The organism is Deltaproteobacteria bacterium, from assembly GCA_016219225.1.
Classification (GTDB): domain Bacteria; phylum Desulfobacterota; class RBG-13-43-22; order RBG-13-43-22; family RBG-13-43-22; genus RBG-13-43-22.
Genome location: JACRBX010000268.1, coordinates 1 through 45,539, shown reverse-complemented (window position 1 = coordinate 45,539; position 45,539 = coordinate 1). Strand labels below are relative to the sequence as shown.

Sequence of the window (45,539 nt, the reverse complement as noted above, 5' to 3'; positions counted from 1 at the left end):
GTCTGCTGTGTTTTCATGGGAGTATATTACCCCAAAAAACATAAAAAATAAAGAAATAATGTTACATTAATTTTTCCTGGTAGATTTTCAAAGAACATCAATTTTATAAGGTTTTTGATGCCCTATGTCAGGAGATCTGGATCTAGTGCCCAATTACGAGATTATTACCCACCCTTAGGTCTCGATAAGCAGTAGGGAAGGCCTTCCTGAAGGCATCTATGCTTGCATCACAGCTATCGTGCGCTGAAAGCGCGATAATTCCCGGCTTAATTTTTCTAATAACTTCTATGTCTATATTTACTTCCTTCATGGTTATAAATTTCCACGGCAGCTTACCCGTTCCGTATAACTTCTGTATAGGAATACCGAGCTTTTTCATCCTGCTGTCTGTGACCGCATAGTGAAGGCCACCCACTATGCCGTAAATCGGTGCCTCAAACAGTTCCCGAGTTCTCTTAATTAACCTTGGGACTGTCTGATGCCCACAGCCTACAACAAGGACAACACCTTTGCCCTCTACGTTGATTGCCAGCGCCTGTTCTGGGGTCCAGCCACTAAAGAAAAGATAGCGCGGGATTGTTCCGGTAGTAGCAACGCCCTTCGAAATAATTACCGGGTTATCTGAACATACAGGCTTTAATCCCGGGTAGGTCATGGGAACAGGCGTATATACCCTCTTTGCCCCCAAGTCAACCTGCCTGGTTGCCAGTGAAAACGTTTTTTCTTTACTCCATTTGAATCCGCCAACATGGTCTACATGGTTGTGGGAGATTACAATAACACCTATCTTGTTCAGTTCTATACCCAATTTCTTCATATTGTGGAGTAAAGGCGAGGGGTTTTCTTTATTACCATTCATGCCAACATCGAAGAGGATTAGAGATTCATCTGTTTTTATCAGGTAAGATACCCCCGCTTCGCGTTTCAAGTCGTTTCTGTCTGCAGACCAGTCAACGAGAGGCAAAATCTCCAACGTCTTTGTGGTTCCCAGGTTCTTAATTTTACTCACCATTGAAACTCGACAGAATGAATCCACCCTTTGACTGCCAAATGTGAAATCATAATAAAAATAGATCAATGCCAGGCAAATACATAAAATCAAAAAGATGGGGATAAACAATAATATTTTTTTCATCATCTTTCCTCTGCCAGTCGCTATAGTTAAAAATCCGGCACAATGTGCTTCTCTATTTCGCCAATGTGCACCAAATCAGGCGTATTCCCAAGTGGTTACTATATCGGTGTAATTTCCCTTCCAAATAAACTGTCCAGGGAAAAATATCCTTTATCATAAAAGGAAATTGCCAAGCTCAATAACAGATATCCACAATCCTCAAAAAGCTTGATCATTCCAATTGGGTCGCTACCCGATGAGAAACAACCGCAATCGATCTGGAGTCCCCTGGCCAAAACCGAGATGATCAGGACATTAAAAAGGCAGAGCATTAAAATAATAATTATATTGCTGCTGCGTGTTTTAAAACCGTTTAGTAAAAACAAACCGGCGACAAGTTCGCACCAGGGGAAAATGATTGCAAAGATATTGATTAATGGCCTGGGAACAACCTGGTAATTGGACACAGAATCGGCAAAGCTCATGGGATACAGGATTTTATCCACGCTGGCGTAAACAAACACCAGTCCCAACGTTATCCTGAATATTAAAATTGTGAATTTATTGTCGATCAATCGTAAGAACCCCTGTAATTTCATATTGTCCTCTCTCGTAAAGACTTCAACTTTTTTTTACAGGAAAACTGTTTTTGATCCACCCATCAATGCCGTCTTCAAATAGTTCAATATTGTTATAATCCATTTTAATTAATTCAACGGTCAGGTAATAACCGGCCTTGCAATCGACTCCCGTACAAAAAACAACAATATTGGCATCTTTCGGTAATGAACGCTCCATTTGCGGGTAATAGACGGCGAACTCGCCGATGGGCAGGCTTAAAGCACCAGGAATGGTTCCTTTTTTATGAGCCTCTGCGTCCCTGGCATCCAAGAATATCGATTTGTTTAGATCAAACCTTTTTTTCGCCTCCGACAGGGTGATTCGGCGAATGCTTTTTTCGGCATACTGTTCGGATTTGCTTTGAGCAACATAAGGGATTCTGTTTTTTGAAATGAGATTAAAACCTAGTCCCAGGCAGATGCTGAAGAGAACTATCAGGCCAATTTCTATGATAATCCTACGATTAATAGATGACATACTATTGTTAAAATCCATTTCCCCCTCGCGATCCATGATATTTCCTCTGATGCTTATTACTTATTGACGTAACCCATGTCCTTCACCCATTGGGTGACTCCACCCTTCAAGTGATAAACCTTTTTAAAACCGTTTTGGATCATACGTATGCCAGTATATTTGCTGCCAACCCCCACGCTACAAATGACAACCACGATCCTGTCTTTATATATGGCGAGGTCCTTCAATCCGTTTGGCAAATGGGAATATTTAATCGCGCTGCCAAATCCCTCTTTTTGATAGCCAATCTTGTCGTCGGTTTTCGCGTGAATATCGACAATAATGATATCGTCCCTCTCGGTCATTAATTTGTACAATTGTTTTGGAGTGAGTTCATTGACGACGGAACTCGCGGAAATAGAAAGGGCGCTTAACAATATCGTATTGAGGACCAAAACGACGATGAGGATAACTGTCTTTTTATAATATGAAAATGAGGGACGCTTGGCTTTTTCCATATTATCCATTATTCTCCTTCATGTCTGCAGTAATTATTCTTTCATTAAAAAGAAGTAGTAATGAAAAATATATGATAAATGCACCTTGAACCACGGTGAAAAAAGGATACCACCATAGGCCGCCCAGACAGGGCTTTCCCATAATTAAATGATACACAACAGGCTGCATCAGGAGGAAACCCCCGGTAAAGATCGCTAAGGCGATACTCGATTTCACTCTTTTGATTAGCAGTATCGCCGCAGCAATGGCGATCAGCATCAGCAGAGCGCTTGGAAGGGCACCTTTCAGGCCGCCGTTGTCAAGAAAACCAACAACCATCTCCCTTACGAATTTTTGACCGGTTTGTACCAACAAAAACGCCGCCGGGGCATATAGATAGATTGAAGGTGATTTTAAACCCGTCCCAATCCCCTGATCGGGCTGGCCTCCATCACCACGGTAGGTATAAACGGCAAAAGACACGATCATGATGCCCTGAAAGATCGGGAACAAAGGATACCACCAGACACCATTGGGCTCTTTATAGCCTGAGATGATATAGACTAAGAACCATTGGAAAAATATCGCCCATAGGGCCGGTATCATTCCCAAAATCAGCCCTGCTTTTTTCCTCATGGATATGAGAATAATACTGATGATGATTATTAAAATAATAACGCCATCCCCAATAACATTGATCAGCCAGTCCAGCCTTACTGCCAAAGGCAGTTCCCAGGCCAATATATGTAAGAGATTATAAAGCAATGAGGCAATAACGATTTGAATGCAACAAGTAGATGATTTTATCTTTTCCATAATTCTTATTCCTTAAATTAAGTTCCGAATAGCATGGACCCTCAATATAGTTACTTTCTCCATGAGTACACCTCCATATTATCAATAACGAACGCAAGTTCGTTATTATCTGAAAAAAATTTGTTCAGGTAAAAAACTCCACCATGCCTCTGATATGATACTTCATCAAAGAATCAATATTGTTTTTTGCCCATTCATCATTTTTATAGTTCCGCGTTATTTCCAGGATACCTTCGATCAGATTCATCGATAGAATGTGCATTAAAAAACTATCCCGCAGAAGTCTTTTCTTTTTTCTTGATATTATATTCTCAGTAAAATTATTTTCCATTGTAGTTGCCATCATCTTTTTTAATTGTTCATATTTCGTACCTTGGCTGCAATCCATAATCAATAATAATTCGTTGCGGTATTTCTTGATCATTTCAAACATCACTTTGGGAACAAATTCAGTAAATTGCTGCATAAAGTTTTGATTGTTGAAATCTTTATTCGCTTTATATTCAAAGACCTCTTTACGGAGATTCGCCAGGTGATGAAAAACCGGATCGACAATGGCGTAAAACAACTCCTCCTTGTTTTTGAAATAGTTATACATGTTGCTGGTGCTGACAGAAGCATTTTTGGCAATTCCCCTCATAGAAGCCTTGCTAAAACCCTGTGTTAAAAACGTTTCTCGGGCGGCAGCTAATATTTTTTCCTTTATGTCATCTTTTTGAAACTGCATTCACGAACGCTTGTTCTTTTTTATTTAAAGAAAAATATAACAAAAAAAATCTTCTTGTCAAGTATTTTTTAAACAATTAAATAAATTTTTGAAATAATCGACAAAAGTCGTCAAGCCAGCGTAAAGGGCAGTGTAAGGACCTTGGATCTAAAGATTTTTTCCAGATATTTCAGCCTAACGGCAGGGGCGACCTTAAAAAATCTTTCACAGACGTTCCCACTCATCTAATGGAATTCCTCTCTTTATTCCCTGTCCAATCTCTTTCAGAAGCGTCTTGACCTGGGCTACGGAGTATTTCTGATTGCTGGGTACAGTGAAGGTATAGGTTCCGTAACGCATATAGAAATGGTTACCACCGGGTTCAGGGGAGGCAAATCCGATCCTCTTCAGTTTTTTTATAAAGTCCCTTCGTTTACAGGGTTTCCACTTAGGCATGAGCCGGAGCAGCCTCATCCTGAAAAGCAGGCATCTTTTCGTTCAGGTTAATCCTGCCCATAACCGGTAATTTGTCCCCGTGCCGAATCTTAACAATAAGCCAACCTTCAAGACTGGATTTGAGCTCCTGCTCACATTGATAGAGCGTTGCTCCAAAAGCTATCACCCCAGGGCAATTGGGAATCTTTCCAGAAAATGATCCATCTTCGAGCTTGTCGTAGACAGCTTTGCTCATGGCTTTATCGATATATTCTATAAGCATATTAGAGGTTCTCCACATTTAAAAATAAAAGCTTAGTTATCGCCTTTTTGATGAATAGAGTATAAAATATAAAAAAGGGCAAGGTCAAGGAGAAAAATAGGCCGAAGGCCGGAGGCCATAATTGGGGTCAAACCTTGATTTGTGATTAATTTGAATTCCTTCTTTCATATTCTTTCCCTCCGACAAGAATTGAATTTTTCATAATAATAGTTTAAAGCAGAGGTAAAAGAGGGTCAAGGAGAAAAGATAACGGAAAGCAAAAGGCCTGATATCCCCGACCAGGAGAGCCCCCGTCTTACACCAGATCCTTGAGGAAATGATGGGGCCGAACTGAGACGGACTCCTTCCTTGGTGGTCAGGTCAACATCTGGACCGAGGGTCACCTGTACGGCAGGAACTGACGGATCGTTTTTCAGGAAACTCTGAGGTGCAATGTTATATTGATCTATAAAAACAGGATCTATTAAAACATTTGACATTATCATGATTTGCCTTTAGTCTACGGGATCGATTCTTGGCAGGCCCGATATGAGTAAGATCGAAGGACCTGTTTCTTAGAAAGACAAAATGGATTCTACCCCATCCAATAATAATGGATTGAAATCTAAATCCCACGCCGGACTTTTAGCTCTTTCCCTGGGTGCCCTGGGAGTGGTTTATGGAGACATCGGGACCAGCCCCCTGTATGCTGTCCGGGAATGTTTCCATGGTCAGCATGCCATCGCCCTCAACCAGGCGAACATCCTGGGGGTCCTTTCCCTGGTTTTCTGGTCCCTGACGGTTGTGATTACCATAAAATATGTAGGCTTTATATTAAAAGCGGACAACCGTGGTGAGGGAGGAATCTTTGCCCTGTTAGCCCTGTTGCTGGGGACTAAAAGCCCGATGTCCCGAAAAAAGCAAAGTCTGGTGGTGCTGGCGGCTGTCTTTGGGGCGACCCTCCTTTACGGGGACGGGATCATTACACCGGCCATCTCGGTTTTGTCGGCAGTGGAAGGGCTGGAAGTGGCCACGGCTGCCGCCAAACCGTTCATTGTGCCCCTGACCTGCTTGATATTGCTTGGTCTTTTCTTTATTCAAAAGCACGGCACCGGAAATATCGGAAGACTATTCGGCCCTATCATGATCCTCTGGTTCGGGACCATCGCCTTGCTGGGGCTGATTTCGATCGTTCAGGTCCCCCTGGTCTTGAAGGCTTTAAATCCCTGGTATGCCGTCCGGTTTTTTATGATCAACCACTGGCATGGTTTTATAGTCCTCGGGTCGGTGGTCCTGTGTATCACCGGCGGTGAGGCCCTTTATGCGGATATGGGCCACTTCAATTCCAAGGCCATCCGGATTTCCTGGCTCCTGTTGGTCTATCCTGCCCTGGTTTTAAATTATTACGGCCAGGGGGCGGTTCTCCTCATCTCACCGCAGGCGGCCTTTCATCCCTTCTATGCGCTGGTTCCCCGGTTATTACTTTATCCCCTGGTCTTTTTATCGACCATAGCGACCATTATCGCCTCTCAGGCCATGATCACCGGGGTGTATTCCCTCAGCCAGCAGGCCATTCAACTCGGCTACCTCCCCCGGTTACGGATCATTCATACCTCAGCTAAAACTATGGGACAGATCTATATGCCCGGGGTGAATTGGGCCATGATGCTGGGTTGTATCGGTCTGGTTCTGGCCTTTCGGGAATCAAGCCGCCTGGCCGGGGCTTATGGCATTTCCGTAACGGCCACTATGGGGATTACCTCCATTATTTACTTTTTTATCCTCACCCGGAATTGGGGATGGTCCCTGACCAAGTCCCTGCCGCTGGTGGGCCTTTTCCTTGTTTTTGATTTGAGTTTTTTGGGGGCTAATCTGTTCAAGATTCTTGACGGCGGCTGGTTCACCTTAGGAGTAGCCCTTGTTCTGGCTATTTTAATGAAAACCTGGAAAGAGGGGCGCCAGGACTTAGGCCGGGCCATCAGTTCCTTTAAGATGCCGGTAGATCTTTTCCTGGCCGATGTAGCCCAAAAAAAACCTGTCCGTATCCCGGGGACAGCGGTCTTTATGTCGGTTTCCCCGGAGGGGATCCCCGGCGCCTTGATGCATCATTTTAAACTCAATAAAGTGCTGCATCAGACCATCGTCTTCTTGTCCATCGTAGTGGAGGAAATCCCCAGGATCAATCCCAAAGATCGTCTGAAGCTGGAAAACTTGGGAGAAGGATTTTATCGCCTGATCGCCCGTTTCGGGTTTATGGAAACCCCCAATGTCCCGGACCTTATGGTTCGTGCCCGGGGATTGGGGCTGGAGGCCGAGCCCATGGCAACGACCTATATCTTGGGTCGAGAGACCTTGCTGACGACTGGAAGGTCCGGAATGAGTAAATGGCGAAAGATTTTATTTTCCATGATGTCCCGCAATGCCATGAATCCGACCAACTTTTTTAATCTGCCGCCCAATCAGGTCATTGAAATCGGTGCCCAAGTGGAGATTTAAAAAAGGGGAAAAATGGATCTTCCCCTTTGGTTAGAGCTGATTTTTATAATTTCCCCAATAACCGTTTAATCCATCTTAATGGACATGGCTGCCGCCTGGGCTGTTGGTATGACAGACCTGACAGTTGCCTATTTGGCGGGCTTTCCCCTGCAGTCTGATAGGTTGTGTATTATCTACTGCCAGCATCGACGGCCACCAGGCATGGGGGCTGTTATGACAGGCGGCACAATAAACGCCGCCCATTCCGGTCGAATTCCTGTAGAGGGGTTGGTTGGTTTTAAATTTTGAATCATGACATTGGATACAGGTAGGCTCCTGAAGCCAGGGCTGCCGGCCCTGTTTGATGGAAGTCGCCACTTGCGCCAGGGTGCCGTGACATTTCTGGCAGTTTGGATTAGTGCCGGAAGGCCCCATGTCCGAGATGGCGCTTCGGTTGCATTGGGTAGCCGGGCCGGGGTGGCAGTCGTAACAGGAAGGCTGGCTGGAGCTGCTGAGAGAACCGTGTCGATCATGCATGGCCAATGAAAAAGACGAAACGCCGGCGGCCCCTTTTGTGCCCAGGGCATTGTCCGAATGACAACTGGCACAGAGAACCGGCCGATTCGACATCAGGGTCGTCCCATTTCTCTGGTCATGCAGGGTCAGGACATTCGTCTCCACATTTCCGGTCCTGATCCCGACAGACGCCACACCGCCATCGGCATGACATTTGTCGCAATGCATTTCATCGGACACCGGCAAGACTACTTCCGTAGTGGCAATCACATTGCCGGAAGGGTCTTTCATGGTTACCACGGCCCTCTGGTAAGGGTTCCAGGTCATATTATCCTCGTAGGGCGTTATCGGGATGCCCGTGACCTCAAAATGGTCTCCTACGAGCTGCATCCGGCCCCTGAGCCCGTTTCCGGTTAAACCTTGATCCGGAGGCAAGGATACTCCGAAAAGTTTGAGGACGTATTGCCAGAAATTGATCTTTGTGGCTGAAGTGGTGTTGTTGATAATAGAGTACTCCAGAGTAAATCCGGAAGTAGCGATGGACGGTGGGTTCCCCTTCTGGATCACCTGAACCCATAAGTTGTTATAAGGGGGTAGTATCCCTACATTTTCAAACTTTGGATTGATACAGTGCATTCCGAGGTCATTCCAGCCGATCAGGGTATATCCGCTTCCGTTTGGAGGGGGACTCGGTTGACCGCCGGTGGTTTGGCGCCAGAGGATGTCGGCCTTGCCATCGCCATTGAAGTCACCGACGCCTTTGATCTGCCAGCCCGTATCGACGGTCCCTAAAGAGCCCTGACCGATTGAGGCCGTTCCATTCATCAGCCAGAGATAAACCTGGCCGGTAGCGGCATGGCGCCAGAGGATATCGGATTTGCCATCGCCGTTGAAGTCCCCTGCATCAACAATCTGCCAGCCCGTATCGACGGTCCCCAAAGAGCCCTGACCGATTGAGGCCGTTCCATTCATCAGCCAGAGATAAACCTGGCCGGTAGTGGCATGGCGCCAGAGGATATCGGATTTGCCATCGCCGTTGAAATCCCCTGCATCAACAATCTGCCAGCCCGTATCGACGGTCCCCAAGGTGCCCTGGCCGACTAAGGCCGTTCCATCCATCAGCCAGAGAAATACCTGGCCGGTAGCGGCATGACGCCAGAGGATATCGGATTTACCGTCACCATTGAAATCACCCGCATCAACAATCTGCCAGCCCGTATCGACGGTCCCCAAAGGCCCCTGGCCGACTAAGGCCGTCCCATCCATCAGCCAGAGATAAACCTGGCCGGTAGCGGCATGTCGCCAGAGGATATCGGATCTGCCGTCGCCGTTGAAATCACCCGCATTAGCAATCTGCCAGCCCGGATTAACGGTTCCCAAAGAACTCGAACCGATTGAGGTCGTTCCATTCATCAACCAGAGATAAACCTGGCCGGTAGCGGCATGGCGCCAGAGGATATCGGATTTGCCATCGCCGTTGAAATCACCCGCACCGACGATCAGCCAGTTCATATCGCTGACTGTGCCCGCGGAACCTTGAGTGGCAATGGTGATGTCGTTCATCAGCCAGAGGTTGACCTGTCCACTGCCGCCCTGGGTTCCTCCCGAGAGGGCGTAACCGATCACAACCACTATCAAGACAGCAACACCAAACAATCCTTTTTTTATTTTTCCCACGATGTATCTCCTGTAAGTTCGAAAATAGAAAAATTCAGGCTATTGGCACGAGGCTAAAGGCCATAGGCGAATAAAACCCATAAACCCATTTAATTTTGTCCATAGCCTATTGCCCATAGCCCATAGCCACTAAAAATATTTTTATGCTTCGCCGTGACCCATCGGGGCATGAGGGTTTAGTTGGTGTTCACTTTGGGCTGATAAGTTTGACCGGCAGTAAGGACCGGAGGTTTCTGTCCGGTTGATGAACGATCGAAAGTCGATCCGAAGGTCGTCCCATAGATCATCCCCACAATAGCAAAACTGAGAAGGGCGATAGTTAATTTAACGATTTTCATGTTTCTCTTTCGATCACCCATCAACAACTCCCGGATGGACAACCGACCCAGTTCAAAGGCGTTTTAAAGCCCTTCTCCGAAAAGGGTAAACGCTTCATCGTCTCATTGTCGATGGTGGCTTGTGGATCCAGGATGGCTATATTCTGAGGTTCCGAGAGGATCAGATCAAATTTTTGTTTTTTCAGTAACGTTAGGGCAGTTTTTATAGAGACCGCGGTTTTAACCAGCGCCCCTCCACGAATTAAAATATAAAGGACCTTCCAACTGGCATCGACATGCAATATTTTTATGAGTTTTTTCATTTTTTGTCTCCTTTTCAATTAACAAAAGTTTCAAGTTGCAAGATGCAAGTTCGAAAAATTTTGAACCCCGTACCTTGCCCATATCCCATAAAAAATTTTCCTGCTTCTTGTTGCCCCCCTGGGGAATGAGGGATTAGTCAATAAAGAAATCAAAATCCCTAAACCCAATATCTGCAAGGGGTGTGCCAACCTCCCTTATTGGTAGCTTATTGATATTTAATGAAAAATTTGTTAAGAAACTATTCGGTAATTTTTTGACTGAAGGGTTTTTCCTGCACCGCGGGAATAAAAGTGTTTATTAATCCCTACGGTTAATACGGAATGATCCACCGGATAAAGGCGGAAATCAGAAACCGGAATTAAGCGGGATTGAAACGGAGAAGCCCCGTGATCCGTGTCCGGGGGCCGTGTCCGATGAGAAGAAACGTTCCGGCAAGGTCAAGAATACCACCGGATTGAACGGATTTATCGATCTGGCCTACGCCTTCGGGCCGGCTGTACCCCATATTTTTTTCGGCTATGACAAAGCCGGCAACAGCGACGTCTGGAAGACCGGTGAAGATAATGTAGTCCGGACCATGATCGGGGCCAGCCTCTACTACAAAGTAGCCGAGGGCTTCTATCTGATTCCGGAATTCACGCTGTACGATTACGGCCAGAAACCCAACGATGCCGCCAAAACCGAACTGGGCAAGGAATGGTTGGGCGGGGTGCAGTTCCGGTTTGTGTTCTAATTCAATTAAAAGCAGTACGCCCAAACTCCTGGAGGGGAAACCCTCCGGGAGTTTTTTTCCAGGACCTCCAAAACCCGTTTAAAATCAGATGGACCAGGTTACGCGTCCTTCACCTACAAGTTCGCAATAACTATAGTTCCAGAAATCAATAATTACTGATTGAAATATGCTGAAAAGTCAGGGCTACCTCTGTATCAGTCCGGCCATGGCGGAGCATCATGGATCCATCCAGAAAAGGAAGAAATGTAGAATGTATTTGAAAATTGGATAGTTACATTAGTCGATGGAAAATTGGACGGTGTTTTAATTTTTTTCTTGACATGAGTTATTGACTTTGATATGACTGACTTTCAGTCAGTGAAGACGATATTTTTGATATCCCTGACTCATCTAAAAGAAGGGACTCGGCTCAATGGAAGCCAATGCCGCAATTGTGGAAGATACTTTTCCCTAAAATCCGTAGGGTGTTCCAATCTGAATTTTGTATGGATGAATCCATGTAGTGCGTTTTGCACAGGCTCATCGTGGTTTCTTATAAGATGGCCTGAATTAACAGGTAATAGAGCAAGGAGGGACCTATGAAAAAACGACTTTTTTGGTATCACTTGGTAATTTGCGTGAGTGTGATTTCCTGTTTCGCAACGGTTTCTTCAGCCCAGGACTATCCAAAAATGAAATTGAAATTTACAAGTATGGCTCCTGCCGGATCTTTCCCTAATAAAATCGCTGAATGGATGGTGGAGGATATTCAAAAGGCCACCAATGGACAGGTCACCTTCGATACCTATTGGTCCGGAAGTCTCCTGGGCGCAAATGAGCAGTTGGAAGGGGTACAGCACGGCGTTACGGATTTAGCCATAGTTGTCCCAGGGTATTTCCCAGGGAAGCTTCCGCTGGCCTATTGTTCGTATGCCTTTCCGTTTGCACCGAGAGACCCCGAGGTGATGGTTAAACTCTGGACTCAGTTGTATGATGAATTTCCATGGATGACCGCAGAGCTTACCAAATACAATTTCAAATCCCTCGCCTGGTGGACGGCCGCAGATTACGCGATTCTGACACGTGGCCCGGTCAAGGGCCTTAAGGATCTCAAAGGCAAAAAAATAGCGCAATTGGGGGGCTATTTCGCCGACTGGACCAAAGCGGCAGGAATCGCGCCCATTTCCGGCATAACGATTGCCGAGCGCTACGAGCGGCTCAGGCAGGGGGTTGTGGATGGGAGCCTGCTTCCTCCTGACAATTTTATCATGTTCAAAGAATATGAAGTGGCAAAGTATATGATCCATTTAGGTCTTGGCGCTCGTCCGGCGGCAATCGTGGCAATCAACCTGGACAAATTCAACACCATGCCCAAAAATCTCCAGAATTTGTTCATCAAAGTTGGAAAAGATGTTCAGAAGCGCCACGCTGAATTCACCAACAAGACCGTGGAACAGGCCATCGCCACAATGAAGGCCCATGGCGTAACCTACTTCGGGTATCTCCCCAAAGCGGACATCGCAGAATGGGCTTCCCAGGTTCCGGATACCGCAGCCACCATGTGTAAATCCCTTGAAGGTCAGCATCCCCAGATTTGGAGCATGGCGAAGCGGCTTATCGAATTGGCAGAGCAAACCGGCCACAAATGGCCTCGAAAACTGGCTGTAAGAAATTAGGGCCTGATCCGGCGATGAAGCGCTGTTCTTCTTAATTTAATGGTATAGGGATTTCCTAATTAAAGATTGGCAGAGTGCAGTTGGATTTTGGCCAAGCGTTTGATCTTCTGAATGGCTGAGGCAGTATGGGCATCCAAGGCAACAAGATTCGCAATATGAGTATATCCTTTCACCGGGGCACAGGCATCGTCAGCGGTGCATTTCTCATGGTGATCGCCTTTTTGATCTGCAGTGACATAGTAGCCAGTTGGGTTTTCGGAAGCCCTATCCGTGGTGTTATTGAAATAAGCATGCTGATCATCGGTTGGGTAATTGCCTTTTCTTTTACCTGGGGCCTTATCCAAGGCGCCCAGGTAAGAGTAACTTTGTTCACTGGTAACTTATCAGAAGGCAAGCGGAGATGGTTTGATTGCGCGGCTCATCTTTTGGGGTTCGTGTTCCTTTGTCTCATGAGTTACGGGGCCTGGCTGTTTTTCTGGTCTTCCTGGCAAGTCAAGGAAGCAATGCCTTCTGCATTTCTCTATTTGCCCTGGTGGCCGGGCAAATTGGCCCTGCCCGTCGGATTGAGCTTAATGGCTTTACAATTCCTGTTACAATTCACCTTGACAGTAATCAAAAAGGACTAATCCATGGATCCGTTCTGGCTCGGCATAATAGGGCTTTGCACCATGTGTGTGCTGCTCTTTTTAGGGTTGTACGTGGGGGTCGCCCTGGGCCTGGTGGGATTGGTAGGGTTGATGATTTTGATCGGGCCTAAGGCGGCGATATACAGTTCAGCTACCTTGGCTTACGATAGAATGAGTAATTTCGATCTGATTGTTCTCCCCCTTTTCGTGCTAATGGGATTTTTTGGTGAGCAAGGAGAGCTTGGCGCCCGATCATTCCAGTTTTTGAGATTATGGACCGGGCGCATCAAAGGGGGGTTGGGTATAGCTACGGTGGGGGCTTGCACTATTTTTGGCACCATGTGTGGTTCTTCGCTGGTCACCGCGGCCGTTTTTGCCCAGCTAAGTGCTCCGGAGATGAGACGTCTTGGATATGACAAGAGATTCGCTTACGGGATATGCACCTCGGCCGGAGTGATCGGCATGTTGATCCCACCAAGCCTCCTGATTGTGTATTATGGCATTCTCACACAAGACTCCATTGGAAGACTTCTGGTTGCCGGCACGTCGCCAGGCCTTATGCTCTTTTTCATATTCTCGATCGGGATTTATGTAATGGTTAGCATGAAGCCCGCGTTGGCTAAAGGCGTGGAAGAGCCATCTAATTGGAGTCAAAGGCTACACGTGCTGTTATCCATCTGGCCGGTCCTGCTGTCGGTCTTGATCATTATGGGGGGCATCTTTTCTGGGATCTTCAGTCCTTCGGAAGCGGGTGCGGTGGCCTGCGTTTTTCTGTTTGGTATTTCCCTTTTTCTTAAAAAAGGGGATCTGTCAGGACTCTTGCCGGCTTTGTTGGGAACTATTTCCACCTGCTCAATGATTTACCTGATTTTCATTGGAGCCGGGCTTTTTTCGAGGTTTTTAGTGCTGTCCACCGTTGGACCGCAATTTCTGGCCCTGGTTACCCGTTATCAATTTTCTCCGCTAACTTTCCTGATTATCATTACCATCTGCTATTTAATTCTGGGATGCTTTTTTGACTCCATTTCCATGTTAAGTATAACCATACCCGTCCTTTATCCGGCTGCAATGAAACTTAACATTGATCCTACTCATTTAGCGATGGTAATTATCGTAGCGGTTGAGGCGGGCTTGATAACCCCGCCGGTGGGCTTTAATTTATTCGCCGTAAAGGGGGTGGCCGAAAAGGATGTTACCCTTGGTGACCTCTACATGGGCAGCCTGCCTTTTGTCTTAATGATGATGACCTGTCTATTATTGATAATCCTTTTCCCGGTTTTCAGCACCTGGCTACCTGGGTTGATGACACCAAAATAAGTAAAAATGAATTCAGTAAGGACATTGCAAACGAATTGAATTTATTACCGGTCTGAGTTTAAGAACACTATCTTACGAAAAATATATCAAAAGGGAGGTAGACCATGATAGATGATTACTTTGTAATGGCAAGTGAGTGCCATCTCATGCCTCATAGAACAGACCTGAACTACTATCCACGCTTCAAGCATGTCGGGCCGCTAATCGAGAGGCTTGGTAAGCTTTGGATTAAGCCGGACTGCAGACCCGAAGATATGCCGCAAGGTTGGTTGGCAGACGACCTGATAAAAGCGATGGATGAGGCAGACATTGATGTGGGTACCGCGCTTCGTGAGTCCATGATGGATTTTACCGGCTGGGCGTCCTGTTTTTCCACCAACGGTTGGATAATGGAGCAGATAGAAAAGTATAAAGACAGGCTATTTTTAGAGGCCAATGTCGGGCCAATCCTGAAGAGGGGAGTAAAGGAAGCTATCTGGGAAATGGAGTATCTGGTCAAAGAGAGGAATGCGAAGTTAATAAAGGTATATCAGTGTGAGGACATCGGCCCGCTTAATGCCCCAGCTATGTGGCCCTTTTACGAAAAAGCCGCCGAGTTGGGAGTTCCCTTGACGGTCCACACAGGGTTATCTTATGTCTGGGGACAGCCCACCAAGAACAATTTGCCGATACATCTGGAAGATGTGCTTCGTGACTTTCCTGACCTGAATATCATTGCTTATCATATGGGCTGGCCGGACCACGAGCAATTATTCGGAATGACCATTCCATATGGAAATCTGTATATCGGCCTTAGTGGCATTGTGGGGTGGTTTGTCAATGCGCCCTATCGGGGCTATCACCTTATCGGGGAAGCCATTCAATATCGTGGAGGGGCTGACCGGCTGGTTTTTGGATTAGATTGGCCTTGTGTCAATCCCAAGGCATGCGTAGACTATATCAAGAACCTCGATATGCCGGACGAACTTGTGGAGAAATGGGGCTATAGGAAGATTACAGAGCAAGACAAGCGGATGATACTGGGAGAAACACTGGCTGGGCTCACGAATGTGGAGGTGAGAAAGCGATCAAAGAACAGTTAGTTTTTGGAGGCATGGATATGTCCATTTTTAAGGTAGCCCAGGAGAAGTGCAAGAAAGACGGAATTTGTGCAGCGGTATGTCCTATGCTGGTTATTGAAATGAAAGGGGAAAACGGATTTCCTTCCCCGGTAGACGGGGCCGAGAGTCAATGCATCCATTGTGGCCAATGTGTCGCCGTTTGTCCGCATGGAGCACTATCCTTAAAAACCATGAAAAGCGACGAGTGCCTGCCGATTCAGAAGGAATTGCTTCCCGGACCGGATCAAATAAAACACTTTCTATTGTCCCGGCGTTCCATCCGCTCATACAAGGACCAGGAAGTGGAACGAGCGGTATTAACCGAACTAATCAATATAGCAACCTACGCCGCTTCGGGTCATAACTGGCAATCGGTAAAATGGTTGATTATAGAGGATAGGGGTGAAGTCAAGCGCCTTAACGGAATGGTAATTGACTTTTTACGGGTTATGAGAAACGAAAATCCGGTTTTAGCCCGGGCCGTCCATGTTGATTTGGCGATAGACAGTTGGGAAAAGGGGAAGGATCAGATCTGCCGGAATGCCCCTCACGTGGTGATGGCTTATGCTCCTAAAGAAGTGCCGACAGCCCAGATTGACTGCGCAAACGCCCTTACCACCCTTGAGTTGGCCGCGTTTTCCATGGGTCTCGGAGCATGTTGGGCCGGTTATTTCTATTTCACCGCCGCCAATTACCCCAAAATGATCGAAGCTCTGGAAGTACCTGAAGGGCATCAGGTTTTTGGCGCCATGATGGTCGGTTACCCGCGCTATCAATACAAACGTATACCTCTTCGGAATAACCCGTCCATCACCTGGCGTTGACTCTTGGATAGACAACAGAAAACCTATTAAGGGTCTTAAAATAGTATTGACATATAAACAGGGAATTCACCCTTAAAGCGATGATCCTTCGAGGAGAATGTCTTTGCACGTCATCGATGCAATCAAGAATCGGCGCAGTATTCGCCAGTTTAGGGCTAAGCCGGTACCGGAGGAGTTAATTCTGGAGCTATTAGAAGCGGCAAATTTGGCCCCGTCTGCCACTAACCGGCAGCCATGGGAATTTGTTGTCGTTCAACGGTCATATTTGGATAGACTGCAACATGTTTTTGAACAGGCAATGAAGGATCGTGTGGCTGAAATTGGTGAAAAAGAGTTAGGGGATGCAATCAAGGATCTGTCAATCCCCACCCATCAAGGGATGGATAAAGTTAAAGGGCTTGAATATTTCTCTCGTACATTGGGGGGTGCTCCTCTCGCTGTTGTTTTTTGCATACCTGTGGTCCAGGACCCATGGGAATGGAGAAATTCTATCAGTAGTACGGCGGCCGCCATCGAAAACTTTCTATTAGCCGCAACGAGTAAGGACCTAGGCACCTGCTGGCTGACGGGCCCCTTAAAGACCAGAGCTAAAGCAATATCATCTATCCTACAAATTCCGCGGGATAAGGAAATAGTCGCTATAGTTGCGGTAGGGTTCCCCAGGCTTACGCCAAAGATGCCTCCGAAAAAGGAGTTGAAGAATAAGCTCACGTGGCTCGGATTTGATTAAAGAGGTAAGCTATTGCTGTTTATTTTTCTTGACAGGATGGATCGGGAATGCTATGACTGACATTCAGTCAGTCAAAAGGAGAAATAAATGAAAAATAACGTGCCCCGCACGAAAGAAAAAGAAGTTCGTATCCGCGAAATACAAGAGGCGGCAAAAAAGGTATTTATTAAAAAGGGATTTCAGCGTGCCACGATCGATGAAATTGCTAATATGGCGGGGACCAGTAAAGGAACGGTTTACTTATATTTCAAAAATAAAGATGATTTATATGTCTCCTTAATGTTGCCGGGCCTTGAAAAAGTTACCGAGGTCTCCCTGATATTGGAAGAAAAGCTCGAAAGGAAAGTATTTAAAAATCCTCATGAATTTGTGATGGAATTCTGCAATGTCTTAATGATCTATTATGAATATGACCCGGAAGGATTTAGCATTTTTCGAGCATCACAAATTGGTAGTCTTTTCTCAGATTTTTCTCCAAAAATGGTTGAACGAATTAATCGCATTGGGAGGAAAAATTTTGAGATTGCTCGAAGAACGCTGGATAAAGCTATCAAGGCCGGTTTGTTTCCCCCATTTGACGTAGTTAAAGCAGTGGATGTTATCTGGGGGTTATTTATAGGGACGTTACAAGTTGAGTTGGACAAATTGAGGTGGACGAAAAAGGACCACATTAGAGACACGCTGCAATATGGGTTTGCACTCATCGCAAATGGGTTGCTTTGTGGAAAAGAATTAGTCCGGCAAAAACCAGAAGGGAGAGGAATAAAAAAATGAATGGAAAGAAAATACCGGTTGAAGTTGGTCTGTTTGATATCCCTGACTCACCTGAAGAAGGGGCACAGCTTAATGGAAGTCAATGCGGCGACTGTGGAAGATACTTTTTTCCAAAATCTGTAAGGTGCTCCATCTGCGGCTCTTCTGAGAATATGAAGGATACCAAGTTGGGAGCGGAAGGGAAATTGTATACTTATACCAATTGCTGCTATGCGCCTCCGGGAGGAGATTATAAAGGGAAAATCCCTTTTGGATTGGGTCTGGTCGCCCTCGACGAAGGTATCATCATCTGTACGCGAATCAACGAAACCGATACGTCAAAATTAAAAGTTGGAATGAGAGTCAAGCTGATGTTGGAAACGCTTTATACCGACAATGCCGGAAGTGACGTTATTTGTTTTACTTATAATCCTGTAAATGGATAAAGGAAAAACCACGGGAGGTAAAAAATGGAGAATGTCGTTATCATCGGTGCGGGGATTCACCCTTTCAATCGGTATCCCGATAAGAAAGGGATCAATCCCTACCTGAGTTTTCAAGATATAGGCAGAAGCGCAGTTGAGAAAGCCTTAAAACACTCGGGCATAAGTTTCAAAGAGATAGAGGCCGCCTATTGTTCCACTATGATCGGTCCAATCGGCGCGGGACACGGCGTGCTGGCTCCTTTCGGTTTGAACGGTATACCTATAGTCAATATAGAGAATGCCTGTGCCGGGGGCGGGACCTGCATCAGGATGGCAGTGGATGCGATACGGGGAGGTAAGGCCGATGTGGTGTTAGCCCTTGGCGTTGAAAAGATGCCCCAGGGGTTTATTAAGATGGACGTTTGGCCTGCCTGGATGGAGGCTACCGGTCAAAACCTGACTCCTTTTGGGTTTGCCTCCCGGGCTAGGCGCCACATGGAGCTGTACGGCACCACACGTGAACAATTTGCCAAGGTCATCGTGAAAAACCGGAAACAGGGGATTCTTAACCCGAATGCCATGTGGCGCTCGGAAGTAACGATAGAAGAGGTGCTAAAAGCCCCGATGGTTTGCGAACCCCTGACCTCCTTCATGCTCTGCTCGCCGAACGAGGGGGCCGCGGCATTAATCCTTTGCACAGAGAAAAAGGCAAAACAATTTACGACCAAACCGGTTTACGTTACCGCCGCCGCTATCGGGACCCCTATAGAAGGATCGATTTTCGGGGGGATGGCCTTACCGCAGGTGCATGGGATCACCTATGCAGAAAACCCCAACGAGATTACGACCTTCGTCTCGAATCAGGCCTATGAAGAAGCCGGCTTGGGACCGAAAGATCTGGATCTGGTCGAGCTTCAGGACACCGATGCAGCGTCGGAAATTATTGAAACAGAGTTGCTCAGCATCTGCGAATTGGGTCAGGGGCCAAGGCTGATTGATGAGGGGAGAACGTCCTTTGGAAGTAATGACAGACCTATCGTCAACATCAGTGGTGGTCTGACCTGTAAAGGAGAACCCGTGGGAGCATCAGGATTAGCCATGATAGCCGAGATCGTGTACCAGTTGCGAGGAGAGGCGGGGCATAGACAGTTGGAGGGCGCCCGAACGGGTCTGGGACACACTATCGGCATGGGTGGCAATTGCTCTGTTGTGATCGTAAAAAAGTAACTTTTTGCCAATTTAATGACTGACAGTCAGTCATGGATGCAATGTTATTCGAAAGCAGAAAGGAGACGAGATGGGCAAGATGGCAACCAGAATAAATTCGGAAATGATCGCAAAATATACCAAAGAAGGGCATTGGAGAAATAAGACGCTCTATGACCTTTTTAAGGAGGTCTTAAAAAAGCATCCAAATAAAATAGCCGTTGTCGATCGTGGCAATCAACTGTCCTTTCAAGATATAGAGAACATGTCCAACAGTCTTGCTTCCTCTTTGCGACATCTGGGTGTTTTAAAAGGAGAAGTGGTATCTTTTGAACTTCCAAACTGGTACCAGTCTGTTATTTTGAATTTGGCGCTCACCAAGCTCGGAGCAGTCATCAATCCGATCATCCCAATTTATAGAGACAGGGAAGTGACCTACATCCTTAAGCAGGCAGAATCAGTAGCCATTGTCATTCCATCTACTTTCCGGGGATATAACTATGTGGAAATGCTCCAAAGGATAAAACCTAATCTTCCAAAACTCAGAGACATCATTGTTGTCGGTGATGAGGTGCCCGAAGGGATGATTGCTCTGGAAAAGCTTATGGAAGGGGATCGATCTCCTATACTCCCTGAGACGGTCGATCCCAACGATATCAAACTGCTGTTGTACACTTCCGGGACAACGGCCGAGCCGAAAGGGGTTCAGCACACCCATAACACTTTGATATGCGAAAACTTTAATGTGGCCGGCGGGGTAGGGTTAGATGAGGAGTCGGTCATCTTTATGCCTTCCCCGGTTACCCACATTACCGGATACCTATATGCCCTGGAACTTCCGCTTATCCTGGGGTGCAAAGTCGTGTTGATGGATATCTGGGTGCCGGAGAAGGCTTTGGATTTAATAACCAAAGAGAAATGCACTTGGACCGTAGGGGCCACTCCTTTCCTGCAACACCTAATGGATGTTCCGCGGGTTAAAGATTATGATCTGAGTCGCCTAACCTTTGGATGCGGAGGCGCCTTTATACCTTCCGAGATTATTAAAGGGGCAGTGGCAAAATTAGGCTTAAGGGCCTATCGAGGTTATGGTTCAAGCGAATCCCCGACTGTTTCCTTTGGAACAAAAGAGGATAGCCTCGATCAAAACGCGGAAACTGACGGCCGGGTTGTAGGGAATGAAATAAGAATCGTTGATTCCGATAATAACCCCCTTCCTTTTTGGGAAGAGGGAGAGGTTGTCGTGAAAGGTCCTGAAGTATTTGTAGGCTACCGGGATCCTTCCCTTAATAAGGATGCTTTTGATCAGGAAGGGTGGTACCACACCGGAGATTTAGGCCGGCTTAGTGCTGATGGATATTTAGAAATCACGGGCAGGAAAAAAGATATAATTATCCGCGGTGGTGAGAATTTAAGTTCCGTGGAGATTGAAAACTTTCTGTATATGCATCCCAGTGTGGAGGTTGCCGCCGCGGTAGCGATGCCCGATGTTAAAATGGGAGAAAAAGTTTGTGCTTATGTTAAATTAAAAAAAGGGGCCCACTTGACGCTGGAAGAATTAATCCATTTTCTGTCGCAGCATGATTTGGCCAAACAGAAAATGCCCGAACGCTTGGAATTGATAGATGAGTTTCCCATGACACCCTCCGGAAAAATAAAAAAGAATGAGCTTCGTAAGGATATTGCCCAAAAATTAAACTTACCGCCGGTGCGCATTTGAAGAGAATTTCGGAACCTTTAGGTTCCCAAATGGAGCGAACAGATGTTAGTCTATCTTCAGCCGTTTTGCTTTGAGTTTTCAGCTTAGAGCTATTACGCCGAACGCTTAACGCCGAACTGTATTAAGGGAGGTACCGAGAAATGGATTTTGATTTTACCAAGGAAGAAAAAGAGCTGATCGCAGAGGTGCGGGCTTTTATCGATAAAGAAGCCACGCCTGAGTTGCTGGCCGAAACACGCCAGTTGGGTTTGATTTACGGCGGGCCGGAGGGCCGGAAGTTTATCAAGAAATTTGCCTCACACGGCTGGCTGACCCCCAATTGGCCGAAGGAGTATGGCGGGTTAGGGACCTCCGAGATGGTGACTTACCTGATCCGGGAAGAGATGGCCTACAGTGGTCTTCCCTGTATCTTTGTAGGGGCACACATGGCCGGCCCTGCCATTTTAAGGATCGGCAGCCCGGAGATGAAGAAAGAATTCTTAACCCCCTTGGCCAAGGGAGAGATCGAATTCGCCCTGGGCTATACGGAGCCTCAGGCCGGATCTGATCTGGTCGCTATGAAAGTCCGGGCCGATGACCAGGGGGATCATTTCCTGGTGAACGGACAGAAGACTTTCAACACCCACTGCCATGTGGCTGATTATCACTGGCTGGCGGCCCGGACCGATCCCGAAGCCCCTAAACACAAAGGGATCTCCATGATGATCGTCGACTTGAAAAGTCCGGGGATTACCATCCGTCCCTTGATCACCATGGCCGGATGGCGGACCAACGAGGTCTATTACGATAACGTTAAGGTGCCCAAGAAAAATCTGGTGGGCGAAATAAACAAGGGTTTTTATTACATGATGTCGGCTCTGGATTTTGAACGAATGGCCCCTCCAGGGGTCTATCGCAACCTCTTTGATGAGATTGTGCATTATGCCAAATCAACTCAAGCAGGGGGAAAACCCCTTTCACAGAATCCTTTGATCCGTCAGAAACTGGCCCAGATGGCCATCGAGTTGGACGTGGCCAGGCTGCTCTACTATCAATTGGCCTACATACTGGATAAAGGCTCCATTCCCAATTACCAGTCTTCCATGGAAAAACTCTTTGTCACTGAATTATCCCAGCACATCACGGAAACGGGAATGGAGGTGCTGGGCTTGTATGGCCTGTTAAAAGAAGGATCGGAATGGACCCCCCTGGCCGGAAAAGTCGAGCATTTCCATCGCTGGAGTGTAGTTGAAACGATTTATGCCGGTACTTCGGAGATCCAGAGGAGCATTATAGCCCAGCGGGGCCTCGGGTTGCCCCGTCAATAATAAGGAGGGAGTCGATGAATTACGATTTAAGTCAAGAGCAACAGATGCTCAAGGATGCGGCCCATCGCTTTTTGGTGAAGGAATGTCCCAGCACTTTCGTTAGACAGATGGCCGAAGAGGAGTCGGGACACAACCCGGAGCTTTGGAAAAAAATGGCCGACCTGGGATGGACAGGGCTGATATTCCCGAGCGAGTATGAAGGCTCGGAAGCCAGCTTCCTGGATTTGGCGGTGCTGCTTTATGAGATGGGATACGTCTGTCTGCCGGGGCCATTTCTGGCCACCATGGAGGGAGGACTGACCGTGCTGGAAGCGGGAAACGATTTTCAGAAAAAGGATTATTTGCCGAAAGTGGCTTCAGGTGAAAAACTCATGACTCTGGCCTGGACCGAGCAGGAAGGAAGCTATGCAATCGCTACCCGGGCCGAGTTTCAAGATACCCATTACCTGTTGACCGGGACCAAGCTTTTTGTGCCTGACGCCCATTTGGCCGATACTCTCATCTGCGTCGCCCGGACAAAACAGGACGGGGCTGAGGAAATCGGATTATTTTTGGTGGATGGTAAGGCCCTAGGGGTCAAAATCAAGGTCCTGCCCACCCTCTCGGGCGAAAAATTGTGTGAAGTGACCTTCGACCAGGTGCACATTCCTAAAGAAAACCGATTAGGCCGGCCAGGCCAAGTGGGAGCCGTTCTTGATAAGATATTCCATATGGCCGCTGTGGCCAAATGTGCTGAGATGTGCGGCGGGGCCCAGAGGGTCATCGAATTGGTCATGGTCCAGGCCAAGGAGCGGGTCCAGTTCGGACATCCCATCGGCAGCTTTCAAGCCGTTCAACATCATTGTGCCAATATCCTGACCTTTGCCGACACGTCGCGGTTCATGACCTTTCAGGCCGCCTGGAAAATCAGTCAGGGATTGGACTTCGAAAAAGAGGCCGCCATGTGCAAGGCCTGGGTAAGTGAGTCCCATCGGCGTCTGGTAGCGTTGGCCCACCAGGTCATGGGGGGGATGGGATTCATGGAAGAGCATGATCTTCAGCTTTATTTCAAACGGGCTAAAACAGCCGAGCTGGCGTTTGGAGATGCCGACTTCCATCGGGAACAGGTGGCTCAAAAAATGGGGCTTTAACTCTAACCAGGGAAACCAGAATGGATAAATTTCGTTTGGACCATCAAGTAGCCGTTATAACCGGAGCGGGAAGCGGTATCGGTCGAGCCACTGCCCTGACTCTTTCGGAGAGGGGAGCCCCTGTGGCCCTGATCGACATTGATCGGCAGAATCTCGAATCCGTAAGCCAAATAATAGGTCAACAGGGTGGAGTCTGTAAAATTTATGTTTCAGATGTTGCCGATTTCCAAGCCTTACGGATAGTATTTCAAAATATTTTAAAGGAATTTGAAAAGATCGACATTCTGGCGAACGTTGCCGGCATTTGGGAGTCTGTTCCATTCTTAAAGTTAACCCCTGAGAACCATGACCGAATGTTAGCCGTCAATTATAAGGGATGCGTGAACTGCATTCAATTGGCCTTACCTTCAATGGTGGAGAGTGGGTATGGCAAGATTGTCTCCGTAGCCTCCATAGCGGGCAAGGAAGGTTCAGCATTGGGTTCCAGTCACTATGGTGCCAGTAAAGGGGCTATCATGGCTCTTTCCTGCTCATTGGCCAGGGAATTTGCCGATAATGGAATTAATATTAATGTCGTTTGCCCCGGGTTGATTGAAACACCGATGATGACAATGGCCGATAACCTGTCTTATGAAATGGCCATCAAGGCTTATGTCAAGCGATGTGCTCTTAAAAGAGCGGGAAAACCAGAAGAAGTAGCGGCGGTGATCGCATTTTTGGCCAGCGACGCGGCAAGTTTTGTGACCGGGCAATCTTGGAATGTCTGTGGTGGTACTCGGTTGGACTGAACGCCTTGGAGAAGAGTTTTTAAGAATTGGAAAAAATATTTCTCGGGAGGAGAAAATAAATGTACCAGACATTAACCTATGTCCAAGAAGGCGGGGTGGCCACAATTGGGCTCAACAGGCCGGAATCGTTAAATGGCTTCAATTTGGATATGGGAAAAGATTTGAGTGAGTGTCTCACTCATTGTTCCATCGATAAAACGGTAAAAGCAATTTTATTCAAGGGAGAAGGCAAGGTATTTTCAGCCGGAGGTGATGTTAAAGAGATGAAACAGGCCTCGGATCGTCCTTATACCGCAAAAATTGCCACTATGTATCTCAATAACATCATTTCCACCATATGGCGAATGCCAAAACCCATCATTGCAGCAGTCCACGGAGCCGTTACCGGGGCAAGTTTTGCAATGGTTTTGGCTTGTGATGTAATCATAGCGGCTGAAGGAACCCGGTTTGGTACCGCCTATTTGGCGATAGGACTGTCTCCCGACGGAGGGACATCCTTTTTTCTGCCGAAAGTAATGGGTTTCCATAGAGCAAAATATTTTGCCTTTGCCAGCGAGATGATTGATGCTGCCGCCGGCCAGCAGTTAGGATTTGTCAGTAAAGTGGTGAAGAGTGAAAACCTTATAGCCGAGGCTGCGAAGATCGCCGGCAAATTGGCTTCAGGTCCTGCCTGGGCTATTGGCAAAACCAAGGAGCTTCTTAACAGCAGTTTCACCCAGACTCTGGAATCCCAGTTGGAATCAGAGAGTAATGAATTAGCGTTTGCTATGGGTACGGCGGATTTCGAAGAAGGGTTTGAAGCATTTTTAGCCAAGAGGAGTCCCAAATTTAAAGGATGAAGATATTATGTACCGTTTAGGTAGCCTTAACAATTAACTTCTTATAAAAGGAGGTAGGTACAATGAAAACGAAAAAAATGCTGTTCTTCCTGGCGCTTATCCTGATTACCGGCTTGCCCTGCGTTGGTTTTGGAGCGGAAAAACCCGCAACACAAAAGCTGGAACCAATTACGATTGGTTACATACAGTCGTTGACCGGTGTGGCCGGACGTATGGCCGGCACGGAGTGTGCGATGTTAGCCGTGGAGGAAATCAATAAGGCTGGGGGAATCTTAGGAAGACAGGTAAAACTTCTTGTCCGCGATGACGAGTTTCGGCCGGCGAGCGCTTCAAAAGTAATCCGTGAACTCCACGATCAATACGGCGTCAAGTTTTTCCTGGGAATAACCAACAGCGGATCTGCTCTGGCTCTCATTCCCTATCTGGAGCAGACGAATTCCCTTCTGATCACCTGCGCTGCTCATAGCACCTTGTTAACCGGGAAGAAATTCAGTTCTAACGTGTTCCGTATCACCGATAACGGGGGAATTAGGGCCAGAGCAATGGCTGAAATGGCCCGGAAAGTATATCCAAATGTCCACAAGTGGGCGGGGTTTATCGCCGATTATGAATATGGGTGGAATTGCTGGAATAATTTTAAAAAGGTCATGACCCAATTAGATCCGAAGTTCCAGGAGGCCACTGTCCGGGCGCTTCCTTTGACCATGACCAGTGGTTTTGGCCCTCACTTCAGTAGTGTTGCCGAATCAGGCGCGGAGGGGATATATATCTCTCTCAGTTTACCTCAATCCATGAGCTTTTATTTAGAGGGCAAGGCGTTTGGAATTTTGGATAAACTTAAAGCTCTCCTCGACCATAATCAGGATGCTCGTGAAACAAGAGCTATAGGAAAAAATTTAAGCTATGATCTTTGGACTGGTATCCATTGGTTCAGAGAAGGTTATGACAACCCGGTGAGCAAGCGCTTTGCCGAAGCTTACCCACGAAGATTTGGAGAGCAGCTTTCGGCCGACACGATTAATCAAGGGGCGGGCAGTTACGATGGGATGTATGCCTATAAACATGCCATAGAGAAGGCTGGAAAGCTCGACCCGGAGGCCGTTAAAAAGGCCTTGGAGGGACTGCGCTTCGAATCATTATGCGGGGAGAAATGGATCAGACCGGAAGACCACCAGGCCCTCTTTAAGATTGTATTTCACCACATCGTTCCGGACCCCGGCAGTAAGTGGGGTTTTCGATATAAGGATTTTTTCACTGTTGATGCAAAGGATGCTCATGTTTGGCCTTTGAACATGGCCAGGGAGCAATAAGCTGATGGTCCCGCAAGACATTATCTTCGCCCAGAATTATAGAAACTGGAGGTAACCCCCGGATGGATTCAATCATATTCGATATCCTGGTGGGGGTTACTCAAGGGGGCCTTTATTTTTTGACTGCCGCCGGGCTGGTACTCATTATGGGTATCACCCGGGTGGTGAATTTCGCTCATGGGCACTTTTATATGCTGGGTGCCTACGTGGCCTGGATGATTGGGACGGCAATTGGATCGAATTGGGGATACTGGGCAGGCTGCCTGGGAGGCGCAATCAGCGCCGGTTTGGTTGGGATATTAGTGGAAGTTTTTTTCCTTCGGTCTCTGTATAAGACAGAGCCTCTTTTTCAGATGCTCCTCCTTTTCGGTCTTCTCTTTTTGATAGAGGGGGTTGTTTTTCTCCTCTGGGGGTCGTCGGTATTGAGGATTTCAATTCCCTCCTACCTTATGGGTAATATGTCCATTGGCAATATGACCTTTCCTTACTATCTCTTATTTGTTCTCGGCGCTTCAATAGCCTTGACTCTCCTTTTGTGGCTTTTCTTGTTTAAAACAGATCTGGGTAAAAACTGTCGGGCCGCTGGCATGGATACAGAAACAGCCGGGGCGCTGGGCATCAATGTGCCCATGGTATACACGTCACTGTTTACTCTCGGGGCGATGCTTGCCGGAGCGGCCGGAGGATTGGCCACTGGAATGAAAGGCGTGTCACCGCTTATGGGCGGCCAAATGATTCTTAACGCTTTGATCGTGGCTGTTATCGGTGGGGTGGGAAATCTGTTGGGGGCTCTTATGGCGGCCATTATTCTCGGGATAACTGAAACCATCATAGGGCATTACCTTCAAATGTTTGGAATGGCAGTACCATTTGTACTAATGGCCGTGATCCTTGTCATCCGTCCCTACGGACTTCTTGGGAGACCGGAATAATGAAAAAGATCCTAAGCCAGAGTCGATTCTTGCTTTTAACCTTTTGTCTGCTCCTCATCCTGTTTTTATTGTTCCCGAAATTTTTAAGTTCCTACCATATCTATCTTCTTTGTGAAGTAATGGTCACAAGCCTTCTGGCTTATGCTTTTTTCTTTATGCTGGCCTATGGAGGCTTAATCAATTTCGGGATATCAGCCTACTACGGAGTGGGGGCCTATACCGTAGCCATTCTTCTCACTAATGGGATAACGCGTGGTTTTTGGTTGAGCTTTTTCAGTGGAATGGCCATGGCAGCCTTATTGGCTGTGATCATTGGCTGGCTCTGTGCCAGAAGGAAAGGAATCTATTTTGCCCTGCTGACTCTTGCCTTTTCAGAAACTGTCCACGCTATTATCTTCAAATGGAGAACCCTGACGGGGGGGGATGATGGCATACCCAATGTGCCCAGACCCCCGGTTGATCTGGTTTTTGTCGAGGTAGGCCTGAAGTCCATAAACAATTTCTACTATTTGATCCTGATCATCCTCCTGATAACCCTTCTTTTGATATGGGTACTGGCCAACTCCAACTTCGGTTATACCTTGAGATGCATCCGTGATAATCCGGAAAGAGCCTCTTTCATAGGTCTAAACGTGCAAAGGGAGGTCTGGATCGCCTTTATCATTTCCGGTATAATCGCCGGTCTGGCAGGAGGGCTTCGAGCCATTCTGGGGGAAATAGCCAATCCCGACCTGGTCTCATGGATGAGTGCCTTTGAAGTCCTGTTAGCCCTGATGATAGGCGGCATTAATGCCTTTACTGGCCCATTTTTTGGCACCTTAATCTATGTGTTCCTGAAGTCTTACCTGATATCTCTCTGGGGGAATTGGTTAATCGTGATGGGCATTCTTCTCATACTGTCCGTAATGATTTTTCGAAGTGGGGTTATGGGATTTATCTCTGAAAAACTTAGGAGACCGCTGTGAACCAGGTACTCTTTAAGACCGAGGGGCTGGTTAAGCGTTTCGGCAGTCTACCTGCCTTAAGCGGGATTAGTCTTTCCATTGGAAGAGGAGAGCTATGCGCCTTAATCGGTCCCAATGGCTCCGGAAAAACCACCTTCTTCAACGTGGTTACAGGTAAGTTCAAGCCTGACGGAGGCAGAGTCTTCTTCGATGGACAGGACATCTCTGGTTGGCCGCCGGAATGTGTATTGCCCTTGGCGATGGCTCGAGGCTTCCAGGTAGCGAACCTGTTCCCCCAACTGTCGGTTTTTGAGAATGTTATGGTTCCCATTATCAGACGACATAAAAGGCACAATCGATTCTTTACTCAGGCCAAGCGACAGAAGAATATCGCCGAAGAAGCAATGGATGTGCTGCATAGTATAGGGATGGAAAAACTCGAAACGCGCCGAGCAGCATCGCTAAGCCATGGCGACAGAAAAAGACTTGACATGGGTATTGCACTGGCCTGGCAGCCAAAACTACTGCTCTTAGATGAGCCTACGGCCGGTCTTTCTCCGGAAGAGACCCAGAGTATGGTTCAATTAATAAAGCAGCTCCATGCAAAAAAAGGGTTATCTATATTATTCACTGAACACAATATGGAGGTTGTTTTCAGCATATCACAGAAAATTACTGTTCTTCAAATGGGGAGGGTAATCGCCGAGGGGAAACCGGAAGAGGTAAGAGAAAATAGTGCGGTGATTGATGCTTACCTTGGGAGACAAACATGATGTTGGAAATCCAAGATATTCATACTTACTATGATACCAGTTACATTCTGCAAGGTGTTTCATTAAAGTTGGAAGAGAGGGAGGTCGTTGGTCTATTCGGAAGGAATGGGGCAGGCAAAACAACTACAGTTAAAAGCATCATGGGTATACCGTCTCCACAGAGAGGGAGTATAAAATATAAAGGGGAAGAGATAAGCAGACTCGCCTCATTTCAAATCGCCCGAAAAGGAATAGGCTATGTGCCTCAGGGGCGGATGATATTTACTGAATTCACGGTAAAAGAGAATTTAGAGATAGTCGCCAGGAACCTGAAAAGAAAGGGAGTTTGGAATTTAAAATCAATACTTGAACTCTTCCCGCTACTGGAAAGGCTCCAGAAAAGGATGGGCAACCAGTTAAGCGGTGGCGAACAGCAGCTTCTCGCTGTTGCCCGGACATTGATGGGAAATCCGGAGCTAATGATTTTAGATGAGCCGACAGAAGGTTTAGCCCCGCTGATCGTAGCTTCGTTGATGGAGGCCATCCAGACTTTAAAAAGTTCAGGCATAACTGTGCTATTAGCGGAACAAAACATATTTTCCGCCATTAAAGTCTCGGATAGAGTATATGTTCTGGATGAAGGGAAAATCGTCTTTTCCGGAAGCAGTCGCGAGTTTACCGAGAACCAGCAAATTGCCAGGGAACATCTTTTAGTTTGATTTAAGATTTCCAATCCGAAGGTAATTTTGATTATTTTTCCGATGGTAAAAAATGTAATAAATTATCGCTGAAAGTGCCACAAAAACAGCAGTAACAATAAACATAAAATGGTAATTGGAATGTTCTGCAATTATTCCTAAAATAACGGCCCCAACGCTAACGCCTAAATTAACGGATAAGAAAAAAGTTGACGTTGCCATTCCCCTGCGTTGGATTGAAGCTGATGTTACAGCGATAGTTTGAAAGGTAGAGAAAAGCGTACCATAACTAATCCCTATTATGGCAGCGCTCATTAAAAATGCTATTGGATTCATACCCTGGCTTAATAAAACCAGTCCAATTGCATAGAGTAATATGAAAGGATAAATTACAATGTTAGCCCCTTTTCGATCAAATAACCTACCTGCAAATGGTCTGAAAAGTATATTCCCGGCGGCAAAAACTACAAAGAAATAACTCGCCAAATTACCCATTCCTATTTCTATTGCATAAAGAGTAATAAAGGAACCAATACCCGCATAGGCAATCGCAGTAACAGCACTACATAAAGATATAGGAATAGCTTTTGGTTCAATTATTTTATTCAAATTAAATAAATTACTAGTATCAGTTTTCGTTTTATTTGGTGATGTGGGAAGTTGAGCCAAATATAACGAGAGAAAATTTAATATTGAAAAGACAGTACATAAAATAAATAATGCATTAAAACTATAGTGTGCAATAACAGTAAGGCCCAAAAAAGGGCCAACTACTGATGCAATACTCATGAATGTTATAAAATAAGCAAAACCTTCCCCCCTATATTGTTGGGGAATAATGTCAGCGGCAACAACTGCCAGCAAAGTAGTGGTTATTCCAAAGATAACACCATGAAGAAAGCGCAATACCAGCAAAGAATAAAGACTATAAGTTAAGAGATAAAGGGCGCTTATGGCAACAAATAGTATAAGGGAGACAATGAGTATTTTCCTTTTATCATATTCATCCGCCAATTTACCTGATATGGGGCTGATAATAACAGACCCAAGGAAAAAAGCCGTCAAAGTTAGACCTATCTGCAAATCGCCATGTTTTAATATATTCCTTACAAATAATGGAATGGTAGCCATAAAGGCAAAGAAGGAAAAAAAAGTAAAAAAGTTACATAAGCAAATCCCTATAAAACCTCTACTCCATAACGACGACGATGATTCCAATATTATCCCTCCAATAAAAGTATTAGAAGTTAATCCAGTTAGGACGCAGATTTTCGCCGATAACCGAAGATAACTATTCTTTATATTCAAAATCTTGGCAATTTGCACGATCGGCGAAAATCTGCCGATCCGAGTCGATCTGCGTCCAAAAAGGAATTTCCAGTGAATCACTATATTTTTTTTGAGACTAAGTGCGGACTGGTTTCAATTAAACCAAAACTTACTGCCGAAAATAGTATCAGAGCTCCTGCAATAATGATCATTACTGTTTGCAAACCATAGAGGTCCGCTAATGCGCCCATAGTACCGGTCCCTACCGCCCCACCGAGTAGTTCCCCTACTCCCATAATCAGAGAAGGTGATGTAGTGGCTAAAGTCCTTGGGACACTCTCCGTGCCAATAATAAATAGCAAAGACGGCAGGGCTCCGGCTATTCCTCCCAAAATGACAAATAGAATTTGGGCCACCGTACCAACTGAAAAATACATTACCAAAAACATACAGGCCAGTATCGGAGCAAAAACAATTAGCACGGTCTTTCGGCCAATACGGTTTGAAATTGCCGGGATAACAAAATTCCAAAATATCACGCTCACCCCCGTAGCCGACATAATGAAGCCCATTGATTGTTCTGACATTTTCCCGAGTTGAACCCAATAAAGGGGGGAATAAACAAAAAATGACCACATGGCAAGCATAGACAACACAATCAGTACAATGCACAGGACAACATTTCTATACTTTAATAGTTTAGCGAAGTCGCTCCAGTCGGCCTTTTCTACACTTGCCCCGTCTACCGCACTGGTAGTTTTTACCTCTTTAACATAGAGCCCAATCAGTATTGCCAAAACAAGAGTCGGAAGACTGGAAACAATGAAAGCCCAATGCCAATCATAGCGAACCAGTAATTGGGTTACCAAAAGCGGTGCAATTAACCCTCCTATAATGCCGGCGATACCAACCACCAATCCAACGGCTACCGCGAACCTTTTGGGATCGGTTTGAACATGCAGTATGGACACATATAATGGAGTGTACGGCCCTTCAACAATACCTAAAAAGAATCGCATAAGTATTAATGACGTAAGTCCGACAGTAAATGCGGAACCTGCTGAAAATACCGTAGTTAACACTAATAAAGGAACCATCAGCCATTTTTTGTAACCGGTGCGGTCCGCCAAAATGCTAAAAACAAGTCCGAATATTGCCCATCCCAATGTCTGGAACAAAATGATTTGACCAATATGAGTATTATTTAACCCAAACTCTTTAACCAGGACCGGAAACAAAAAGTTGATAGCCATCCTGTCCAACATGACTAACCCTAAACCTATACCAAATAAAACAACCAATAGTGTCTCGTATCTTCTATTGTTCATTATTTGTCCTCCTCGTAGACTATTCAGACCGAAATTTAAATGATCCACTGCTTGCAGAGATTGACAGCGGCGGAGGCATCTTTGCCGTAGGCATCGGCCCGGGCGTATTTACGCACCTCGTCATCCATCTGCCCGCCGCCGATCATGATCTTTACTTTATCCCGCAAGCCCGCTTCTTCTATGGCCTTGACCGTTTTTTCCATGGAATCGAAGGCCAGGGTTAAAAAACCGCTCAGACCTACTACCTGAGGCTTAAATTCCTTGACCTTTTCCAAAAAGACTTGAACCGGCACATTGATGCCTAAATCCAGCACCTCGTAGCCGTTCACATCCAGAATGAAGGTGACGATGTCCTTGCCGATGTCATGGATATCCCCGGCCACGGTGCCGATCAGGACCTTGCCCTTCTTTTGAAAGGCTTCTCCTTTTTTAAGCAGCGGCTTGACCTTGTCTGAGATGTTTTTGAGAATCTCACCGGCCAGGACTAAATCGGGGATAAAATATTCCTCGGTTTCAAAACGCTTACCCACAATCTCCATGGCCGAGCGGGTCCGGTTCAGGATTTCCATTGGATTGATACCGTTTTTAATCATTTCATCGACCAAGACATAGACTTCCGACTCTTTCAGGTCAGCCATGAGATCTATCAGATTGTCGCTCATAGAAACTCCTTTGTTCAAAATTTCGCTTCAAGCCTAAGGCACAAGGCGCAAGGAAACCCGCAATATTCTTCTTTGAAGCATTGGCCCTTATGCCTTGTGCCTGTGCCTTTTTACAATCTTCGCAACCCCCGCCCCTCTCTATTCCGAAGAGAAGGGGGATTATCTCCCTCTTTTCAACAAACTGGCCGGCGTAAAATCGTTGTAGGTATAATGTTGATCATTGACCGTCACATCAGCGCCATAATAGGTGGCCATACCGAACTGAACATCAACACCAAAGGCGCCATCCACCATCGGATATCTGCCTCCTAACATGGCATGTCGTTTGAAGGGCATCATCCAAGCCTTCCAAAGTTTACCGGCTCGGTCCCAGACCACAATGTAATAAATATTACTGACGTTTTCTTTATCCAACCAGATTCTTTTTCGGCTCTGGGGATATTTGGAGTCTTTGGGCTTGATGTCAATGACATAGGTATCTCGTACTTCATAATTATCATAAGGAAACGGCAAATCCTTTTTTTTCCAGGTAGTTGGTTTAGGTATGAACGTGTTTTCCGTAATAGCCAGCACCTTCTGTTCCTTAACGATGGTATAAGTAAATTCCGGGATCCTTCCGTCAAAGCCCCACAAATCGTCCAAAGCGGCTATGTTTCCCAAAAGCGGTGTGGAGCGCTGTCCGGCTTCGGCTCTTAAAACCCGACGCATGCTGGGCAGATAGAGGTAGGTATCATCGGGTTTGTTCGGATCCACATAGCGGTAAGTGAGGTTGATCGTATTTTTAATACTATCAGGATTTAAAAAGTGGACCATAGTGGCCTTATAGAGTCCCAATGGATTAGGCAAGTCCGGCTTGGGAGAAACTGCCATGCGACTCTTGAAATATAAAAAAATCAAATAGGCATTATTCCATCTAAGATCTTCTCCTCTCCTCTTTTCAAAAGACGCTCCCCGGGCATGATCGATATTTTCATCAAACATATACCGGGAGTCGAAGTTCCACATGAGTTTAGTGGCAAAGTCTTTATCGTTTCTCTGGAGATCTGGGAAAGGCAGACCTTCTCTGTTGTATCCCCCCGTAAGGTTTCCCTGGGCATCAAGACCATATTTACCTTTATTTTTTGCCGAAAAGGCAAGCCACTCCTTAGGGATCGATATGGGTTTTGAGGCTATAACGTTGGCATGAACAGGGGGGATAAGTCCCCAGCCATCTTCAAAGGCCGGCAGGAACTCTTCCGGAAACAGATGGGGGTATTTTTTATAGTTGCTTTTGTCGATGGTCGTACCCGGTGCGGGCATCTCCTGACCAAAGGATAGCGAGGCAACCATGAGACTCGATATTATCATGGCGGCTGCCAACAGTGTCCAAAATTTAATAGTTTTGGCTTGCATAACTTTGTCCCTCCTAAAAAGATTTAAAAATTAAACTGGGTGGTGAGGACGATCATATCCTTGGTCCGCAGGACGCCCAGCCCTTCGTAATTGTTGTCTCCGTAAACATTGATGTATTTCAGTTCAGCGGAGAATTTCTGATTCCACCAGCCGGGGGTCCATTTTACGGCCGGCATGATCAACCCGCTGTTGGCCCAGGGCCAGTAGCTGACGACCAGTTCGGTTGAGATCCGGTTGTAAAGCCAATTGGTGGCTATCCGGCCGTTGAAACGGGGTACATAGGACGGCTGTCTGGTGGCGTAGATGATGTACTGAAGGTTGTCGGCATTGGGGATATATTCGCCTACATGCTCAATGGTGACGTCGAAGGGGGCGGTTTTGTGCCAATCGAAATAGAAGAAGCTGTTGAGGTCATAAGCCACCATGTATTTGAAATAATCCCGGGTGACGATGGCATTGAAAACCGTTGGGTCAAAGGTGTTGAAAGGCTTGTTCGGCGAATAAACGGCCTCAGCCCGGACCACCCCCGGCCAGGGAAGCTGCTTGCTCATGTAAGCCCCGACAATGTCCATGGAGGGATGGACCAGTAAATATTGTCTTTCGGGCAAAAAGCTGTCCGGTCCGGTGGGGATGAGCCTTCCGGTCAGATTGCCTCTCTTGAAGAGCGGATCATAGTTGTGGGTATGCCAGTACATGAGACCGAACAAATAGCCGCCGGCATTGGTACTGGTCCTGAAGCCGAATCGGGTATCGCTGATGGTATTATCGGGGAATTCCTCCTTAACCGTAGGGAGTTCCGTCGGGACCCAGGTCCCGGCCAGGGGGCCTGGGATGAAGGGGGGCAGTTGAGCCCATCCTCTGGAAAAGGGCGGAAAAACCACTCCCGGCGCTTGCGGGAAAATAAGGGTGTTGCCTACGGAATTGGGGGGCAGAAACCGGTCCTCGGGATTGATGGCGAACCGTTGTCCCGATTGATTATTGATCGGGCTGGCGAACTGGGCCAGCCGGTTGACCCGGTACTTATCATCCACCAGAAGGGGATTGATGATCCATTCAAAGCTGGAGCTCAAGGGGTCGATGTCGTGAATGGACCGGATCATCCACTGGGGGATGCGGGTATCCTCCAGGTTGGAGAAGGCCAGGGCAAAACGCTGGTCCTCGGGATGAATGACATCGCCCACCCGTTCGGTCAGGGATTCTCCCCAGATGGCGATCTGCCTGCCGATCTTGATATCGTTCTTTTTATTGGGGCTGAATTGAACATAACCTTCCCGGATGACGTCATTGAGATTTTTATATTCGCTGTATTCTTCCCCCCCTTTCTGGCTCACCGAGCCGTCCTCGGCCTTGTACCAGGGTTCATAGGCGAACTGGATGGCCGTATAGAGCTTCAACTGATTGGAGACTTTCCAATCCCCGTAAGCCCGCAGCCAGGTCCTTTCCGTGGCCAGCCGGTCGTCGTTTTGCTGAAAAGGCTGTTTCTCGAAAAATACGCCGGTATTGTTGCGCAGCCAGCCCCAGATGGTCAGTTCCTGGTTGTCTCCGAAGGTGCTCTTGTCAAAGGCCTGCCCCGGTCCGGGAAACGATAGGACCAGGATTGCCAGGCAGACCAGGCTTAACCACATTCCTTTTACACTTTTCGTAAACATCTCTTTCCTCCTCTCAAAGTTTAAAAAACGGTATAAGGTCCAAGGTGTAAGATATACGGTATATGGCATAAGATCTTTCCTTGAACCCTGCATTTTGGCTCTTAGGCCTTATCTTTCTGTTTTTAACCTTGTACCTTTTGCCTTATACCTTGAACCTATCTTTTCGGTAGCGTTCCCGGGGGGATGTGATATCCCCCGTTGTTGTCATCACCTCCCCTTGTAATAAATTTGGGCTTAATGATGTTGATCACGGCTGGAAGTACTAAAACACCGACCAGCATGTTGACCATCATCAATATCCCCAGCAATATGCCCATCTCCGCCTGAAAGCGAAGCGGAGAAAAGAACCAGAAGATAACCCCGGCGGTCATCATGGTGGCGGTGAAAAAGACCGCCCGGCCGGAGGTGATGATGCCGCCCCGGACCGCTTTCGCCAGGTCTCTCTCTTCCCGGTAGACCTCGATGATGCGGCTGACGATGTAGAGCCCGTAATCCACCCCCAGGCCGATGCCCAGAGAGACGACCGGGAAGGTATTGATGTTGAGGCCGATATTTTTGAAAACCATGTAGGTAAAGGCCAGGAAGTTGGCCAGAATAAGAGACATGATGAAGATTATCCCGGCCAGGATGGAACGATAGGTCACGGCACAGAGGATGAAGATGATACTTAAGACGATGAAGAGGATCTGGTCCTTCTTGACCTGGATCACCTCGTTGGCCGCAGCCAGAATCCCTCCCAGGCCGCCGGCCGGTTTCGGGACCGCGTTTTCCATTAGCTTGGGATTATTTTTGATAAAATCTTTGACCCGGTGAATAACCTCTTTCAGAATCGGGCCTTCATGATTTTTCAGAAAGAGCTTCACGTTGGTGCTGGTGTTGCCATAGTCGATCCAGGTATCCATCTCACCCGGGGCAGCCCCGGTCTGAATCAGGGTGATCATGTTCTGGGTCGCCTGCTGGCTTGTAGGAATCGACTCCATCTTGGGGTCATTGCCGTAAGCCAGCATATTGGCCCCTTTAATCAGGTCGGCCACGGAGATGGCAAAACCCACGTTGGGGTCGGCCATCATATACTGCCTGAGCCCTTCCATCCCCTGGATGACATCCGGATAGGTGACTGATTGAGGACCCTTGCCCTGAACGGCTACCCACATCTGATCCACACCGGGAAACTTCCGGTTGATTTCAATGACATCCTGGTTGAACTCTGAATAAGGCCAGAGAATGGGAGACCCTGGGTTGGCATCACCGAATTTGAGGTGTGTCGAGGAGATGACTGCTATGATTAATATGAGGATGCTTAAGCCAACCGTAGCGTATCGGCCGGCACCGAAGGTCCAGTTTGACATCCTGATGAGGATCCGCCGGAGAAGATGCTCGGTGAAATATTCGATCCGATAAGTGAAGGATCGGTCAAGAATGGTAGTCTGGGTAGTCACTCTCCTGGTAAAATTCTCCTGCTTGTGGGCCAAAGAAGCAGGCACATCGGATTCCTTGGGGACCCGCACCTTAGTAAACAGGGCGAACAGGGGAGGGTAGAGGAAGAAGATGGTGAAGATCATGGCCCCTGACCAGAAAAAGCCCAAATAAGCCAGATTTCTAAGGGTCGGGATGGGGGTGAGGCAGATGACCAGTAAAGCCAGGGTATCGGCCAGGATGCCAATCAGCCCCGGCGGGAATAGACTGGTGCCGGTAATCAGGGCCGCTTCCCGGGTGTCGCCTGACTTCTGATACTCCTCGGTGAAGCGCTCCACCCACTGGACCCCGTGGCTCATGGCCCGGGCCGATAAGAGGAAGGGGATGACGATGATCAAAGGGTCGAAGTGAAACTTCAAGATGGCCGCAAAGCCCAGGCCCCAGATGGAGGTGATGACGGCGCTGATAAAGGGCCAGAACCACAGCCCACCCCGACTCATATAGGCAAAGAGCATCAGGAGGATCACCACGGAAGTGACAGCCAGGATAAGGGCCATATTGGGCAGGTAATGGTAGATCCAGCCGTAGAGCAGGGGTGTGCCGGTCAGGTAGATCTTATGATTTCCATCCTGTTCTTTCTTCTTGATCTCCATGAATTTGTTATAGAGCACATTGAAGTCGATCTTGCCTTCGATGAAGTTGGCATCCAGCCGAAGGGCCTTCTGATCCCGGGAAACCCAGATGCCGTTGACATTGCCCGAAGTAAAGACCTTTTTCTTCAGCTCCTCCATGGTGGATTGATCTTTCGGCACTTCTTTCATGACCGGGTATGAAGAAAACCCTCCGGCCGTCTCTTTCAGGATCGACACCTTCTGGGAGGCTATCGAGAAAATACCGAAGTGGTCCACCCCTGGTATGAGATCGACCGCATCGGTAATGCGGGACATCTTGGCCAGGGTCTCCGTGTTGAAGACATCGCCTTTCTTGACCTCCAATACCAGCGTGGCCTGGTAGGCCCCGCCGAAATACTTGGCGTATTGCTGGTGGACCTGCACATAGGGGTGGTTCTGGGGAAAAAGGTCTAAAAACTGGGTGAACATCTGGATGCGGAAGATCTGGCTCAGAAAGAAGAGGGTGATGACCGCCATGGCCCCTACCCCTTTTTTTCTATGGGTGATAAGAAAGCTGACCAGTGCTTTAACCATATATTACTCCTTCCCCGGGCCGACCATAAAGGCAGGCAGGCCGAGACGGCTCCAGGTTTTGCCGGCATCATGACTGGACAGAATCTTGCCTTCACTCCCCACCAAAAATCCTCCGCCTTCAGCGAAGGCCAAGCCTGAAAGCCAGGAATAGTGGCCCGGGATGACCAGGGGAGACCAGGTCTGGCCATTATCTGAAGATTGAACCAGTGCCCCTCGCAGGCCGACGGCCAAAAGCAGGGAACCCCAAAATCGAACCTTGAGCAGGGTATCATCCGTGTTGCTCTTAACTTCCTTCCAACTCCGACCGCCATCCAAGGTGACCAGGATCCTGCCGGCCGTACCCACGGCAACGCCCTGTCTTTTATCTTTGAAGGCGATGCCGAAGAGTTTGCCCAATTGATCGGCCCGTTGTTTTTGGAAGGTCTTTCCCCCATCCACGGTATGGAGAATGGTTTCAAATTCACCAGCGATCCAGCCTTCCCGGGAATGAAGAAAGACTAAGTCATTTAAAATTACGTCTTCCTGGAAAGGCAGCTTTTCCCAGGCGGCCCCTCCGTCTGCCGTGTGGAGGACGGTGCCGAAGGTGCCCACGCAAAATCCCTCCCGTTCATTGAGGAATTGGACCTTGAGCAGTTTCTGATCGGTCACGGGACTTTTTTGTTTCTCCCAATGAAGGCCCCCGTCCCGGGTATGGAGGATGGTTCCCTGGTCGCCCACGACCCAACCTTCCTGTTTGTTGACAAAGGATACGCCGGTTAAAGACTGGAAGGTTCCTGATTGCTGGCGGGACCAGGTCTGGCCTTCGTCTGCCGAGTGGGCAATGGCCCCGAAGTAGCCTACCACCCAGACCTGATTTTTATCCAGTACGGCCACGTCGTAGAACTTGTCGCCGAAGGTGATCGGGGGCGCCCCCATGGCCTTCATTGGCTCCGGACCGGCATTGGGCTTCTGCCCCGGACCGCAGCCGGCCATCAGAAAAGCCAAAATCAAAAACACCATTACGATCGACCGCCATGCAGGAATGTTCACCCGTTCTGCCTGTCTTTTTCTAAACACGCCTTTTTCCTTTTATTAACAGTTTAATGAATTGGTAATAGGCCTCCAATAATAAGCAAGGGGGCAATGATGCGAGGAAGAAACCAAAAACAAGGAGTAATGATGGCCATCATTAATTTGGAGGATCGGATTTTCTGGATCATCCATTGTGAACCATTAAAAAGGGTTGCCCCCCGGTAGTGGGATTGCGCCGTGCGAGCGCTCTTCATCCACGTTTGCCGAGAGTCCTTCATGACCCGTTGATCTGCGTAGTCATGAACTCGAGCTGTATCCGTATCGCTTCCGCAAGCAGCTTCGAGGAGATGGTCCCGTCCGTCACCGCATCGATCATGCCCGCTGGCGAGAGCCTCATCTCGTCAGTGGACAATCCCAGGAACTGCGACACATACCCGGCTTCTGTAACCCCTTCCGTCCAGAGATTCTCCGGCCCGCCCGGATGGGGGGCTATTTCGAGGACGTTTAGGCCAAGTTCCGTGTTGGTGATCCCCCACACTTCGTATTTATCGAACTCTGCCACTTCTTCAGTATGAGGCGGCGTTTCGGGGACTTCCAGGTAGAAGGCGAATCCGAGCAGATTCCCCTGAGCATTAAAGACTTCCCAATAGTTTTTCCCGCTCCCGGCCTCGGCCACTCTTCTGATTCTCTCAATATCCGCAAAGAGTTGCTTGAACTTATCCTTCTTCAACATCTTGTTTCCTCCTCTGATTATTCTTTAATAAACACCAAACTCATGAACGGCATCGGATAAAGCCTGCACGTTTTCCGGTTTGGCTTCATCCGGTATGCCCATGGAGCAGTCGATGATTAAACCGCCATTGTCCCCGAAGATATCGATCAGTTCTTTGACATCGTCCTGCACCTTCTGCGGCGTTCCTGTGCAGAGGAGTGAGGCCGGTACGTTACCCCAGAATACCATCGTATTCCCCAAGAGCTTTTTTGCCTTTTTCCGATCCACAATGTCGAAATGCCCCATTACCTTCCTGGCCGGCAGTTCCTGGAGATACTCCAACCGTGGCGTGTAGTCGCCTTCAAAAAGGGGGATAGGGGTAAGTCCCGTTTCGATGATACCGTTTATGAGAGCCTTGAACCCGGGCCAATAAAACTTGGCAAACTGTTTGTCGCTCATGAAACCAGCCGCACCACGGTGCATGGGGATGAAGATGCCCTTCGGCCCAGGTTGCCCGGCAGTCATTGTGGCCATGCTGATCGTGACGGGTACCAGCCCTTCGATCAGGGCGAGAAGCTTCTCCGGAGTCCTGTACATATCGAGCATAGAACCCTTCATGCCACGCAGGATGTCAGATACCATATCAAAAGCGCAAATGACCATAGCCCGGAAAGGCACCGGGTAACCCGACTTCATCATCTCCATCACGTAATTCATGACCTGTGTTTTGAACAGGGCATGGGTCTCGGCGAGATCCAGGGCCTTTTTCAGAATCTCTACCATGGGGGGAGCCGAGAGCATCTCTCCCAGGAAAACGGGTAGGGTATAAGCGTTCGAGAGGAAGAGCAGTGGAGGTGCCGGCATCTGGGTCATGGCGCTCAAGGGGGCCAGAGCCCTCGCTACGCGAGGCCAGAGCTTCTTGACGGCATATCCGTTTGGATCAGCCAATGCCTCATCGTATTCATGCTGCATCATGGTTTCGCCTTCGACCCATTGGAAGGGCTGGTCGTCGGAGAGGCCACTTCCAGGCCATTTGAGCTGCGTAACTCCGAGTATCTCCAGGGGACGGGCCGGCATCACCGGTCCGGGTGATGGTGCTGCATCCCAACCATATTCGACGGTAGCCTCCTGCCAGGCCTTCAGGGTGACGTCCATGTTTTTCATGGCCTGCTTGTTCGAGATTCCCTTTATCCTTGTAGGGAAAAAGGTGACGACCACCGGGGCCACGGGGATGCGGTCGGGGTTTCTCAGATTCAGGGCGTCGTCTAAGCGTTTCGCCCTGGTGATGAATTCCTTTGGCGGTTCAAAAACTGGCGCCTGGGGGTTTGGTGTTGCCTCCGACATATAATTGTCTCCTCTTTTTGTTAGCTCCATCGGTTTGCTACCCATTCATTGGGCATCGTCCCTCTTTAAAGCTTGTCAGGCTGCTCCAGCGGCTCGACTCCACCACCGCGCCGTCCGGAGCGAGGATCAAGGCCCCCACCCCATCCAGGCCGTCGATCAGATCTATTCCTTTCTTCAACCCCAGAATGGTTACCGAGGTGGCCAACGCATCGGCATCAACGGCTTCCTCCGCCACTACCGTTGCCCTGAGTACGTCCTTGACGATCCGGCCGTCTCGGGCATCGATAATATCGTCACTCCTCCTCCGGTAAGTTCCGCTGGTCGCAACAGCGCAGTTGCTAAGCGCTACAACAGAAGCGATTCTCAGGATGCTCCGCGGATCGCCCAGGCCGATCCGCCAGGGGGTTCCGTCGGGACGGGTCCCGATGACCTTCAGATCGCCACCGGCATCGACCAGGGCGCTCATGATCCCGTTCTGGCGCAGGACCTCTACGGCTGCATCGACGGCATATCCCTTGGCAATACCGCCCAGATTGATTCCCATCCCTTTCTTTCCGAAGCGCACCCCCTCGTCAGCTTCGATCACATCCTGGCTGTTCACAAGCCCCAGCCCCGCAGGCGACGCTTTCTTGCCATACGGTTCCCCGCTCTTACCAGACCGTGACAAGGCTTCGTGTCCTTTGAGAACAGGATGTATAGTGACATCGAATGCGCCGCCCGTTAATTTCCAATAGTGCATCGCCCGGCCGATCACTTCCCTCGTATCCGCACTCAGTCGATCGCAGCAGCCCTTCTCGTTGAGTGTGCCTATTTCACTGTCAGGACGGTAGGCACTCATACGGTCTTCAAGTCTCCGCAGGCGGCTAAAGGCGAGGTCCATTATCCTTAAGGCTTCATTGGAATCGGGGTGATCCACTATTATTCTGACAACGGTCCCCAAAGCCAGTATCGTGTTCTGCGTCACTTCCCACCTTTCTGCCTGCCCGGGGGGCAGGCGCGCTGTCTCTTGTTCCCCTCAGGCCAGAGCGAAGGGGCTGGCGATCATCATCTCCTCTACGGGCATCTTCGAGAAGATCTCCACCCCACTGGCGGTCACGACGAGCATCTCTTCGAGCTTTGTCCTGCCGACGAGGGGGTCGAATTCCATCGCCTCGACCGCCATGGTCATACCTTCTTCGATCACCATCGGGTGTTTCGGTGACCATAGCCGGTTGCATATCGGGTATTCGTACAGCCACAGGCCGAGGCCGTGGGCGAGGTCGTCGCACCACATCAACCGGTCATCGGGCAGGCCTTTTTCTTTTGCGGTCGCCCAGTTCTCGGCCAGTTCCGCGGTGGTGATCCCCGGCCTTATGGCATTGATCACCTTGTACATCCGATCGTAACTCCGCTTATGCAGGTCTTTTTCTATTGCCGACGGCTTTGTGGAAACCTTGTAATTCCTGTAGTAACATGAGGTGTAGCCCATGTAGGTCGCCCTCGTAATATCTATCGTAACCACGTCTCCGGGCTGGATGATTTTATCCATGTTCATGCTCAGACCCCCAACCTGGCCTCCGGAGCTGACGAGAACATCCCAGACTTCCTCCACACCGTTTCTTATCAGAGAATCAATGCCTACGGCCCTTATATCCCGCTCCCTAACCCCCGGTTTGATCGCCTGGTACATAGCGTAGTGCGCCGCATCACAGAGTGCCGTAACCATGTGCATACAGTTGATCTCGTCTTTCGTCTTTACCGCCCTCGCCTCAAGCAGGACAGGCATGACGTTGACCAGCTTCAGTCCCGCCTCGACCAGGGCCTGCCGGCCGGCCTCATCGATGTCATCAATCCCTAATGGTTCCTTGGCCAAACCAAGACGCGCGAGCTCACTTTTGATGCCTGCGGCAAATAGTTTGGCCGTCTCCCAAGTGGCTTCTTTTCCAGCCGACTGACACGCCCACTGGAGTGACAGCCTGAATTGCTCAGGCTTGATCCAACGGGTCTCCCAGATATTTCTCCCCGGTGTTTCAAAGAGGACCGCGTCCTGTTCGGCAAAGACCAGGCAGTACCTGAGCCGGTCCAGAAAATCGATGAATTTTGTGCTCGTTGCGTATCGAATATTTTCGGGCCTGAAGAGTAATGCTGCGGCTATTTTGTTCTTCTTCAAGGCACTCTGAGTTTTGTCCGTCCTTTCCTTTCTCATGCGCTCGTAATCGATCGGTCCCGGTGTGAAATCATACGCCATACCACCCGATCCGAGTTTCAACCCGTATGTACCAGCCATGTCCAACCTCCTTTTTTTTAGATCCCGTCACATCGACCCATTTTCATCAGGTCATCTTGTCTCTTGCGGGAGGGCCTTGTTGCTTCACATTCGCACAGGCCCTCCCGTATTCGCCTATTCCTCAGCCGTTTCAAAGGCGACGCTCCGGCCCACTAATCGGCCGAAGGTCATCGAAGCCGGCCACATAAGACCGCCCAGATAGGTCCCTTTTCCAACCAGACCCCCGGTCACTTCACCTATTGCATAAAGGCCTGAAATGACTTCTCCGTAATTGTTAATTACCTGGGAACGGGTATTGATCTTCAACCCTCCCTTGAACGACGTGAGGGACGGATGACATTTGACCGCGTAGTAGGGCGGGGTATCAACCGGGATAGGTTCACCATTGACCGATTGCAGGTATTTACGTCCAAACACGGTGTCGTAGCCTTCGCTCTCAACGTCCTCGTTGTATTTCTTCATGGTCTGTGCAAAGAGCCCTGGATCTTTTATGCCGGCGGCCTTGGCCAGTTCCTCCCAGGTGTCGGCTGAGTACTCCTTGGCACTCGAAACACAGGGCAAGACCACCGGATGTATTCTGATCTTGCTGTCATAGATTATGAAGAATTGCGCCTCTGGTTCATCCAGAGCGGCATCCGTCAAGTTTCCGTAATATCCTTTTGGACAGGACTCGTCGTAGAAACGCTTGCCGTTCAGGTTGACCGTAACGCCCCCAAAGACAACCGCAAAATACGGCCGATCAGACTTCGTCGTGTCGCAGACCGGCAAGGAGGACACAACTGAATGTCCGATATGTTTTGTTGCCGCCCCCGCATCCAGGGCCATCTTGAGTCCGTCTCCTAAATGGCCCGGTGCCATGGTGGGAATGCAGTCAACATACCGTTCGCCGTACTCGATAATCATCTCCCGGTTTCGTCCGAATCCGCCGGTCGCTATGACTACCGCTTTTGACGCCTTGAAATTCATGGTCTTGTTTTTAGCCTCTACGGTCACACCTAAGACTCTTCCCGTTGAGGGATTGGTAATGAGCCGGCGGGCCCGATGCTGAAAGAGAATCTCGATATTCTTGAATTCTCTTGCCTTGTCTTCTATTCTCTGCATGGTCGCTGCGCCTCTGTAGAAGTGGAGACGTCCTACCTTCAGATCTCCTGACATAGGGTATCAAAAACCTTATAAGATTGATGTTCTTTGAAAATCTACCAGGAAAAATTAATGTAACATTATTTCTTTATTTTTTATGTTTTTTGGGGTAATATACTCCCATGAAAACACAGCAGAC

Annotated in this window: 44 protein-coding genes; 21 read left to right on the top strand and 23 right to left on the bottom strand. The window is 48.1% G+C overall.

Features of this window, described 5'->3' with window-relative positions; genetic code table 11:
• Positions 1–142: 142 nt before the first annotated feature.
• The 8 genes from HY879_22290 to HY879_22255 all read right to left on the bottom strand — a co-directional run bounded on the left by HY879_22290 (position 143) and on the right by HY879_22255 (position 4,929).
• Positions 143–1,138, bottom strand: a complete 996-nt coding sequence (locus HY879_22290; protein ID MBI5606073.1) for an MBL fold metallo-hydrolase — start codon at positions 1,136–1,138, stop codon at positions 143–145.
• 95 nt (positions 1,139–1,233) lie between these two features.
• Complete coding sequence (locus HY879_22285; protein ID MBI5606072.1) at positions 1,234–1,713, bottom strand: DoxX family membrane protein; 480 nt, start codon at positions 1,711–1,713, stop codon at positions 1,234–1,236.
• Positions 1,714–1,735: 22 nt separating this feature from the next.
• Complete coding sequence (locus HY879_22280; protein MBI5606071.1) at positions 1,736–2,248, bottom strand: rhodanese-like domain-containing protein; 513 nt, start codon at positions 2,246–2,248, stop codon at positions 1,736–1,738.
• A gap of 20 nt (positions 2,249–2,268) precedes the next feature.
• Positions 2,269–2,709, bottom strand: a complete 441-nt coding sequence (locus HY879_22275; protein MBI5606070.1) for a rhodanese-like domain-containing protein — start codon at positions 2,707–2,709, stop codon at positions 2,269–2,271.
• Between the two features lies 1 nt (position 2,710).
• Positions 2,711–3,505: a hypothetical protein gene (locus HY879_22270; protein ID MBI5606069.1), complete on the bottom strand. Its 795-nt coding sequence runs from the start codon at positions 3,503–3,505 to the stop codon at positions 2,711–2,713.
• A 124-nt stretch (positions 3,506–3,629) separates the two neighbouring features.
• On the bottom strand, positions 3,630–4,232 hold the full coding sequence (locus HY879_22265) for a TetR/AcrR family transcriptional regulator (GenBank protein MBI5606068.1): 603 nt from the start codon (positions 4,230–4,232) through the stop codon (positions 3,630–3,632).
• 204 nt (positions 4,233–4,436) lie between these two features.
• Positions 4,437–4,667 carry a type II toxin-antitoxin system HicA family toxin gene (locus HY879_22260; GenBank protein ID MBI5606067.1) on the bottom strand — a complete coding sequence of 77 codons (231 nt, stop codon included), beginning with the start codon at positions 4,665–4,667 and terminating at the stop codon, positions 4,437–4,439.
• Positions 4,660–4,929: a type II toxin-antitoxin system HicB family antitoxin gene (locus tag HY879_22255; GenBank protein MBI5606066.1), complete on the bottom strand. Its 270-nt coding sequence runs from the start codon at positions 4,927–4,929 to the stop codon at positions 4,660–4,662. The genes HY879_22260 and HY879_22255 overlap by 8 nt, the downstream gene beginning before the upstream one ends.
• Before the next feature lie 567 nt (positions 4,930–5,496).
• Between HY879_22255 and HY879_22250 the strand changes: the two genes are divergently transcribed.
• A complete protein-coding gene (locus HY879_22250; protein MBI5606065.1) occupies positions 5,497–7,404 on the top strand; it encodes a potassium transporter Kup in 1,908 nt (635 codons plus the stop codon).
• Positions 7,405–7,479: 75 nt separating this feature from the next.
• Here HY879_22250 and HY879_22245 read toward each other — a convergent pair whose 3' ends face one another.
• From HY879_22245 to HY879_22235, 3 genes are all read right to left on the bottom strand, one after another.
• Complete coding sequence (locus tag HY879_22245; GenBank protein MBI5606064.1) at positions 7,480–9,576, bottom strand: VCBS repeat-containing protein; 2,097 nt, start codon at positions 9,574–9,576, stop codon at positions 7,480–7,482.
• A gap of 176 nt (positions 9,577–9,752) precedes the next feature.
• Complete coding sequence (locus tag HY879_22240) at positions 9,753–9,935, bottom strand: hypothetical protein (GenBank protein ID MBI5606063.1); 183 nt, start codon at positions 9,933–9,935, stop codon at positions 9,753–9,755.
• Positions 9,935–10,216 (bottom strand): hypothetical protein, encoded by a 282-nt coding sequence (locus tag HY879_22235; protein ID MBI5606062.1) that lies wholly within the window; start codon positions 10,214–10,216, stop codon positions 9,935–9,937. Before HY879_22235 ends, HY879_22240 begins: the two co-directional genes overlap by 1 nt.
• Before the next feature lie 407 nt (positions 10,217–10,623).
• Between HY879_22235 and HY879_22230 the strand changes: the two genes are divergently transcribed.
• The 20 genes from HY879_22230 to HY879_22135 all read left to right on the top strand — a co-directional run bounded on the left by HY879_22230 (position 10,624) and on the right by HY879_22135 (position 30,027).
• Complete coding sequence (locus HY879_22230; protein ID MBI5606061.1) at positions 10,624–10,950, top strand: hypothetical protein; 327 nt, start codon at positions 10,624–10,626, stop codon at positions 10,948–10,950.
• A 578-nt stretch (positions 10,951–11,528) separates the two neighbouring features.
• Positions 11,529–12,605: a TRAP transporter substrate-binding protein DctP gene (gene dctP / locus HY879_22225; GenBank protein MBI5606060.1), complete on the top strand. Its 1,077-nt coding sequence runs from the start codon at positions 11,529–11,531 to the stop codon at positions 12,603–12,605.
• A 125-nt stretch (positions 12,606–12,730) separates the two neighbouring features.
• Entirely contained in the window at positions 12,731–13,231 is a 501-nt protein-coding gene (locus HY879_22220) for a TRAP transporter small permease (GenBank protein ID MBI5606059.1), read from the top strand.
• 3 nt (positions 13,232–13,234) lie between these two features.
• Positions 13,235–14,548, top strand: coding sequence for a TRAP transporter large permease (locus HY879_22215; GenBank protein ID MBI5606058.1), 1,314 nt, complete (start codon positions 13,235–13,237; stop codon positions 14,546–14,548).
• Positions 14,549–14,652: 104 nt separating this feature from the next.
• Entirely contained in the window at positions 14,653–15,630 is a 978-nt protein-coding gene (locus HY879_22210; GenBank protein ID MBI5606057.1) for an amidohydrolase family protein, read from the top strand.
• Between the two features lie 17 nt (positions 15,631–15,647).
• On the top strand, positions 15,648–16,472 hold the full coding sequence (locus tag HY879_22205; protein MBI5606056.1) for a nitroreductase family protein: 825 nt from the start codon (positions 15,648–15,650) through the stop codon (positions 16,470–16,472).
• A gap of 103 nt (positions 16,473–16,575) precedes the next feature.
• Positions 16,576–17,202, top strand: a complete 627-nt coding sequence (locus tag HY879_22200) for a nitroreductase family protein (GenBank protein MBI5606055.1) — start codon at positions 16,576–16,578, stop codon at positions 17,200–17,202.
• A gap of 87 nt (positions 17,203–17,289) precedes the next feature.
• Positions 17,290–17,976 carry a TetR/AcrR family transcriptional regulator gene (locus tag HY879_22195; GenBank protein MBI5606054.1) on the top strand — a complete coding sequence of 229 codons (687 nt, stop codon included), beginning with the start codon at positions 17,290–17,292 and terminating at the stop codon, positions 17,974–17,976.
• Positions 17,973–18,401 carry an OB-fold domain-containing protein gene (locus tag HY879_22190; GenBank protein MBI5606053.1) on the top strand — a complete coding sequence of 143 codons (429 nt, stop codon included), beginning with the start codon at positions 17,973–17,975 and terminating at the stop codon, positions 18,399–18,401. The genes HY879_22195 and HY879_22190 overlap by 4 nt, the downstream gene beginning before the upstream one ends.
• 24 nt (positions 18,402–18,425) lie before the next feature.
• Positions 18,426–19,607, top strand: coding sequence for a thiolase family protein (locus HY879_22185; protein ID MBI5606052.1), 1,182 nt, complete (start codon positions 18,426–18,428; stop codon positions 19,605–19,607).
• A gap of 79 nt (positions 19,608–19,686) precedes the next feature.
• Positions 19,687–21,306, top strand: a complete 1,620-nt coding sequence (locus tag HY879_22180) for an AMP-binding protein (protein MBI5606051.1) — start codon at positions 19,687–19,689, stop codon at positions 21,304–21,306.
• 140 nt (positions 21,307–21,446) lie between these two features.
• The gene (locus tag HY879_22175) at positions 21,447–22,613 is read left to right on the top strand and encodes an acyl-CoA dehydrogenase family protein (protein MBI5606050.1); all 1,167 of its coding nucleotides are present in this window, start codon (positions 21,447–21,449) and stop codon (positions 22,611–22,613) included.
• 14 nt (positions 22,614–22,627) lie between these two features.
• The gene (locus tag HY879_22170; protein ID MBI5606049.1) at positions 22,628–23,743 is read left to right on the top strand and encodes an acyl-CoA/acyl-ACP dehydrogenase; all 1,116 of its coding nucleotides are present in this window, start codon (positions 22,628–22,630) and stop codon (positions 23,741–23,743) included.
• A 20-nt stretch (positions 23,744–23,763) separates the two neighbouring features.
• Complete coding sequence (locus HY879_22165) at positions 23,764–24,531, top strand: SDR family oxidoreductase (protein ID MBI5606048.1); 768 nt, start codon at positions 23,764–23,766, stop codon at positions 24,529–24,531.
• 59 nt (positions 24,532–24,590) lie between these two features.
• On the top strand, positions 24,591–25,370 hold the full coding sequence (locus HY879_22160) for an enoyl-CoA hydratase/isomerase family protein (GenBank protein MBI5606047.1): 780 nt from the start codon (positions 24,591–24,593) through the stop codon (positions 25,368–25,370).
• A 62-nt stretch (positions 25,371–25,432) separates the two neighbouring features.
• Positions 25,433–26,680, top strand: a complete 1,248-nt coding sequence (locus tag HY879_22155) for an ABC transporter substrate-binding protein (GenBank protein MBI5606046.1) — start codon at positions 25,433–25,435, stop codon at positions 26,678–26,680.
• 62 nt (positions 26,681–26,742) lie between these two features.
• On the top strand, positions 26,743–27,612 hold the full coding sequence (locus HY879_22150) for a branched-chain amino acid ABC transporter permease (GenBank protein MBI5606045.1): 870 nt from the start codon (positions 26,743–26,745) through the stop codon (positions 27,610–27,612).
• Positions 27,612–28,577 (top strand): branched-chain amino acid ABC transporter permease, encoded by a 966-nt coding sequence (locus HY879_22145; protein ID MBI5606044.1) that lies wholly within the window; start codon positions 27,612–27,614, stop codon positions 28,575–28,577. Before HY879_22150 ends, HY879_22145 begins: the two co-directional genes overlap by 1 nt.
• Entirely contained in the window at positions 28,574–29,329 is a 756-nt protein-coding gene (locus HY879_22140) for an ABC transporter ATP-binding protein (GenBank protein MBI5606043.1), read from the top strand. Before HY879_22145 ends, HY879_22140 begins: the two co-directional genes overlap by 4 nt.
• Positions 29,329–30,027, top strand: coding sequence for an ABC transporter ATP-binding protein (locus HY879_22135; protein ID MBI5606042.1), 699 nt, complete (start codon positions 29,329–29,331; stop codon positions 30,025–30,027). The genes HY879_22140 and HY879_22135 overlap by 1 nt, the downstream gene beginning before the upstream one ends.
• Here HY879_22135 and HY879_22130 read toward each other — a convergent pair.
• The 12 genes from HY879_22130 to HY879_22075 all read right to left on the bottom strand — a co-directional run bounded on the left by HY879_22130 (position 30,019) and on the right by HY879_22075 (position 45,361).
• Complete coding sequence (locus HY879_22130; GenBank protein MBI5606041.1) at positions 30,019–31,224, bottom strand: MFS transporter; 1,206 nt, start codon at positions 31,222–31,224, stop codon at positions 30,019–30,021. The two genes, HY879_22135 and HY879_22130, sit on opposite strands and share 9 nt — an antisense overlap.
• A 170-nt stretch (positions 31,225–31,394) precedes the next feature.
• Complete coding sequence (locus tag HY879_22125) at positions 31,395–32,603, bottom strand: MFS transporter (protein ID MBI5606040.1); 1,209 nt, start codon at positions 32,601–32,603, stop codon at positions 31,395–31,397.
• A 35-nt stretch (positions 32,604–32,638) separates the two neighbouring features.
• The gene (locus HY879_22120) at positions 32,639–33,265 is read right to left on the bottom strand and encodes a cobalamin B12-binding domain-containing protein (protein ID MBI5606039.1); all 627 of its coding nucleotides are present in this window, start codon (positions 33,263–33,265) and stop codon (positions 32,639–32,641) included.
• A gap of 159 nt (positions 33,266–33,424) precedes the next feature.
• Entirely contained in the window at positions 33,425–34,657 is a 1,233-nt protein-coding gene (locus HY879_22115; GenBank protein MBI5606038.1) for a DUF1329 domain-containing protein, read from the bottom strand.
• A 23-nt stretch (positions 34,658–34,680) separates the two neighbouring features.
• A complete protein-coding gene (locus HY879_22110) occupies positions 34,681–36,306 on the bottom strand; it encodes a hypothetical protein (protein MBI5606037.1) in 1,626 nt (541 codons plus the stop codon).
• 155 nt (positions 36,307–36,461) lie between these two features.
• Positions 36,462–38,927 (bottom strand): MMPL family transporter, encoded by a 2,466-nt coding sequence (locus HY879_22105; GenBank protein ID MBI5606036.1) that lies wholly within the window; start codon positions 38,925–38,927, stop codon positions 36,462–36,464.
• A 3-nt stretch (positions 38,928–38,930) separates the two neighbouring features.
• Complete coding sequence (locus HY879_22100) at positions 38,931–39,983, bottom strand: hypothetical protein (protein MBI5606035.1); 1,053 nt, start codon at positions 39,981–39,983, stop codon at positions 38,931–38,933.
• A gap of 229 nt (positions 39,984–40,212) precedes the next feature.
• Positions 40,213–40,671: a hypothetical protein gene (locus HY879_22095; protein MBI5606034.1), complete on the bottom strand. Its 459-nt coding sequence runs from the start codon at positions 40,669–40,671 to the stop codon at positions 40,213–40,215.
• Positions 40,672–40,695: 24 nt separating this feature from the next.
• Positions 40,696–41,994, bottom strand: coding sequence for a hypothetical protein (locus HY879_22090; protein ID MBI5606033.1), 1,299 nt, complete (start codon positions 41,992–41,994; stop codon positions 40,696–40,698).
• A 37-nt stretch (positions 41,995–42,031) separates the two neighbouring features.
• Complete coding sequence (locus HY879_22085) at positions 42,032–42,958, bottom strand: FAD:protein FMN transferase (protein MBI5606032.1); 927 nt, start codon at positions 42,956–42,958, stop codon at positions 42,032–42,034.
• 51 nt (positions 42,959–43,009) lie between these two features.
• Positions 43,010–44,260, bottom strand: a complete 1,251-nt coding sequence (locus HY879_22080) for an aminopeptidase P family protein (protein ID MBI5606031.1) — start codon at positions 44,258–44,260, stop codon at positions 43,010–43,012.
• A 114-nt stretch (positions 44,261–44,374) separates the two neighbouring features.
• Positions 44,375–45,361 (bottom strand): FAD-binding protein, encoded by a 987-nt coding sequence (locus tag HY879_22075; protein ID MBI5606030.1) that lies wholly within the window; start codon positions 45,359–45,361, stop codon positions 44,375–44,377.
• Positions 45,362–45,539: the final 178 nt, after the last annotated feature.

What these genes read in the sequence shown, in the direction of transcription:
- HY879_22290 (MBI5606073.1), bottom strand. Translation starts at nt 1,138, where the DNA reads ATGATGAAAAAAATATTATTGTTTATCCCCATCTTTTTGATTTTATGT.
- HY879_22285 (MBI5606072.1), bottom strand. Translation starts at nt 1,713, where the DNA reads ATGAAATTACAGGGGTTCTTACGATTGATCGACAATAAATTCACAATT.
- HY879_22280 (MBI5606071.1), bottom strand. Translation starts at nt 2,248, where the DNA reads ATGGATCGCGAGGGGGAAATGGATTTTAACAATAGTATGTCATCTATT.
- HY879_22275 (MBI5606070.1), bottom strand. Translation starts at nt 2,709, where the DNA reads ATGGAAAAAGCCAAGCGTCCCTCATTTTCATATTATAAAAAGACAGTT.
- HY879_22270 (MBI5606069.1), bottom strand. Translation starts at nt 3,505, where the DNA reads ATGGAAAAGATAAAATCATCTACTTGTTGCATTCAAATCGTTATTGCC.
- HY879_22265 (MBI5606068.1), bottom strand. Translation starts at nt 4,232, where the DNA reads ATGCAGTTTCAAAAAGATGACATAAAGGAAAAAATATTAGCTGCCGCC.
- HY879_22260 (MBI5606067.1), bottom strand. Translation starts at nt 4,667, where the DNA reads ATGCCTAAGTGGAAACCCTGTAAACGAAGGGACTTTATAAAAAAACTG.
- HY879_22255 (MBI5606066.1), bottom strand. Translation starts at nt 4,929, where the DNA reads ATGCTTATAGAATATATCGATAAAGCCATGAGCAAAGCTGTCTACGAC.
- HY879_22250 (MBI5606065.1), top strand. Translation starts at nt 5,497, where the DNA reads ATGGATTCTACCCCATCCAATAATAATGGATTGAAATCTAAATCCCAC.
- HY879_22240 (MBI5606063.1), bottom strand. Translation starts at nt 9,935, where the DNA reads ATGGGTGATCGAAAGAGAAACATGAAAATCGTTAAATTAACTATCGCC.
- HY879_22235 (MBI5606062.1), bottom strand. Translation starts at nt 10,216, where the DNA reads ATGAAAAAACTCATAAAAATATTGCATGTCGATGCCAGTTGGAAGGTC.
- dctP (MBI5606060.1), top strand. Translation starts at nt 11,529, where the DNA reads ATGAAAAAACGACTTTTTTGGTATCACTTGGTAATTTGCGTGAGTGTG.
- HY879_22220 (MBI5606059.1), top strand. Translation starts at nt 12,731, where the DNA reads ATGGGCATCCAAGGCAACAAGATTCGCAATATGAGTATATCCTTTCAC.
- HY879_22215 (MBI5606058.1), top strand. Translation starts at nt 13,235, where the DNA reads ATGGATCCGTTCTGGCTCGGCATAATAGGGCTTTGCACCATGTGTGTG.
- HY879_22210 (MBI5606057.1), top strand. Translation starts at nt 14,653, where the DNA reads ATGATAGATGATTACTTTGTAATGGCAAGTGAGTGCCATCTCATGCCT.
- HY879_22205 (MBI5606056.1), top strand. Translation starts at nt 15,648, where the DNA reads ATGTCCATTTTTAAGGTAGCCCAGGAGAAGTGCAAGAAAGACGGAATT.
- HY879_22195 (MBI5606054.1), top strand. Translation starts at nt 17,290, where the DNA reads ATGAAAAATAACGTGCCCCGCACGAAAGAAAAAGAAGTTCGTATCCGC.
- HY879_22190 (MBI5606053.1), top strand. Translation starts at nt 17,973, where the DNA reads ATGAATGGAAAGAAAATACCGGTTGAAGTTGGTCTGTTTGATATCCCT.
- HY879_22185 (MBI5606052.1), top strand. Translation starts at nt 18,426, where the DNA reads ATGGAGAATGTCGTTATCATCGGTGCGGGGATTCACCCTTTCAATCGG.
- HY879_22180 (MBI5606051.1), top strand. Translation starts at nt 19,687, where the DNA reads ATGGCAACCAGAATAAATTCGGAAATGATCGCAAAATATACCAAAGAA.
- HY879_22175 (MBI5606050.1), top strand. Translation starts at nt 21,447, where the DNA reads ATGGATTTTGATTTTACCAAGGAAGAAAAAGAGCTGATCGCAGAGGTG.
- HY879_22170 (MBI5606049.1), top strand. Translation starts at nt 22,628, where the DNA reads ATGAATTACGATTTAAGTCAAGAGCAACAGATGCTCAAGGATGCGGCC.
- HY879_22165 (MBI5606048.1), top strand. Translation starts at nt 23,764, where the DNA reads ATGGATAAATTTCGTTTGGACCATCAAGTAGCCGTTATAACCGGAGCG.
- HY879_22160 (MBI5606047.1), top strand. Translation starts at nt 24,591, where the DNA reads ATGTACCAGACATTAACCTATGTCCAAGAAGGCGGGGTGGCCACAATT.
- HY879_22155 (MBI5606046.1), top strand. Translation starts at nt 25,433, where the DNA reads ATGAAAACGAAAAAAATGCTGTTCTTCCTGGCGCTTATCCTGATTACC.
- HY879_22150 (MBI5606045.1), top strand. Translation starts at nt 26,743, where the DNA reads ATGGATTCAATCATATTCGATATCCTGGTGGGGGTTACTCAAGGGGGC.
- HY879_22145 (MBI5606044.1), top strand. Translation starts at nt 27,612, where the DNA reads ATGAAAAAGATCCTAAGCCAGAGTCGATTCTTGCTTTTAACCTTTTGT.
- HY879_22135 (MBI5606042.1), top strand. Translation starts at nt 29,329, where the DNA reads ATGTTGGAAATCCAAGATATTCATACTTACTATGATACCAGTTACATT.
- HY879_22125 (MBI5606040.1), bottom strand. Translation starts at nt 32,603, where the DNA reads ATGAACAATAGAAGATACGAGACACTATTGGTTGTTTTATTTGGTATA.
- HY879_22120 (MBI5606039.1), bottom strand. Translation starts at nt 33,265, where the DNA reads ATGAGCGACAATCTGATAGATCTCATGGCTGACCTGAAAGAGTCGGAA.
- HY879_22115 (MBI5606038.1), bottom strand. Translation starts at nt 34,657, where the DNA reads ATGCAAGCCAAAACTATTAAATTTTGGACACTGTTGGCAGCCGCCATG.
- HY879_22110 (MBI5606037.1), bottom strand. Translation starts at nt 36,306, where the DNA reads ATGTTTACGAAAAGTGTAAAAGGAATGTGGTTAAGCCTGGTCTGCCTG.
- HY879_22105 (MBI5606036.1), bottom strand. Translation starts at nt 38,927, where the DNA reads ATGGTTAAAGCACTGGTCAGCTTTCTTATCACCCATAGAAAAAAAGGG.
- HY879_22095 (MBI5606034.1), bottom strand. Translation starts at nt 40,671, where the DNA reads ATGTTGAAGAAGGATAAGTTCAAGCAACTCTTTGCGGATATTGAGAGA.
- HY879_22090 (MBI5606033.1), bottom strand. Translation starts at nt 41,994, where the DNA reads ATGTCGGAGGCAACACCAAACCCCCAGGCGCCAGTTTTTGAACCGCCA.
- HY879_22080 (MBI5606031.1), bottom strand. Translation starts at nt 44,260, where the DNA reads ATGGCTGGTACATACGGGTTGAAACTCGGATCGGGTGGTATGGCGTAT.
- HY879_22075 (MBI5606030.1), bottom strand. Translation starts at nt 45,361, where the DNA reads ATGCAGAGAATAGAAGACAAGGCAAGAGAATTCAAGAATATCGAGATT.